Origin of the sequence: Pseudomonas sp. CFBP13528 (genome assembly GCF_005233615.1) — a bacterium.
Lineage (GTDB): Bacteria > Pseudomonadota > Gammaproteobacteria > Pseudomonadales > Pseudomonadaceae > Aquipseudomonas > Aquipseudomonas fluorescens_AM.
The window spans coordinates 53,930-110,781 of the sequence record NZ_QGAJ01000015.1; the positions used below are offsets into that span (position 1 = coordinate 53,930).

54 protein-coding genes and 1 pseudogene (2 of these 55 running past the window's edge) are annotated in these 56,852 nt (G+C 58.0%); 41 read left to right on the plus strand and 14 right to left on the minus strand.

Translation table 11 applies throughout. The features are described from left to right. The 3 genes from rarD to PspCFBP13528_RS22295 form a co-directional block, all read right to left on the minus strand. Positions 1-459 carry the 5' portion of an EamA family transporter RarD gene (rarD, locus tag PspCFBP13528_RS22285; protein ID WP_065952701.1) on the minus strand. Its footprint begins 423 nt before the window's first position, so only the first 459 of its 882 coding nucleotides appear in the window; its start codon is at positions 457-459; its stop codon lies off the left edge, out of view. 281 nt (positions 460-740) lie between these two features. Continuing rightward, a complete protein-coding gene (locus tag PspCFBP13528_RS22290; RefSeq protein ID WP_065952702.1) occupies positions 741-1,751 on the minus strand; it encodes an aldo/keto reductase in 1,011 nt (336 codons plus the stop codon). 81 nt (positions 1,752-1,832) lie between these two features. Then, positions 1,833-2,735: a LysR family transcriptional regulator gene (locus PspCFBP13528_RS22295; protein ID WP_137201518.1), complete on the minus strand. Its 903-nt coding sequence runs from the start codon at positions 2,733-2,735 to the stop codon at positions 1,833-1,835. Between the two features lie 99 nt (positions 2,736-2,834). On the opposite strand from PspCFBP13528_RS22295, the gene PspCFBP13528_RS22300 reads away from it, so the two are divergent. The 10 genes from PspCFBP13528_RS22300 to PspCFBP13528_RS22345 all read left to right on the plus strand — a co-directional run bounded on the left by PspCFBP13528_RS22300 (position 2,835) and on the right by PspCFBP13528_RS22345 (position 10,410). After that, positions 2,835-3,539, plus strand: coding sequence for an SDR family oxidoreductase (locus PspCFBP13528_RS22300; protein ID WP_137201519.1), 705 nt, complete (start codon positions 2,835-2,837; stop codon positions 3,537-3,539). 254 nt (positions 3,540-3,793) lie between these two features. Continuing rightward, positions 3,794-4,123, plus strand: a complete 330-nt coding sequence (locus PspCFBP13528_RS22305; RefSeq protein ID WP_137201520.1) for a hypothetical protein — start codon at positions 3,794-3,796, stop codon at positions 4,121-4,123. Between the two features lie 108 nt (positions 4,124-4,231). Beyond that, entirely contained in the window at positions 4,232-4,522 is a 291-nt protein-coding gene (locus PspCFBP13528_RS22310) for a hypothetical protein (RefSeq protein ID WP_137201521.1), read from the plus strand. 144 nt (positions 4,523-4,666) lie between these two features. Then, complete coding sequence (locus tag PspCFBP13528_RS22315) at positions 4,667-4,915, plus strand: hypothetical protein (protein ID WP_137201522.1); 249 nt, start codon at positions 4,667-4,669, stop codon at positions 4,913-4,915. Between the two features lie 114 nt (positions 4,916-5,029). Next, positions 5,030-5,839: a short-chain dehydrogenase gene (locus tag PspCFBP13528_RS22320; protein ID WP_137201523.1), complete on the plus strand. Its 810-nt coding sequence runs from the start codon at positions 5,030-5,032 to the stop codon at positions 5,837-5,839. A 167-nt stretch (positions 5,840-6,006) separates the two neighbouring features. Next, positions 6,007-6,504 (plus strand): hypothetical protein, encoded by a 498-nt coding sequence (locus PspCFBP13528_RS22325; protein WP_137201524.1) that lies wholly within the window; start codon positions 6,007-6,009, stop codon positions 6,502-6,504. Positions 6,505-6,535: 31 nt separating this feature from the next. After that, complete coding sequence (locus PspCFBP13528_RS22330) at positions 6,536-7,117, plus strand: hypothetical protein (protein WP_137201525.1); 582 nt, start codon at positions 6,536-6,538, stop codon at positions 7,115-7,117. Between the two features lie 72 nt (positions 7,118-7,189). Then, complete coding sequence (locus PspCFBP13528_RS22335; protein WP_137201526.1) at positions 7,190-7,993, plus strand: hypothetical protein; 804 nt, start codon at positions 7,190-7,192, stop codon at positions 7,991-7,993. Positions 7,994-9,020: 1,027 nt separating this feature from the next. Continuing rightward, on the plus strand, positions 9,021-9,524 hold the full coding sequence (locus tag PspCFBP13528_RS22340) for a recombinase family protein (protein WP_241669131.1): 504 nt from the start codon (positions 9,021-9,023) through the stop codon (positions 9,522-9,524). 373 nt (positions 9,525-9,897) lie between these two features. Next, positions 9,898-10,410 carry a hypothetical protein gene (locus tag PspCFBP13528_RS22345; RefSeq protein WP_137201527.1) on the plus strand — a complete coding sequence of 171 codons (513 nt, stop codon included), beginning with the start codon at positions 9,898-9,900 and terminating at the stop codon, positions 10,408-10,410. A gap of 358 nt (positions 10,411-10,768) precedes the next feature. Here PspCFBP13528_RS22345 and PspCFBP13528_RS22350 read toward each other — a convergent pair whose 3' ends face one another. The 3 genes and pseudogenes from PspCFBP13528_RS22350 to PspCFBP13528_RS22360 all read right to left on the minus strand — a co-directional run. Further along, entirely contained in the window at positions 10,769-11,104 is a 336-nt protein-coding gene (locus PspCFBP13528_RS22350) for a hypothetical protein (protein WP_137201528.1), read from the minus strand. A 122-nt stretch (positions 11,105-11,226) separates the two neighbouring features. Beyond that, entirely contained in the window at positions 11,227-11,430 is a 204-nt protein-coding gene (locus tag PspCFBP13528_RS22355) for a hypothetical protein (protein ID WP_137201529.1), read from the minus strand. Between the two features lie 46 nt (positions 11,431-11,476). After that, positions 11,477-11,797: pseudogene (locus PspCFBP13528_RS22360) on the minus strand (MFS transporter); the annotation flags it as partial. 160 nt (positions 11,798-11,957) lie between these two features. Here PspCFBP13528_RS22360 and PspCFBP13528_RS22365 point away from each other — a divergent pair. Together PspCFBP13528_RS22365 and PspCFBP13528_RS22370 are read left to right on the plus strand one after the other, a co-directional pair. After that, complete coding sequence (locus PspCFBP13528_RS22365; protein WP_065952706.1) at positions 11,958-13,058, plus strand: sugar diacid recognition domain-containing protein; 1,101 nt, start codon at positions 11,958-11,960, stop codon at positions 13,056-13,058. Between the two features lie 97 nt (positions 13,059-13,155). Continuing rightward, positions 13,156-14,295 (plus strand): glycerate kinase, encoded by a 1,140-nt coding sequence (locus PspCFBP13528_RS22370; protein ID WP_137201530.1) that lies wholly within the window; start codon positions 13,156-13,158, stop codon positions 14,293-14,295. Positions 14,296-14,303: 8 nt separating this feature from the next. Here PspCFBP13528_RS22370 and PspCFBP13528_RS22375 read toward each other — a convergent pair whose 3' ends face one another. Further along, on the minus strand, positions 14,304-15,710 hold the full coding sequence (locus tag PspCFBP13528_RS22375) for an alpha/beta hydrolase (protein WP_178084453.1): 1,407 nt from the start codon (positions 15,708-15,710) through the stop codon (positions 14,304-14,306). Between the two features lie 403 nt (positions 15,711-16,113). Between PspCFBP13528_RS22375 and PspCFBP13528_RS22380 the strand changes: the two genes are divergently transcribed. Continuing rightward, complete coding sequence (locus PspCFBP13528_RS22380) at positions 16,114-16,626, plus strand: GNAT family N-acetyltransferase (protein WP_065952709.1); 513 nt, start codon at positions 16,114-16,116, stop codon at positions 16,624-16,626. Here the strand turns inward: PspCFBP13528_RS22380 and PspCFBP13528_RS22385 are convergent. Beyond that, the gene (locus PspCFBP13528_RS22385; RefSeq protein WP_137201532.1) at positions 16,623-17,315 is read right to left on the minus strand and encodes an aspartate/glutamate racemase family protein; all 693 of its coding nucleotides are present in this window, start codon (positions 17,313-17,315) and stop codon (positions 16,623-16,625) included. The genes PspCFBP13528_RS22380 and PspCFBP13528_RS22385 overlap by 4 nt on opposite strands. A gap of 319 nt (positions 17,316-17,634) precedes the next feature. On the opposite strand from PspCFBP13528_RS22385, the gene vgrG reads away from it, so the two are divergent. The 18 genes from vgrG (at position 17,635) to PspCFBP13528_RS22475 (ending at position 36,673) form a co-directional block, all read left to right on the plus strand. Beyond that, positions 17,635-20,031, plus strand: coding sequence for a type VI secretion system Vgr family protein (gene vgrG, locus PspCFBP13528_RS22390; RefSeq protein ID WP_137201533.1), 2,397 nt, complete (start codon positions 17,635-17,637; stop codon positions 20,029-20,031). A gap of 8 nt (positions 20,032-20,039) precedes the next feature. Beyond that, positions 20,040-20,795, plus strand: a complete 756-nt coding sequence (locus tag PspCFBP13528_RS22395) for a DUF4123 domain-containing protein (protein ID WP_101221407.1) — start codon at positions 20,040-20,042, stop codon at positions 20,793-20,795. Beyond that, complete coding sequence (locus tag PspCFBP13528_RS22400) at positions 20,792-21,286, plus strand: YceK/YidQ family lipoprotein (RefSeq protein WP_241669132.1); 495 nt, start codon at positions 20,792-20,794, stop codon at positions 21,284-21,286. The genes PspCFBP13528_RS22395 and PspCFBP13528_RS22400 overlap by 4 nt, the downstream gene beginning before the upstream one ends. A gap of 70 nt (positions 21,287-21,356) precedes the next feature. Beyond that, entirely contained in the window at positions 21,357-21,878 is a 522-nt protein-coding gene (locus tag PspCFBP13528_RS22405) for a DUF3304 domain-containing protein (RefSeq protein WP_137201559.1), read from the plus strand. Then, on the plus strand, positions 21,866-22,150 hold the full coding sequence (locus tag PspCFBP13528_RS22410; protein ID WP_137201534.1) for a hypothetical protein: 285 nt from the start codon (positions 21,866-21,868) through the stop codon (positions 22,148-22,150). The genes PspCFBP13528_RS22405 and PspCFBP13528_RS22410 overlap by 13 nt, the downstream gene beginning before the upstream one ends. Positions 22,151-22,236: 86 nt before the next feature. Beyond that, on the plus strand, positions 22,237-22,758 hold the full coding sequence (locus PspCFBP13528_RS22415) for a DUF3304 domain-containing protein (RefSeq protein WP_137201560.1): 522 nt from the start codon (positions 22,237-22,239) through the stop codon (positions 22,756-22,758). Then, on the plus strand, positions 22,746-23,120 hold the full coding sequence (locus tag PspCFBP13528_RS22420) for a hypothetical protein (RefSeq protein ID WP_137201535.1): 375 nt from the start codon (positions 22,746-22,748) through the stop codon (positions 23,118-23,120). Before PspCFBP13528_RS22415 ends, PspCFBP13528_RS22420 begins: the two co-directional genes overlap by 13 nt. Next, the gene (locus PspCFBP13528_RS22425) at positions 23,117-23,632 is read left to right on the plus strand and encodes a DUF3304 domain-containing protein (protein WP_137201536.1); all 516 of its coding nucleotides are present in this window, start codon (positions 23,117-23,119) and stop codon (positions 23,630-23,632) included. The genes PspCFBP13528_RS22420 and PspCFBP13528_RS22425 overlap by 4 nt, the downstream gene beginning before the upstream one ends. Positions 23,633-23,863: 231 nt before the next feature. Then, positions 23,864-24,385 carry a DUF3304 domain-containing protein gene (locus PspCFBP13528_RS22430; protein ID WP_137201537.1) on the plus strand — a complete coding sequence of 174 codons (522 nt, stop codon included), beginning with the start codon at positions 23,864-23,866 and terminating at the stop codon, positions 24,383-24,385. After that, a complete protein-coding gene (locus PspCFBP13528_RS22435; RefSeq protein ID WP_137201538.1) occupies positions 24,373-26,718 on the plus strand; it encodes a DUF2235 domain-containing protein in 2,346 nt (781 codons plus the stop codon). The genes PspCFBP13528_RS22430 and PspCFBP13528_RS22435 overlap by 13 nt, the downstream gene beginning before the upstream one ends. Beyond that, positions 26,718-26,981 (plus strand): PAAR domain-containing protein, encoded by a 264-nt coding sequence (locus PspCFBP13528_RS22440; protein ID WP_065952716.1) that lies wholly within the window; start codon positions 26,718-26,720, stop codon positions 26,979-26,981. The genes PspCFBP13528_RS22435 and PspCFBP13528_RS22440 overlap by 1 nt, the downstream gene beginning before the upstream one ends. 140 nt (positions 26,982-27,121) lie before the next feature. After that, positions 27,122-28,105, plus strand: coding sequence for a hypothetical protein (locus PspCFBP13528_RS22445; protein WP_137201561.1), 984 nt, complete (start codon positions 27,122-27,124; stop codon positions 28,103-28,105). Further along, positions 28,092-31,454, plus strand: coding sequence for an ImcF-related family protein (locus PspCFBP13528_RS22450; protein WP_137201539.1), 3,363 nt, complete (start codon positions 28,092-28,094; stop codon positions 31,452-31,454). The genes PspCFBP13528_RS22445 and PspCFBP13528_RS22450 overlap by 14 nt, the downstream gene beginning before the upstream one ends. A 543-nt stretch (positions 31,455-31,997) precedes the next feature. Further along, entirely contained in the window at positions 31,998-33,947 is a 1,950-nt protein-coding gene (locus PspCFBP13528_RS22455) for a cytochrome P450 (RefSeq protein WP_241669134.1), read from the plus strand. Beyond that, the gene (locus PspCFBP13528_RS22460) at positions 33,944-34,741 is read left to right on the plus strand and encodes a class I SAM-dependent methyltransferase (RefSeq protein WP_137201541.1); all 798 of its coding nucleotides are present in this window, start codon (positions 33,944-33,946) and stop codon (positions 34,739-34,741) included. The genes PspCFBP13528_RS22455 and PspCFBP13528_RS22460 overlap by 4 nt, the downstream gene beginning before the upstream one ends. A 41-nt stretch (positions 34,742-34,782) precedes the next feature. Beyond that, complete coding sequence (idi, locus tag PspCFBP13528_RS22465) at positions 34,783-35,325, plus strand: isopentenyl-diphosphate Delta-isomerase (protein WP_137201542.1); 543 nt, start codon at positions 34,783-34,785, stop codon at positions 35,323-35,325. Between the two features lie 105 nt (positions 35,326-35,430). Then, positions 35,431-35,925 (plus strand): hypothetical protein, encoded by a 495-nt coding sequence (locus PspCFBP13528_RS22470; RefSeq protein WP_101220650.1) that lies wholly within the window; start codon positions 35,431-35,433, stop codon positions 35,923-35,925. Between the two features lie 82 nt (positions 35,926-36,007). Then, on the plus strand, positions 36,008-36,673 hold the full coding sequence (locus PspCFBP13528_RS22475; RefSeq protein WP_065953579.1) for a DUF3313 domain-containing protein: 666 nt from the start codon (positions 36,008-36,010) through the stop codon (positions 36,671-36,673). 72 nt (positions 36,674-36,745) lie between these two features. On the opposite strand, the gene PspCFBP13528_RS22480 is transcribed toward PspCFBP13528_RS22475, so the two are convergent. Further along, a complete protein-coding gene (locus PspCFBP13528_RS22480) occupies positions 36,746-38,146 on the minus strand; it encodes a DUF1254 domain-containing protein (RefSeq protein ID WP_065953578.1) in 1,401 nt (466 codons plus the stop codon). Positions 38,147-38,256: 110 nt separating this feature from the next. Then, a complete protein-coding gene (locus PspCFBP13528_RS22485) occupies positions 38,257-38,616 on the minus strand; it encodes a response regulator (RefSeq protein ID WP_065953577.1) in 360 nt (119 codons plus the stop codon). Between the two features lie 236 nt (positions 38,617-38,852). On the opposite strand from PspCFBP13528_RS22485, the gene PspCFBP13528_RS22490 reads away from it, so the two are divergent. The 5 genes from PspCFBP13528_RS22490 (at position 38,853) to PspCFBP13528_RS22510 (ending at position 45,426) form a co-directional block, all read left to right on the plus strand. Next, complete coding sequence (locus PspCFBP13528_RS22490; RefSeq protein WP_137201543.1) at positions 38,853-42,356, plus strand: response regulator; 3,504 nt, start codon at positions 38,853-38,855, stop codon at positions 42,354-42,356. Positions 42,357-42,371: 15 nt separating this feature from the next. After that, positions 42,372-43,187, plus strand: coding sequence for a protein-glutamate O-methyltransferase CheR (locus PspCFBP13528_RS22495; RefSeq protein WP_065953592.1), 816 nt, complete (start codon positions 42,372-42,374; stop codon positions 43,185-43,187). Next, positions 43,184-43,783 (plus strand): chemotaxis protein CheB, encoded by a 600-nt coding sequence (locus tag PspCFBP13528_RS22500; protein ID WP_137201544.1) that lies wholly within the window; start codon positions 43,184-43,186, stop codon positions 43,781-43,783. The genes PspCFBP13528_RS22495 and PspCFBP13528_RS22500 overlap by 4 nt, the downstream gene beginning before the upstream one ends. After that, on the plus strand, positions 43,777-44,970 hold the full coding sequence (locus PspCFBP13528_RS22505) for a hybrid sensor histidine kinase/response regulator (RefSeq protein ID WP_101220648.1): 1,194 nt from the start codon (positions 43,777-43,779) through the stop codon (positions 44,968-44,970). The genes PspCFBP13528_RS22500 and PspCFBP13528_RS22505 overlap by 7 nt, the downstream gene beginning before the upstream one ends. Before the next feature lie 78 nt (positions 44,971-45,048). Next, entirely contained in the window at positions 45,049-45,426 is a 378-nt protein-coding gene (locus PspCFBP13528_RS22510; RefSeq protein WP_017528049.1) for a response regulator, read from the plus strand. Between the two features lie 28 nt (positions 45,427-45,454). Here PspCFBP13528_RS22510 and PspCFBP13528_RS22515 read toward each other — a convergent pair whose 3' ends face one another. The 3 genes from PspCFBP13528_RS22515 to PspCFBP13528_RS22525 form a co-directional block, all read right to left on the minus strand. Beyond that, a complete protein-coding gene (locus PspCFBP13528_RS22515; RefSeq protein WP_065953574.1) occupies positions 45,455-47,125 on the minus strand; it encodes a response regulator in 1,671 nt (556 codons plus the stop codon). Then, positions 47,122-48,624 carry an ATPase domain-containing protein gene (locus PspCFBP13528_RS22520; RefSeq protein ID WP_137201545.1) on the minus strand — a complete coding sequence of 501 codons (1,503 nt, stop codon included), beginning with the start codon at positions 48,622-48,624 and terminating at the stop codon, positions 47,122-47,124. The genes PspCFBP13528_RS22515 and PspCFBP13528_RS22520 overlap by 4 nt, the downstream gene beginning before the upstream one ends. A 141-nt stretch (positions 48,625-48,765) precedes the next feature. Further along, positions 48,766-49,824: a tetratricopeptide repeat protein gene (locus PspCFBP13528_RS22525; RefSeq protein ID WP_101220647.1), complete on the minus strand. Its 1,059-nt coding sequence runs from the start codon at positions 49,822-49,824 to the stop codon at positions 48,766-48,768. A gap of 204 nt (positions 49,825-50,028) precedes the next feature. Between PspCFBP13528_RS22525 and PspCFBP13528_RS22530 the strand changes: the two genes are divergently transcribed. Genes PspCFBP13528_RS22530 through PspCFBP13528_RS22550 form a run of 5 tightly spaced genes read left to right on the plus strand, consistent with a single transcriptional unit; the run spans position 50,029 to position 55,586 of the window. Next, the gene (locus PspCFBP13528_RS22530) at positions 50,029-51,678 is read left to right on the plus strand and encodes an AMP-binding protein (protein WP_137201546.1); all 1,650 of its coding nucleotides are present in this window, start codon (positions 50,029-50,031) and stop codon (positions 51,676-51,678) included. A 21-nt stretch (positions 51,679-51,699) separates the two neighbouring features. Continuing rightward, positions 51,700-52,467, plus strand: a complete 768-nt coding sequence (locus tag PspCFBP13528_RS22535) for an SDR family NAD(P)-dependent oxidoreductase (protein ID WP_137201547.1) — start codon at positions 51,700-51,702, stop codon at positions 52,465-52,467. Between the two features lie 12 nt (positions 52,468-52,479). Next, positions 52,480-53,664, plus strand: coding sequence for an acetyl-CoA C-acyltransferase (locus PspCFBP13528_RS22540; protein WP_137201548.1), 1,185 nt, complete (start codon positions 52,480-52,482; stop codon positions 53,662-53,664). 9 nt (positions 53,665-53,673) lie between these two features. After that, the gene (locus tag PspCFBP13528_RS22545; protein WP_137201549.1) at positions 53,674-54,801 is read left to right on the plus strand and encodes an acyl-CoA dehydrogenase; all 1,128 of its coding nucleotides are present in this window, start codon (positions 53,674-53,676) and stop codon (positions 54,799-54,801) included. Positions 54,802-54,812: 11 nt separating this feature from the next. Continuing rightward, positions 54,813-55,586: an enoyl-CoA hydratase gene (locus PspCFBP13528_RS22550; protein WP_101220644.1), complete on the plus strand. Its 774-nt coding sequence runs from the start codon at positions 54,813-54,815 to the stop codon at positions 55,584-55,586. 332 nt (positions 55,587-55,918) lie between these two features. Here PspCFBP13528_RS22550 and PspCFBP13528_RS22555 read toward each other — a convergent pair whose 3' ends face one another. Beyond that, positions 55,919-56,852: the 3' portion of an acyl-CoA dehydrogenase family protein gene (locus PspCFBP13528_RS22555; RefSeq protein WP_137201550.1), read on the minus strand. The gene runs 218 nt beyond the window's last position; 934 of the gene's 1,152 nt are visible here — the last part of the coding sequence; the start codon falls outside the window, past its right edge — the gene reads right to left on this strand; the stop codon is at positions 55,919-55,921.

Consider the following 56,852-nt stretch of genomic DNA (forward strand, 5'->3'; position numbering starts at 1 on the left):
CGTCGCCCAGGAAAAACCACCGGCCTGATACAACTCGTTGAGCACGCCCAGCGTGGCAAACACCACGGCGATCTGCTGCAAGCGCGACAATTGCTCGCCGTAGACCAGGCGTCCGGTCAGCACCATGGTCAGCGGCAACAGGAAATAACCCACCGACACGTCCAGGCTGCGCCCATTCAGCGGCGCCCACATGAACAGCCATAACTGCACGCCGAGCAGCGCGGACGACACCAGCACGCCGCCGATCAAGCGTGGCCTTTGCGCCAGCATCCGCAGCAACTCCCACACCCGCCGCCATTCGCCGCTGACCAGCATGAACAGGGTCATGCAGGGCACGGTCAGCAGCATGCGCCAACCGAAAATTTCCAAACCACTCAACGGTGTAAGCAGCGACGTAAAGTAATACATCACGGCAAACAACACCGAGGCCGATACCGATAACACAACACCTTTAGACACGCAGTCCTCGCGAAAGCCGATTTGAGATATTCAGGAACAACAGGGAGGGAGATTATGGTGCTTTTGAGCGTAAAGATGCGCTGTTTTGGGGCCTGAGGCGGAAAAAGGCTGAAAATGGTCGTTTTATAGCAATGACGTTCGCCGCTGTGGCCCCCGGGGAGGCTGTGAAGATGGCATTGCCGTCGATATCTTCATTGCCTGACCTACCGCTGTCGCGGCCTCGCCGAGGCTCGAGCGCTCCCACAGGAGGAACGGCGAGCCCGCGTATTTCGAGGGGGCGCTTACGAGCGTACCGTGCGACCCGAGACAAAGTGGCTCACATCATTGAACCCCGCTGTGGACGAGTGCCCCGGCGTCACCAGCGAATCGATGAATGCCTCATCTGCCGCGCTGATCGTCACTTCGAGTGCGCCGGTGTAAGCATCCCACTGCGCCTCGGTGCGCGGGCCGACAATCGCCGAGCTCACCGCCACGCTATTCAATACCCAGGCAATCGCAAACTCGACCATGCCCACCCCACGCCCCTGGGTGTATTGCTGGATCTGCTGGGCGATGCGCAGCGATTCCACGCGCCATTCGGTTTCCAGAATGCGTTTGTCCTGGCGTGCAGCGCGGCTGCCAGGCTCAGGTGTCAGGTCCGGCGCGTACTTGCCGCTGAGCACCCCACGCGCCAGCGGGCTGTACGGCACCACGCCCAGGCCATAGGCCGCCGCGGCGGTGATCTGCTCGACTTCGGCCTGGCGATTGACGATGTTGTACAACGGCTGGCTGATGATCGGCCGGTCAACGCCCAGGCGCTCGGCCACGCGTATGACCTCGGCAATACGCCAGCCGCGATAGTTGGACAACCCCCAGTAGCGAACTTTGCCCTGGCGAATAAGATCGCCGATCGCTGATACCGTGACCTCCAGCGGTGTGTCGTGGTCCTCGCGGTGCAGGTAGTAGATGTCCAGGTAGTCGGTGTCCAGGCGGCCCAGACTGGCCTCCAGCGCGTTGAACATACGCTTGCGGCTCAGCCCGCTGCGGTTGGGCATGCCATCTGCCGGGCCGAACCCGACCTTGGACGCCACCACCCAGTCCTGACGGTTGCGCGCGATGGCCTCGCCGACGATCTCTTCGGAGCGCCCGCCGGTGTAGACGTCGGCGGTATCGATAAAGTTGATGCCTTGATCCCAGGCCTTATCGATGATGCGCAGCGAGTCTTCCGTGCTGGTCTGTTCGCCAAACATCATGGTACCCAGCGTCAGTGCGCTGACCTTCAATCCGGACTGGCCCAATGTGCGGTAAATCATGCAAAGCTCCTCAAAGCAGGCAAACGTGTGTCATGCAATACCAGACACGAGCCCTCTGGAACAAGCCCTGAGCGTGTTTCTTCATGCACTCAGCAACGCCTGGCAGCGCTCCTGTAAAAAACGCTGCAGCGCTTTCACCCGTTCCGAGACCTGCAGGCGATGGGGGCACATCAGGTTGAACGGCGCCGGTTCGCCTTGCCACTCATCGAACAATGCCACCAGCCGGCCGGCGGCCAGGTCGCCCACCACATCGAGTCGAGCTTTGTAGGCGACGCCGTGCCCGGCCAGAGCCCAACGGCGCACGATTTCGCCGTCGTTGCTCAGATAGTCGCCGCTGACCTCGACCTCTTCAACCTGCGCGCCCTGGCGAAAGCGCCAGTTCTGGCTGACTTGGCCCTGGCGCATGTACCGCAACGCACTGTGCCCTGACAACTGCGCTGGATGCAGCGGTGTGCCGTGGCGCGCCAGGTAGGCCGGGCTGGCACAGGCAACGCGGTGGTGGTCGGGGGCGATCGGCAGGGCGACCAGGCTGGAGTCCTGGGGCACGCCAAAGCGCAGGGCAATGTCGACCGTCTCCCGAAACAGATCGGCGTTGCTGTCGTTGAGCATCAGTTGCAGGCGGATGTGCGGGTGTTCGGCCTTGAATGCATCCAGCCAGCCCAGCACCACGTTGCGCCCGAAATCCGACGGGGCCGCCACTTGCAGCAATCCGGTCAGGCCCTGGCTTTGCTGCTTGAGCGCCTGTTCGCCCTCATTCAATGCCGCCAGCGCAACGCGCACGCTGTCCAGGTAGCGCCGGCCTTCCTCCGTCAGCCGCATGCTGCGCGTGGACCGGGCGAACAAGCGCAGGCCCAGGCGGGTTTCCAGGCGCTTGAGGGCGATACTCGCCGCCGCCGGGGTCAAGCCAAGCCCGCGTGCAGCCGCGGACAGGCTGCCTGAATCGGCGGTACGCACGAACACTTCAAGATCCAGGATCGAGCTCATTTGTAAAATTCCTTTAAAGATCTTGTCGTTTTACCGGGATTTTTCTTCGATTACCAAGCGTGGAAGATGAACGCTCACTTCTCAACCCGGGCTTTTTCCATGACGACGTCTCTCGGCGGTACAACCATTATCGTGATCGGCGGTAGCAGCGGTATCGGCGCAGCCGTCGCCACAGCGGCTGCCGAGCGCGGTGCAACCGTGGTGGTGGCGGGGCGCCGCCTGACCTCGGCGGTGCACAACGGCATGCGCAGCGAGCCGGTGGATGTCAGCGACAGCGCCTCGTTGCAACGCCTGTTCGAAAGCGTGGGGCGCTTCGATCATCTGGTCTACACCAGCGGCCCATCGGTCAATGCCAAGACCCTGGCCGACACCGACCTGGACGAAGCCCAAGGCAATTTCAATGTGAAACTGTGGGGAGCCTTGCGTGCGGTTCAACAGGCATTGCCGTTTCTGCATGAGCGCGGCAGCATCAGCCTGACCTCCGGGCAGTTGGGGCGCAAGTTGGTGTCGGGACAGTTCATCAAGACCGGTATCAACGCCGCGACCGAAGCGCTGGGCAAGCAGTTGGCCAAGGAGCTGGCGCCGCGCCGTGTCAACGTGATCAGCCCCGGCGTGATTGACACACCGGCGTACGCCGGGCTTGGGGACGAGCAGCGTCTGGCGATGTTTGCCAAGGCCGGCGGGGCCTTGCCGGTGGGGCGAGTCGGGCAGGCGCAGGAAGTGGCGGCGGGGTATGTGCTGGCGATGGAGAACGGCTTTATGACCGGCGCCGTGATCGATGTCGACGGCGGCGGCCTGTTGTAACAGCGCTTCCACATGGGCATAGGTATCTACACAACTTTGGTATGACGCCGACATGTGGCGAGGAAGCTGGCTCCCGTGGCGGTCGCACAGCCTATCGCTATCTGACTGATGCACCGCAATCCAAATGTGGGAGGGGGCTTGCCCCCGATGGCGGCCTCCCAGCCGACAGCCACCCAACTGACACGCCTCGGCCCAATGTGGGAGGGGGCTTGCCCCCGATGCGGCCTCCGGGCCGACCAGGATGCTGGATCAGATTGAGTACATCAGCAAGAATTGATGCTGAATCCACAATAGCCAAAGCTGCTAAGCGCCTAGCCGTCACACTTAAAGCTGGGGGCATCTCAGAGGCCACACAGACAACGATTTTAAAGTCTTTAATATCTGGTGTTTCGTCCGATATAGAGGAAGCCCCAGAGGCCATACAAGAGACAGCCCAAGAGCCTACAACAACCGATATCCTTAAAACCAAATACAATCATGTAGATGTAAACTCTACGAGCACAGCTGCCATTCTCAAAGCAAAGTATTTTCAAGATAACTCGCCAGGGGATTTTATAGCTGAGTACGGGATGGAAGCTATCTAAGTACATGACACCTGAACGGTTAGCTGCTTATCAAGCTTCAGACACATCCTCACTTCTTGCAGCTAAATATGCTCGCTTCAATAAATAACCCAACCCAAGGAAAAACAAATGATGAACACAGCAAACACTCACACATTCCCAAGTCTAAACACAGTCTTGCTAGGTCAGGAGCTACGCCACGTTTTCGTAGCTACTCGTAAGACTTACGATGAAGCATTACACGAAGCATTCGCTACTGATATGAGGGGTGAAGACTACGATAGCTTCCACCGTAAGCAATTCATCAAGTTCTATGAAGCTGATGTAGCTCACGAAAGTGATAAGACTTTCCGTAACCGTAGCACTGATGAAGCCAACTACAATCTATTCAAGCGTCAAGAAGCAACTCAAGCCGCCTAAAGCTTGACAGCTCAATACCTAAGCTTTACACGCCGAAGCTTTCCAGTGGAAAATACAGTATTACGAATTTGTCTCATTCGTGGATTTCAAGTGTTTGTTGTGGCTGTAATATGGCGGCTCATTCAAACATATAGGAGAAACACAATGGTCAATCAAAAGCGTCTCGCCCGCCTCAAGTACGAAACCGAACTCCGTGGTAGCTTTCTTAAGGTTTTATCTGATGATCCTTATGCTGAAAAAACTACCTTGATGGCAGCTATCATCACTCTACTAACTGAACAAAACTCACAGTGTGAAGTTATGGATTTCAACGCTATTCGTAATGAGTTTGATACCATTATGAACCTTCTCTTTGACGGACGTTCTACAAAGCACAAAGCCAAAGGGCGCTGACAGCCCAAGCAACACAAGTGCCCCGCATTGACGGGGCTTTTCTTTGTCTGTAGAAAAGCGTCGTAGGCTTGTGGCACAATGCCTTCTTTAACGCATAGCATGGAGCAAGGCCAAGTGGACAAAACGTATTTTCCTACTGCGGAAGAGTTTTTTGTAAAACTTCCTCTTTATAGCAAGTTTGCTGTCACTGATGATAATTTCGAAGCTTTTCAGGCTTTTGGCTCCTACACCGACTCCATAGATACATACTGTGCTGCATGTGGTAGGCATAGTATTTTTAATGTAGAGCTTTCAAATCTTGGTCGTAACAATTTAAGTGTTATAGATTGGACGGTGCATTTCCCTTATGTAGACTTTACTGCTGTATGTTCAAGAAATAGAGAGCATAAAGCGCGTTATACTTTTAAAGTTGATAAAGAAGGTGTCAGAAAGATAGGTCAGTATCCGTCTATCGCGGATGCAGATAGTGTGAAAGTCAGAAAGTATCGCAATGTATTGTCCAAAGAGCAGTCAGAAGGTTTTACGATAGCGGTGAGGCTTGCGTCTGCTGGTGTGGGTGCTGGCGCTGTAGTTTATCTCCGTAGGATTTTTGAGTCACTAATTGAAGAGGCCCGTGGAGAGGCCAGCAAGGATAGTGTTTGGCTTGCAGCTAATGCTGGTTATAAAACAGATCGCGTAGCTGATAAGGTGAAATCGCTAAAAAGCTATCTACCTTCGTATTTGGTAGAACATCATGCTATGTATAGTGTTTTGTCGTCTGGTGTTCACGATATGTCAGAGCAAGAGTGTTCAGAGTTGTTCCCCACTTTGAAAATTGGCATCGAGTTAATTTTAGATCAGAAAATTCAAAAGAAAGAAGAAGCTGAAAAAGTAGCAGCACTTCAAAAAGTGCTCAGTGGAAAAGCTTCAAGCGGAAGTCGCTAGTCTCAGATTGATTCCCGTTAAGGTAGCCTACAGGTTTCAGGAGTTGATGCCCTGATGCTGCACATTACGCCTCGCATTAACGGGGCTTTTCTTTGCCTACGGTTTCTATTCTATTTGCCGCATGGCATTCTGCCTCCAATTGATCGGGTGTCTAAAAGGAGTCTGTCGTGGTTGATCGAATGCAGCGTTGGGTGAGCGCAGGACATAAAGCTGCTCCCATTGAAAAAATGATGCCCCCTGTGATTCATGCCCTTGGACATAAAGACTGTGAGTTGATCCAACGTGATCGGCGCGCCTTGGAGATTCATAATCTGACTGAGGCCGGTGTTATCCATCCCACTGAACAGCATATGATGGAGTTCAATGATCTACTGACGCAATCCTACCTCTGGGTGTTGGGCTCCTATGAAATCATCAGATCTATATGTGAGAGGCTGGAGGGCGACCCAAGGCATAGCATTGCCAGGGAAGCCAAGCACGTTTTCGAACGGGTACGTATGCCGCTAGCCAAGATGGCAACGGCTAGCCGCTACAGGGCAGACTCACCAATCGCCTATCCAGCCTTAAACTTGGACTGCGGTATTGCTTGGCAGGTGCAGGAATCAGTGTTCATAACACGTCATGAGCTGTCTGACACTTTTCTCAATTTCCTTGAAGCATTGTGAGCAAAACGTCACTTGATGTTGGGGGTTAAGGGTGAGCGAAGAAAGTGATGTTGATAGTCTCAAGCGTTTCGTCCACAGGCCAGAACGCATAGTTTCTAGCGCTTTTTGGGGTTGGATGACCCGTAAGCGTGGTCAGTCTGATATGGCTCGCATTATCGCCGGGGATTGGCTCGCTCATGATGGCTTGAACATTGACGAGCTTGAAGCGTTCTGTCTCAACTTTCGGCTACTAATCCAAGGCCGTGACGGGTTTTGTATTCGTGATATTGGTCTTATAGCTGAGGGGTGGGAGTCCAAGCATGATGACCTGAAAAAAGTAATCCAAGATACCCGTGCGAAACTGCGAAAAAATTTAGATTTCCCTAGCTTGATTAACATCAAGGATGAGGGTAAAACTACTAAGAATGAATTATTTGATTTGGTCTTTTATGGTGAAATAGTACATGAGGACAAAGTAAAGCGTCGTGAGTTTGACCGACTCGCAAAATCTGGACTGTTCTCGTTCTTTTTGTTTCAAGCATTCAAAAGTGTTCTTTTTCATTATCGCAATTGTATTCTCCATGTCGGCTGGGCTTCGCTGCAATGGCTTAGGCGGGAAAAGCATGTGGATTAGGCAGAATCGTAGATGATTACTCTAGTCTGTGGCACAATGCTTCCATAATCGCATACCATGGAGCAAGGCCAAGTGTCAGACAACGGTTTTCCTACACCTCATGATTTTTTCGTATCTGTGCCCCTGTATAAGTCGTACAAGTGGGACGATACTAGTTTTGATAAGGTTTTAGCTCTAACTAGATTCCAGGGGTCAATTGATACTTATTGTGTGGAGTGCAAGGATAGAAGTTTGTTTGTTGCTGACTATCCTGAATTTGGGCCTGTTCGTAAGGACTTCCGCACCAGACTTCAGAAACCTTATATTTGCGTAATCAAAGCTAAGTGCTCTCGCGTAAACGAACACGTCGCATGTTACGTCTTCAGGCTTAACGAAAAAGATGGTGTGACAAAAATAGGCCAGTATCCGTCCGGTGCTGACACCGCAAAACAAGATTTAAAAAAGTATCGTAAAGTATTGAGTGAGGAGCATCAGAAAGGCTATACCAAGGCTGTAGGGCTTTTCGCTCATAGTGTAGGTGCTGGCTCTATAGTTTACCTGCGAAAGATTTTTGAGGCATTAGTGAAAGAAGCGCATCAAGAAGCAATCAAAGATGCAGCTTGGCTATCTACTCACGGGGCAGGATACTCTGCTCTCAGAATGGGGGAGAAGGTAGCAGCTCTGGATAAGTTCCTGCCCTCAGATCTTGTACGGCATCCAAGGTTGTACGGCTTTCTTTCTCAAGGGCTTCATGGCTTAACAGAGGATAAATGCCTAGAGTTATTTCCTATGCTGATGATGGCAGTTGATTTTATATTGGATCAGAAGCTTGAAAAGCTGGAGAAAAAGCAAAAACGTGAAGCTTTAGATAAGCTGCTCAATAACACACAAACGTAGTACTTACTATCACGGAGGGAATTGCTCTCTGAGGAAGCCCAAGGCAATAGTCAAGGGTATACTCAGTAAGAAGCCCCTACAATGCCGGTGGCGGCTATTGTTCTCTCTGTGTATCCGATTTATGTGTGTGTCTGTAGATACGCTCAGGAAAGCCGCAGATGGGCTTGTATAGGGTGTTATTGGCGTAACTTGTAGAGGCAAACAACAGGGAGTTTTAACAGGGTAGGTTACAGGTGCATTAATTTCTGTTCTTTTGGTAGTCGATAGAGATTGCATTAGAGCAAACCCCTGATTCCATTGGGGTAGGGGTGGTGGGGTATTAAGCTCACCCATTTCTCACTACCAAGTTAAAGTTATCAAATTGTTGAAAGTTAACTTTAACTTGTCTCGAAGGCTGTAAAATATTAAATGTCTAGTGATTTATGCTGATCAATACATGTTTCCATATAGAATTCACTTATAGCTGCATTCATAGGTTTACTCTCTTTATGGGGTGCACCACGAGTCAGCTCTGATTGGTAAGAAAGGAAACCGCAGGGTAGTAGAGGATTTATAGTGGTATTTCATAAAGCAGCCTAGCCTCTAGCCCTTTTATTACGTGGCCTCCAGAGGTTTCCATAGTGGTTAAAATTGGTTATTGGGAGGCTATCCTTTATGTGTGTTTCACTGGGATTCTCTACTGATCCAATAGCCGCTAGCGGCCCCCCTTCTCAATGTGCGGTAGCACAAGTAATCCCCCCCCCGCGTGTAGCTGAAAGGTTTATTTCTCTCTCCTGTCTTGACAGCTACGCATTCATACGAAGTTGAGAAAGCCATTTACAAGCAGTAGACGCTCGACTACGGAACGTGAAACGCATACAATGCCTTCACACACAATGAATTTCGGAGTGTGAACATGTCAGCTTCAGCAGGGGTAAAGGGCGGTATGAAAGTGATTGCCTACTATCGAGTGTCTACCAAACGCCAAGGTGACTCTGGCTTGGGCTTAGAGGCTCAACAGGCATAAGTAGCTCAAGCTGCTACACAGATGGGTTGGAACATCCTAGACAGCTTTACAGATGTTGAGAGTGGCAGTGTCAGCCCAATACAACGTAAGGCGTGTGTAGAGGCTCTTGCTGCTTGTAAAGAGCAGGGAGCCACATTGGTAGTGGCTAAGCTTGATCGTCTATCCCGTGACGTGGCAGACATATCAGCCCTCATGAAATCGGTTAGCTTCAAGGTGGCGACGATGCCAGAGGCTGATAGTTTCCAACTGCATATCTACGCAGCCCTGGCCCAGCAGGAGAGAACCTTCATCAGCCAACGTACCAAGGAAGGACTATCGGCTTTGAAGGCAAGGGCAGATGCAGGAGACAAGCTATCCCAGGAGAAGATTGAGAGAAGGCGTGTAGCTCTCACTGTACCTCATCAAAATAAGTCATATCTCAAGGCCAATGAGGCCAAGATAGAAAAGGCTGATGAAAAGGCTAAGGCACTGAGAGCCACTGTAGAGGCTGCTATCGGCTTCCATAGCATACGCTACTGGCGTTAGCTGACTACTTAAACAGCTCTGGTGTTGCTACAGCTCGTGGCAAGACGGGTGTTGGTGCATGGGGTGCTGAACAAGTAAAGAGGCTTCTTGCTAGATTAGAAATCTCTTTCCCATAGGCTATTGCATTCCTCAAGCGGGTGTGATGGCTATTAGATATTTGAAAAAAGCATAGCCTCAGCATTGGCCTCTATGCTTCCTGTTAAGCCCCTCGCCTGTAAATCCAAAACCCAAATCTAGATGCCACCCATAGATATTATTGTCGCTGGCGTTGTAGGCATGTAGATAAGCAGAGGTCGTTTCTGGCGGCGGGGAGGGTGGATTAGTCCCGAATTGAGTTGTGATATCATGTCGCCTCCATAGGAAGGGGCGTGAAATGAGTATTGACGACGTTGATGGTGATTTTAAGAAGGCTAGGGCGTTTCTGCTTGCATACTCAACGTTGATTCTACTCTTGTGGTATTTCTCAGTTGATTTGAGAGCCTTCAGTTTCTTAGGTGTACCGATTGGTATACGAGATAATATAAAAAACGTTCATTTAGTCGCTGCGATAGGTAATGCCTATTTTCTGCTGCGTTTTCTCCAAAAGGCACCTAAAGGAAGCTTCAAGTTGAATGAGGAAATGACCTCAGTCTTTGAAGCCGCATTAAAAACTCTAGTACCTTATGCATACATTTTCAAATTTTACTCGTGGATGCGCTCAGTTGTAAATTCACCTAACGCCATCATTCATCCTAGCAGGATTGAAAGAAAAATAACTATGGGGCATCAGTTATCAAAAGATCCAACTTCCATTATAAGCTTTTGGTACTGGGGGAATGCTGAGCTTGCCCGCCGTGTAGAGGTGTCAATCGACCTTGGGTTTATGTATGTGAAGGATGGGCATTAACATATTGGACGTGTTTCTGATAAGCGAATTATACCAGCCTATGCGTTGGTTTTGATTTGCCAAGCTTACGCCTTTGTCAAAGGCTCATTAACTACTTCGTGGTTTACAGATTACATCCTTCCCATTGTATACGCTTTAGCTGCCATAGGCGTTTTCGTCAGCACATGGTGGCGGGTAAATCATGTGCTGCTGATTTGTTGAAACCATTTCTCTATGTGAAAAGCCCCAGCTGGTTAAGGTAGGGCTTCTTAATTGTTGCGCTTTACAATTATGAACCTTTACACTGGTAAACCACTTCAAGAGCTACCACTGTAGCTATCGCTGGCTGCATATTCTTCCATTCTGGTGTGCTGCCATGCTACTTCAATACCGCTAATACTTTATCCAGTACTTGTTTGTTGCTTGTTCCATACGGAATACAGATTCTACTGAAGGCTTTGGAATCTTTGCCAAGCTCTGTCAGTTGTAGTGTTGCTGTGAAGACAGAGTGGCAATGACTATTCAAAGTTTCTTCAGAGTCAGTCAGTAGGGCTTTACGTTGTGAGGAATTGATATCCCATGTCTTCTGTAAGGTAGTGCAAGCTGTCACATATATTTCTAGAGGTGTATCCAGCTTCACGCTCTGTACAGCTTGAGTTGTTCCAGCTACAGCCAGAAATGAGAGAGAAGCTAGAGCCAGGATTGCCTTTTTCATTGTGTAACGTCCTTTGAATTCATGGTGTAGATTGTAACCGTTGTCAAAAGGGTAGTGATATACCGCCAAAGTAGATATTTAATTGCCTCCCGGCTTTAACTTTCGATAGCAAGCGGGGTACATCACTTAAACATGTCTTCTATAAGTGCGACGTACAAAACGCCCAGGCCAATCACCAGTAGCCCCATAACGAGGTAGTGGAGCAAAGAAGCCACGTTCTGTTTGAGCGTCTGCCGTCTCTTGGCTTGGATAGTTTTTTGGATGAGGTGGCGTAGGCGGGACAGGGAGGTGGCACCTTTACCTGCGGGACGTTGCTCGTTTTTCATGCATAGACACCTTAAAAATCTGTGGGTGTCTTTTTGCAACTATTTATAGGCACGTGGACAGGGTGCCCCACACGATCATCATCAGCGCAATCCAGCGCCTTGGCCCGAACCGGGTCAGCGCCAGGTTGCTCGGCACGCCACACAGCACGTAGCCGATAAAGAAGATCCCGGCACCCAGGCCGTACACGGTTTCACTGAATTTCAACGCGTCGAGCATCTGCAATTTGGCAAAGCCAACGTTGACCCGGTCAAGGTAGTTGAACAGGTAGCAGATGAAAATGAAGGGGATCAGGCGCAGGGTGACGCGCTTGTAGATGGCGTTTTTATCGTCATCGGTGGCCAGTGCTGCAGCGGCGCTCTGTGACATGGCGAGTCTCTCTTTATTATGATTTTTGGCGATGCGAGGGTAACGTTGATCGCTTGCACAGTCTCGGTGAGGCGATGGGCAACTGTCTTTGTGCTCGCGCACAGTCAAGCCTGCTTTGCGCTGTGCCGCTGACCAACCCGTTTCGAGGAAAATAGCCCCCATGTTCGAGCTGGATCATGAGCTGGCACAGGATATCGTCAATCGCACCATGGCGATCCTGCCCTACAACGTCAACGTGATGGACAGCCAGGGCCTGATTCTCGGCAGCGGCGAGCCGGAGCGCATCAACACCCGTCACGAAGGCGCGCAATTGGTGCTGGCCAACGAGCGCGTAGTGGAAATCGACGGGCAGACCGCCAAGCACCTCAAAGGTGTGTTGCCGGGCATCAACCTGCCGCTGATGCACGACCAGCGCCTGATCGGCGTCCTGGGTATCACCGGTGAGCCGGACGGGTTGCGCACCTACGCCGAGCTGGTGCGCATGACCGCCGAAATGCTGGTCAGCCAGCGTCACCAGCAGGCCGAGCAGCAATGGCGACGCCAGCGCTGTGACGATTTGCTGGCCTTGCTGTTGGCCGATACGGGCGACTCGCCGCGCCTGGTCGACGAAGCGCAACAGTTGGGCCTCAAGCCGCAACTGGCGCGCATGCCGTACCTGTTCGAACTGGGCGCGGGGCAGTCGGCCGAGGCCTTGAGCGCCTGGCTGACGTCGCGTTATCCGGACAGCTGGTGCGTGAGCAGCGCGCAGTTTTCCCTGCTGTGGTGCCGTCCGGCGGCCCTGCACATCGACAACCCACGCCTGCTGGAAAAGCTCGACGGCCTGGGCTGGAATATCCTGCGGGTGGCCGTAGGCGGGCAGGCGCAAGGGCTGGCCGGTCTGCGCCGCTGCTATCGCCGCGTCGGTGACTTGCTCGCCTACGGCCGCGATATCCTGCCGCACGCGCGCCTGTTGATCCTCAACCGCTATCGCCTGCCGGTCATGCTCTGGCGCCACCGCAACGACGATGCCCTGGACGAATTGCTCAATCCGTTGCGCAAAGTACTGGCCAAGGACAGCAACGGCCAACTGCTGGCCACGCTGCGCAGTTGGTGCGAGCACGACGGGCAAAGCCAGGCCTGCGCCGATGCCCTGGGGATTCATCGCAACAGCCTGCGCTACCGCATGGAAAGAATCGCCGAGCTGAGCGGCGTCGACCCGCTGACCCTGGACGGCATGCTTGCGCTGTACCTGGGCGTGCAGTTGTTGCCCCAGGGTTTGTAAAAATGAACAACAAACTTCAACGCCACTTGTGCATCGGACCGGCGTCAGCAGCAGTACCAACTGTCAGCATGGGCGTTATAAAAACCGGAGAACGCCCATGAAAATCATCATCGCCCCCGACTCGTTCAAGGACAGCCTGAGTGCCGAACGGGTCGCCCAGGCCATTGCCGATGGCCTGGTTCAGGTCTGGCCTGACGCACAGTTGGTGCAATGCCCGATGGCGGACGGCGGTGAAGGGACGGTCACCGCGGTGCTCGCTGCGTGTCAGGGGCAATTGCGCAGCCAGACCGTGCGCGGGCCACTGGGCGCCAAGGTGCAAGCGCACTGGGGATGGTTGGCCGACAGCCACACCGCAATCATCGAAATGGCTGAAGCCAGTGGCCTGCAGCTGGTTGCGCCGGGCCAGCGCAATGCGTGTTCCAGCAGCACCTATGGCACCGGCGAACTGATCCGCGCGGCCCTTGATCTGGGGGCCCGGCGCATCATTCTGGCCATTGGTGGCAGTGCGACCAATGATGGCGGCGCGGGCGCGATGCAAGCGCTCGGCGTGCAGTTGTTCGATGCCCATGATCAGCCCGTGGCACCTGGAGGTCTGGCGTTGAGTGGCCTGGCCCGCATCAGCCTGGAAAACCTGGATTCGCGTGTGGCCCAGGTCCGCTTCGAAATCGCGGCGGATGTGAACAACCCTTTGTGCGGGCCCCATGGCGCCTCGGCAATTTTCGGCCCGCAGAAAGGCGCCACTCCCGAGCAGGTTAAACAGCTGGATGCCGCTCTCGGCCATTTTGCCGACCACTGCGCACAAGTGCTGCCCAAGGACGTGCGTGACGAACCAGGTAGCGGCGCCGCCGGTGGCCTGGGTTTTGCCGCCAAGGCGTTTCTGGGTGCACAGTTTCGTGCCGGCGTTGAGGTGGTGGCCGAGTTGGTCGGGCTGGACGCCGCCATGCGCGGTGCCGACCTGGTCATTACCGGCGAAGGCCGCTTCGACGCCCAGACCCTGCGCGGTAAAACCCCGTTTGGCGTAGCGCGCATCGCCCGCCACCACAAGGTCCCGGTGATCGTGCTCGCCGGGACCCTGGGTGATGGCTACGAGCAGATGTACGCCCACGGCGTGGATGCCGCATTTGCGTTGCCATCGGGGCCGATGAGCCTGGAGCAGGCGTGCAGCGAGGCGCCGCGACTGTTGTGCGAGCGGGCGGCGGATATCGCCAGGCTATGGCGGACAGCGCTGCGAGGCTGACCCCGGGATCAGGGTGATTCGTAGCAGATCGAAAAGCGGTCGGATTTACGTCCAAAGGCCAGGAAATCTCCGACATTCCTGTTCACGCAGGCATTGGCCCCGGGGAACGAAACGCCGTGTCGGTAGGCGCCCTTGAGTAGCGTCATGTGCGCGGCAGGCACACTTGCGAACGCTTTGAGTGCGCCTGCTGCGGGCGTCTGATCGTCATATTCGGCCTGAATCATAAAGAGGCCGTCGACCTGCGCCAGCCTGCGCTGCGGCACCCCGTCAAGCTGTTGGCCGCGCCAATCGGCGCAATGTCGCGACGGGAAGAAACTGCCCCCTACTGGATACTGAATGGCGTACTGGCTTTCCTTGTCGGTCCAGAATGCTTCGCCTGCGGACACTGAATCGTTGCATAGCACGGTGCTACGGACAGACTCTCTGGGCGTGAGTGTCAAGGGACCGAGCGCCAGACCATTCCACGGTGAAGGGCGGCGGGTGCCGTCGAGCAGACGTATAAACGCCTGTTTCGCCAGCGCATTTATGCCAGGGTCAGGGCTGAATCGATGGGCTCGGGCGTTGGCCAACAGCTTGGCGTCCGGCAGGTCTGGCGATTCACGCAGCCACTGACTGAGTGCGCGGGCCGCCATCAGGTATTCAGGCGCGCTGTAGTACTCGTTGTCTGAACGCAGCGCCCCTCTGACGTGAGGCAACAGGTCGATAAAAACCGCGCCTATTGCCTTTGGGGTGCTGCCCATCTGGTAGCGCCGCGGATCGTCGGCGGCGCGCTGTGCAACAAATCGCGCGAACACGCGTTCTTTTTCCGGTGCTTGAACCAACGAGGCGTCCTGGAACGTGGCGGTCCAGTCTGGACTCGAGTCGAGCACCATGCGCCCGACCTGCTTTGGAAACAAGCCGGCGTACCAGGCACCCAGCCATGTGCCGTAACCGTTGCCGAAGTAATTGAGCTGGCGTTCGTCGAGCAGCACACGCACCAGCTCCATGTCCCGCGCTGTTTGTTCGGTATTGATATAAGGTGCCAGGCGCTGGCTGGCGCAGCCTCGGGCCAGTACGCCAGCGTTATGCCGGATAGCCTCGATATTGGCCGGACTGCGATCTTCGGTGATGTCGTTTTGCGCAACGATCTCCTCGTCGGATCGGCACACCAGTTGCGAGTGCGGGTCACTGCCCATCCCTCGCGGTGTCATTGCAATCACATCGTAGGTATTGACCAGGTGCCGATAGGCCTCACCCTGTGGCTGATCGGCGTAGCCTTTCCATAGGGAAGCCAGGAGCACAGTGAACCTGTCGGCCTCGGCGCCGGGCCCGCCCGGATGGGTAAACAGGGCACCTTCGCGCTCGGCGGGCAGCAACGCCCCAACGCGGGTGATGTCCAGCTTGAGATTGCCCAGGCTGGGGTTCAAGTGGTCCATGGGCACGGTGACGATGCCGCATTGCGTCCTGGCGATTACCTCCGGATCCAGCCCGGTGAAGGGCCGGCTGTCACAATCCGGTAGCCAGCGGATACCCCACTCAGGCGGGTGTTTCGTCGCACAAGCGCTAACCCCCAATAGCGCAGCGACAAAAAAGCAGGCGGTTAGCGTTCGTTGTTTTATCAATTGGCAGACACTCGGGTGCGTGGTTGGACGCGCCCGAGTTTTGCAAGTAAAGCTTGCCGTGCATGTAGGACCATATCGGTTGTTCGGTCAGCAACTTCCGATAGCACTCAAGCAGCCTGCGACCCGGCCGCCTGGTACACCGAAGGTTGAAGCTCGCCAGGGCGCCTGCTTTGCTCCTACACTGGTCGGCCACTTGTCGTTCAAAGGATGAAACACAATGCGCACGCCTGACCTCCCTATCGTGATTCAGCGCTTCACCGAGGCCCACCTTGAGGGCGTCGCGGCGCTCTACAACGAACCGGCGGTATGCCGTCAGGTGCTGCAGATGCCTTTCCAGTCCGTGGAAGCCTGGCGCAAACGCCTGGTGATGGATAACGAACGCCGACTGCAATTGGTGGCGCTGCACGGCGGCGAAGTGATTGGCCAGCTGGGGTTGGAGCAGTACCTGCGCGTGCGCCAGGCGCATGTGGGGTCTTTCGGCATGGGCGTAGCGACGGCGTGGCAGGGCAGGGGCATCGGTTCGAAGCTGTTGACGGCCGCGCTGGACGTGGCCGACAACTGGATGAACCTGCACCGCGTAGAGCTCACGGTGTATGCCGACAACGAAGCGGCACACAACCTGTATCGTAAATTCGGCTTCGAGGTCGAAGGGCGTTTGCGCGATTACGCCCTGCGTGACGGTGTGTTCGTCGATACCCTGAGCATGGCGCGCCTGCGCAAGTCGGCTTAGTCCTCCAGTGCAAACGCCACCGCAGCCCGCGCATGCAGCTCGGTCGTGTCCAGCAGCGGCAGGTCGCTGTGCTCGGGTTTGATCAGCAGGCTGATTTCCGTACAGCCGAGGATCACCGCCTGGGCGCCGCGTGCGGCCAGGGACTCGATCACCCGCTGGTAGACTGCGCGTGATTGGTCGCTGATCACGCCCACACACAACTGCTCATAAATGATCCGATGCACGTCCTTGCGTTCGTCGGCATCCGGCACCAGTACGGTCAGGCCCTGTGCGATCAAGCGGGCCTTGAGGAAGTCCTGCTCCATGGTGAATGCAGTGCCAAGCAAGCCCACGGTCAAGGTGCCGGCTTGCCTGGCAGCCGCCCCGGCCGCATCGGCGATATGCAGGAAGGGAATCGACACTGCCGCCTCGATACGCGGCGCCACCCGGTGCATGGTGTTGGTACACAGCACCACACATTCGGCGCCGGCTGCCTGCAGGCGGCGCGCGGCGTCTTCCAGGATCAGCGCGGCATCATCCCAGCGCCCGGCGTGCTGGGCCTGTTCCACCGGGCCGAAGTCCACGCTGTACATCAACAGTTGCGCCGAACGTAGCGGGCCGAGCCGGTCGCGTACGTGCTGGTTGATGATGCGGTAATACTCGGCACTGGACTCCCAGCTCATGCCGCCGATAAGGCCGATGGTGCGCATGCGATGCTCCGGACAGGGGAATGTGGCTTCACCATACCCACCGATAGCGGATTAGTCATAGGCAGTTGCCGGTCAATTCACCGGAGCAGTTCGGGTGAGGCAGGCGGGCTTACCTGCGACGATGCCTTGATAACACCCAATGATCAGACGGCCCCCGGCACACTCGGCCAACAATCGACAATTACCTGAATTTGCCGGCCTGGAGGACTTGCAGGTGCAAATGAAGAAGCATCGTTCTTATAAAGGTGAATTTTCCGACATTAATTACCGATAACAAATCTTTACTCTCTGGAGTCTCTCGCGTTTACGAGTAAAAGGGATGACTTTCAGCGTTTTACCGAGCGTTTTTTTCGACCACAGCCGACATCAGTTGAGTGTGCGCAACCTCGATGCCCGTCTCGATGTCCTGGCGTTCGAAGGCCACGAACACCTGAGCCAGCCGTTCCGTTATCGGGTGGAGCTCACCAGCACCGAACGAGATCTGGCGGCGCATAGCATGCTCGGCCAGGACGCCAGTTTCAGCCTGCACGCCGCGCCGCAAAAGCTTCCGGTCGCCGGGCTCAGCGCACCGGAGGTCAAACCGTTGCGCACTCTGTATGGCGTGGTCACCCGCTTCAAACGCCTGTCCGGTTCCCTCGACGAAGCCCGTTACGAAATCATCCTCGAACCACGCCTGGCCCTGCTAGGTCGTGGCCGGCAGTTGCGCATCTACCAGCACCAGTCGGTGCCGGAAATCGTCGAAGGCATTCTGCGTAGCCGCCATGGCCTGGAAGGCCAGGATTTTCTGTTCAGCCTCAAACGCGACTACCCCAAACGCGAACAGGTCATGCAATACGGTGAAAACGACCTGGCCTTTATCGCCCGCCTACTGGCCGAGGTCGGCATCTGGTACCGCTTCACCAGCGACGAACGCCTGGGCATTGATGTGGTGGAGTTTTGCGACGATCAACGCCTCTATCAGTTCGACATCGAGCTGCCCCTTCGGCCGCAATCCGGGCTGGGCAGCAGCGGCCAGGATGCGGTGTGGCAACTGCAATCGCAGCATCAGGTGGTCGAACAGCAGGTGCATTTCCGCGCCTATCACCACCGTGATGCCAGCGCCCATCTGAGCGGCGAGATCGATCAGAGCCGGGGCGCGACCACCACTTACGGTGAGGCCTACCACTACGCCGAACCTTACACGTCCCTCGGCGACCGTCTGGATCAGGACGAAGATCTGCAAGGCGAAAGCGGCTATTTCTACGGCCGCTTGCGTCACGAGCGTTACCTGAATGGGCAGACCCGACTCAGCGGCATCAGCAGCAGCGCCACCCTGGCGCCGGGGCAGGTGCTGAAAGTCTCTGGCGGCGCGCCTCAGGCCTTCACTCCCGGCGCGGTGATCACCGGCCTGACCACCAAGGCCGCCCGTGATCAAAGCTTTGAAACCACCTTCCAGGCCATGCCCTATTCAGAAACTGTGTGCTTTCGCCCAGAACTGAAGGAAAAACCACAAATCGCCGGCACCGTCCCAGCCCGCGTCACCAGCCCGCAGGCCAACGATCCCTACGCGCATATCGACCTGGAAGGGCGCTACCGGGTGAATTTCCTGTTCGATCGCGACAGCTGGAAGGCCGGTGAAGAAAGTGTGTGGCTACGCCTGGCCCGGCCCTACGCGGGCGACACCCATGGTCTGCATTTACCGCTGATTGCCGGCACCGAAGTGGCGGTGGCCTTCGAACAGGGCGACCCGGACCGCCCCTACATCGCCCATGCCTTGCACGACAGCCAGCATGTGGACCACGTGACCCTGCGCAACGACAGGCGCAACGTACTGCGCACCCCGGCCAACAATAAACTGCGCATGGACGATACGCGGGGGCAGGAGCACGTCAAGCTCAGTACTGAATATGGTGGCAAAAGCCAGCTCAACCTCGGGCATTTGGTGGATGCCGCGAAACAAAAGCGCGGGGAAGGGTTTGAGCTGCGTACGGACGATTGGGGGAGCATTCGCGCCGGTAAAGGTTTGTTCATCAGTGCGGATGTACAGGCCAAGGCCGCTGATGATGTGCTCACTATGGCACCAGCCACCGGTATGGTTGCGGGAGCAAAGCAACAAGTCGCCGATTGGCAGGAAATCGCCCACTCTCATCGCAGTCCTCAGCCTGCGATAGACGGCTTGCAGCAGTTCCAGGATAACGCCAAAGACCTGCACGCCTCGGCCATCCTGCTCAGCGCACCCAAGGGCATCGGCGCGGTGACCCCTGACAGCGTACTGCTCAAAAGCGGCAAAGCGATGTACGTGCAAAGCAACGACGAGATCAACCTGGCCGCCGCTCAACGGCTGTTCGTCCATGCGAATAAGGCCATTTCCCTGCTTGCCCAGCAAGAAGGCATGCGCCTCGTATCCGGTAAAGGCCCCCTGGAAATCGAATCCCACGGCGACGTGATGAATCTGATTGCCCAGCAAGACATCACCCTGCAGACCGTACAGGGCCACCTGCAATTGACCGCCAAAAACGGCATCACCCTGGCCTGCGGTGGCGGCTACATCCGTATCACCCCGGCCGGGGCTATCGACATCCACACGCCCGGCAAGCTCAACCTCAAGGGCCAGCATGTCTGGGAAAAGACGGCCAGCCAGGGTTTTCCACTGCCGGAGTTGCCACAGTCGGTGTGTAAAGAGTGCCTTGAAAAAGCCAGGGGAAACACCACCGGTTTACTGATGCGCGAAGGTTGAGGGGGAATATGAAGATGGCAACACCCACAGAATGGCAAGAACAGATCGAACAGGTATGTGCCAGCGTCGCAATACAGCAGGTCGATCTATTGCTCGACCAAACCGCCTGGAACAACTGCGTTATACCTGCGCTGAAGATGTTGAGCCCAGAGGTTCCATGGTTCTCGTTGTTCAGCGCAACGCCGGAGGAAAACCTGCTGGATCAGTCACCTGTTTTGATGCGTCTAGACCTGACGCATTGGCAGCATAAAGCCTGGCTCGAAGAATTAATGACCCACTGCGCCGTGGATGCTCGCTTGCTGGTAGTGATCTCGCCATTACCGTTCGAAGTATTGAGCCATGCCCTGCAAGCCTTGTCGCAAATCAAATGGGGCGGGCAGTCCGGGCTACTGCGTTATTACGATCCGCGCATCTTTCCCTTGTTGATGGCCTCGATCCTGACGGATGACCAGCGCGCCGAATACGTGAACGTTGCGTGCTATTGGGGCTGGCTGGATCGAGATGATCGGCCGCAGTGGCTGCAAGGTACTTGCCAGACTTATCAGGGTGGCACTCAAGTGAGTCCCGGCATGGACCTGAGTGATCAGCAATGCGACCTGATTGGTTGCATAGGTGATGCGCAGAGACTGCTCGATGGCGGGAACTTTGATGACCTGGGAGAGGGTCCGGAACAGCGTTTCGCCTCCTTATATTCATTTGTCATACGGGCCAGTCGGGAAAGCTACTTTGGTGATTTGGCCGAGTACGTGAGGCAAAAACTGTGAGCCTCGATGAAGACGTTTCGAAGGGGCAGCGCGTTCGGCATACAGAAACCTTGCACAGGCAAGAGATTGATGCGTTGAAGCGCTTGGCTTTGATCGTGTTGCTTGGCCTCGCCACCCTCACTGTCGGCTGTGGAACATTAGTTGGGCGAGGCAAGTCATCGAAAACCTACAGCAGTTCCGGCTATTACTATGTTGGTGTTCAATATGATTGGCGGCTGCTTACATTGGAAAGTCGCGGTAGCTACGACTATGTCCCTGAGTTTTGTTATCTAAGTGTCGTGTGCCCATTCGCGACGTTGCTCAGTATGCCAGTAGATTTCGTGGTCGATACAGTGATGCTATATAGCGATCATCAAAACAGGCTTGTCGAAGAACGACATTTCAATGGGTATCTTCGTGATACGTACTGCCTCCCTGAGGGCGGGCCAGATGAGGCGGCACTCAGACGATTGGGCCTGGGTGTGGACTTCTGTTTGGAGCTCAGTAAATAGGGGCCGTGAAGCAGCTGCGTAGTACGTGCGCGATGAGTCTATTTTGGTTGTGATAAGGGAATTTCATATGATGGGCTTGTCAATAAGGAAAGTATTGTTGCAAGGGCTGTATGGCTTTTTCGGGTTGACGTTATTTGGGTGTTCTTCTGCGGATAATGAAATGGCGGGAGGTAACTTGGAGGCTGTCAATCATACGGTGCATGCTATTAACTGTATGTCGGTCAATGGTTTTCGTGCGGACGGTGGAGGAGGAAGTTCCTGTTGCATTATTATGCCGATTAAATGGCGGCCCGGTTTGAAAGCTAATATTGAGTGGGAGGTTGATCCTGATCCTTTTGCTTATTCAAAATGGCCTTCATTAGGTACTGAGGGCTATCGAGTTGCACAAGCCCAACACAAAAAAAACTATCAGCGCCACAGTGCCATAGTGGATATTCCTGAGTGGCCAGGCACTGAATCGTGTGGTTTGAAAGTACATTTTCTCGTCTGCAATCAAATCAAAGTCACCACCTCTTGCTGGGGTTATGGTTCACCTAATAATCCAATTAAAGATCCTCTGGGGATGAAGGAGCCAGCCGCATGTCCACAGTAAAAGAAAACTCAAGCTCTAAAGCTTGGGCGCCTCCGGAGTTTACTGTCAATGGTCGTTTACCGACGCAATTATCGGCGGTGTCCGCCAACTATGACAAGCAAATCTGCGAGGAAAATCTTTTTCGTCAAGGGGTCGATAAGCCCGCCAGCAACACCGTCTCGCAGTACCTTCCGCAGCGTCTAAACACGATCGTAGAAGACACCCAGGTCGAATTACCAGTCACCACTGTTGGGACGGGCGGATTAGCTCGGCCATGTACCAGGAGGAGTTGAGGCTGCTTATAGGCGCTATTAAAAAATATGCTTATGGTAGGCATTTTCTCATGCCCCCCCGGATTGACTCGTGGGAGTTTAAAGTGATGAGGCTGTTAATGAAAAAAATAATAATGCAAGGGCTGTACGGCTTTTTGGGGTTAACGTTGTTTGGGTGTTCCTCTGCGGATAATGAAATGGCAGGCGGAAATATACAGGCGATTAATCACACCTTGAGCGCAATCAATTGGTTGTCGGTCAATGGTTACAGGGCTGATGGAGGAGGGGGGCGATCCTGTTGCATTATCATGCCGATTAAATGGCGGCCCGGTTTGAAAGCTAATATTGAGTGGGAGGTTGATCCTGATCCTTTTGCGAAAATAAAACGAAAAACAACAGGTTTTGGGTTTGATGAAAAAGCGTGGGCTGAACATGAAGCTAAATTTCAGCGCCACAGCGCCATAGTGGATATTCCGGAGTGGCCGGACACTAAAAGATGTGGTTTGACTGTGCATTTTTTGGTTTGTAATCAGATCAAGCTCACGAGTTCGTGCTGGGCGCCTAGTTCACCAAATTATCCAATTAAAGACCCTATGGGGATGAAGGAGCCAGCTGCATGTCCACAGTAAAAGAGAATCCAAATTCTAAAGCTTGGGCGCCTCCGGAATTTCCTGTCAGTGGTCCTTTTCCGACGCAAATATCGCCGGTGACCGACAACTATGATAAGCAAACTTCCGAGAAAAATCTTTTTCGTCAAGGGGTCGACAAGCCCGCCAGCAACACCGCCTCGCAGTACCTACCGCAGCGTCTAAACGCTATCGTAGAAGACACCCTGGCCGAATTTCGATCCACCACTGCTGGTGCGGAGCGCGCTAATTCAGCCATGCACCATGAGGGTTTGAGGCGGCTTATAGGGACTACGAAAAATATGTTTGTGGCAGACATTTTTTGCATGGTGCCCGGACTGAGTCTTGGGAGATTAAAGTTATGAGATTGGCAATAAAAAAGACAATAATGCAAGGTCTGTACGGCTTCTTGGGGTTAACATTATTTGGATGTTCCTCTGCGGATAATGAAATGGCAGGCGGAAATATACAGGCGATTAATCATACCTTGAGCGCAATCAATTGGTTGTCGGTCAATGGTTATAGGGCCCATGGAGGTGGCGGAAGTTCCTGTTGCATTATTATGCCAATTAAATGGCGACCCGGTTTGAAAGCTAATATTGAGTGGGAGGTTGATCCTGATCCTTTTGCACCTTCGCCGCCTTTAGGGACGGATGAATTCAGATCGTTTATGGTTAAACATAAAGCAAACTATCAGCGCCACAGCGCCATAGTGGATATTCCGGAGTGGCCGGACACTAAAAGATGTGGTTTGACTGTGCATTTTTTGGTTTGTAATCAGATCAAGCTCACGAGTTCGTGCTGGGCGCCTAGTTCACCAAATTATCCAATTAAAGATCCTATGGGGATGAAGGAGCCAGCCGCATGTCCACAGTAAAAGAGAATCCAAATTTTAAAGCTTGGGCGCCTCCGGAATTTCCTGTCAGTGGTCCTTTTCCGACGCAAATANCACCCAGATCAAGTTACCAGTCACCACTGTTGGGACGGGGCCAATTAGTTCAGCCATATGTCAAGAGGAGTTGAGGCTGCTTATAGTCGCTATTAAAGACATGCTTGTGGTAGATATTTTTTCATGTCCCCCCGGATTGAGCCCTGGGAGTTTGAAGTGATGAGACTGGTAATAAAAAGAATAATAGTACAAGGGTTGTATGGGTTTTTGGGGTTGATGTTATTTGGGTGTTCTTCTGCGGATAACGAAATGGCGGGAGGTAACCTGGAGGCCGTTAATCATACGGTGCATGCTATTAACTGGATATCGGTTAATGGTTTCCGTGCGGACGGCGGTGGCGGAAGTTCCTGTTGCATTATTATGCCAATTAAATGGCGACCCGGTTTGAAAGCTAATATTGAGTGGGAGGTTGATCCTGATCCTTTTGCAAAAATAAAACGGAAAACAACAGGTTTTGGGTTTGATGAAAAAGCGTGGGCTGAACATGAAGCTAAATTTCAACGCCATAGCGCCATTGTGGATATTCCGGAATGGCCAGGCACTGAATCGTGTGGTTTGAAAATACATTTTCTCGTCTGCAATCAAATCAAAGTCACCACCTCTTGCTGGGGTTATGGGTCACCGAATAATCCAATTAAAGATCCTCTGGGGATGAAGGAGCCAGCCGCATGTCCACAGTAAAAGAAAACTCAAGCTCTAAAGCTTGGGCGCCTCCGGAGTTTCCTGTCAATGGCCGTTTACCGACGCAATTATCGGCGGTGACCGCCAACTATGACAAGCAAACCTGCGAGGAAAATTTTTTTCGTCAAGGGGTCAACTTCAGAGGGCAGAAGCAGCATTCTGCATGCTGTCATAGCCTGCATATCAGTTTGTTTTTTGACGGCACTAATAATAACGAAGCGAACGACACCAATAAAAATCACCCCAGTAACATTGCCAGGCTATTTCATGCGTCACTGAGAGGCACCAAGGCAAAAGAAGGAGGTTATTTTTCTTATTATATGCCGGGAGTTGGCACTCCGTTCCCAGAGGTTGGCGAGTTGGATTACAGCGAAGGCGGGCTCAGATATGCCACTGGCGGTGAAGATCGCATCAATTGGGCCTTGGTGCAGGTAGCCAGTGCCCTGTCTTTCGCACTTAACGATAAGAAAGAAATCAGTAACGCCGTTGCTAAAACAAAGGTCGAGGCCATGAGCACCTGGAAGGCGCCCCTGATGAGTGCGCTGGGGCGGGGTAATCGTCGACGGACGATGAACGCGTTATTGGCGCCGTTGCAGGCTCGAACGGAATTGGCCAGGCCTCGCGTGCTGGGGGTCAAACTGTTTGTGTACGGCTTCTCTCGGGGAGCGGCCGAAGCCCGCACTTTTGTCACTTGGTTAAGCGAGTTGTTCGATACGCCCGTTGGCGCAGAACTGCCCGCTCAACGCCTGATTGGCTTGCCCGTCAGCGTCGAGTTTCTCGGGGTACTGGATACCGTAGCCTCGGTGGGCATCGCCCATGCCGCTCCTTTTTTCGCAGGGCATATGGGCTGGGCCGATGACACTCAGTTGCTACCGGATGCGCAGCGCTTCCCGAAGCTGGTCAAGTGTTGCCGGCATTTCGTCGCGGCCTTTGAGCAACGCTCGTGTTTTCCTCTGGATTCGATCCGCAACGAGAACGGTCAATACCCAGCCAATACTTACGAAGTGGTGTACCCCGGCGTTCACTCCGATATTGGGGGCGGCTACCCGCAAAATGATCAGGGGAAGGCTCGTGACGGTACCCATGAATTGGTTTCGCAGATTGTATTGCACGACCTGTATGCCGCCGCTTTTGCGGCAGGTGCGCCGCTGCAAGTGCCTGAGGCAGTGTTACCCAAGACCCTACTTACTCAGAAATTGTGGCGTGTTATAAGTCCTGCGACCGAAAGGGAGTTTGGACTGAGTGAAGAGTTAGTCGAACGCTTCAACGCCTGGCGAAGCAAAACCCTACCCGGCCTCCCCGCCGACAAGCCCGCCAGCAACACCGCCTCGCAGTACCTACCGCAGCGTCTAAACACCACTGTAGAAGACACCCTGGCCGATCAACTCGGCTGGATCACCGGCTGGCGCATTGGTCGCTATGTCAATGATGGGCAAGGTGATAACGACAGCTACAAGCGCCAGCCATTCTTCACCCAGGCCATGGAAACGACGGCGTATACGAGCAATGAAGAGAAAAAGAACTACCAGGCGCTAAAAGCGGCTGCCGTGAAAGCGCGCGTGAGTAACCCCCAGCACCCCGGCCCACCGATCTACGAACCGAAAATCGACAAGACCCAGCTCAGCCAGGCCGCCGCTGAATTCAAGTCTGATTACACGGGCCTGAAACGCGAGCAGACCAGTGCAGCCGGCACGGTTTTCGATGTGGTATTGCGCGATGCGGTCTATCTGCTCAACCAGGATGATGAAACCCAAGATCACGCGGCCCTCAGGGCTGCAGGCAAGCGGCGCAGTGAGCAACTGTTTCGTGACACCCAGGGCACGCCCAGTGTGGATCCTGATATGGCCCTGCTGGTGGCGTTGTTCGATGACCAGGTACACGACTCACGTGCGTGGTTCATGTACGACGCGTTGGAAACGCGGGAGATGTGGGCGGGTTACTTCTTTTATCGCATGACCTATTTCGGCAACGACAACAGCCGCGACCTGTCCCCGGTCGTGGTGGGTGGGCGGATACTGGGCGTGGCGATGATTGCCGGGGCCACGGTGTATGGCATCAAGCGCGGCGGCGCACTGGGTGGCGTTGGCGGGCTGGCGGCGGGCATCGGCGCGGCGTCTATTGGTTATCAGGTGATCGATAAGGCCCGTGGAGTGGTGGTGCCGTTCTTGCCGGGCGCCGAGAAAATCCTGCAACCGACCCGCCATATTGGCCAAGTGGCCACCGAGCAGAAGCGCCTGATCGCAGAGGATGACTATCTGCAACGTATCCAGCAAACAAGTGCCATGTTGCGCAAGAGCGGCAATTTGTTCGAACTCGATGGCGGGGTGGTCTGATGCTGCCTCTCGTACGTATGGGCGATCCGCTACGTCCCTTCGGCGGCGAAGTCCTGGAAGGGCATTACGAAGCCTTCGGTAAGCCAGTGGCCTGCGTGGATGATAAGGCTCGCTGCAATCTGCACGGGCTGACGCACATTGTTGAGGGCGCTTCGGGCTCAACCATGGACGGCAAACCCGTTGCGCTGAACGGCCATCGTTGCGCCTGTGGTTGTCAGTTGGTCAGCACCCTGGCGGTCAGTTCAATGGTTATCGCACCATGAACCGCGCGCCTGAATATCCCGACTTTATCGAGCCAGCCGAACCGCGTTGGCGTGGCTGGGCGTTGGGGTTGGCGCTGCTGTTCGGGTTGCAGTCGGCGGTCTCGTTGTTGCTGTGGCCCAGGGAGCAGCCGCGTCTGGAATTGTGGCTCTGGAGTGCGGTGCTGCCGCTGTGCTGGGCGCTGCTGCTGGCGGTACGTGTGTTGGTGTGGCAAATCGAACTGTTCAACCGCAAGGTGTATCTGCGCACCCTGGAGGTTGCCACCCACGCGTGGTGGCAGCAACGTTGTCTTGGCTTGCCGGTGCAGGACGTGTTGTTGCTGGGCCCTGCGGGCAACGTGCAAACGCATTATCTGAACTTGATGAAAGACACCCCGCTGGCGATACCTTTGCTGATACGGGGGGTTACGCAGCCCATGCTGCGTTGCCCGTTGTCGCTGAGCGTGCCCACCGAGCGTGAGCCTGCGCTGGCCCGGCATCTCGCCCGTTTAACCCTGGCACTCCCTGGGTTATCGGAGTGCTGGCCGCAACTGCGGGCAATTGCCTGGGTTGGGACCCAGAGCAGCGAAGCTGCTTTCGTGGAGACGCTCTTACGGACTGGCGTGGTATTACCCGAGGCCCGTTTGGCTTTACAGAACCTGACTGATCTGGACGAGTTGATCGATGCCTTTCACAGCGATTGCCGTGGCGAGGACGATTGGCTTTTGTGCGCGGGGGTAGTGTCGGTAGAGAGCACTGAAGAGAGCGAACCACCGGGTGAAGCTGGCTTCCTCTGGCGGGTAAGCCGACAGGGCCGGCAGTTGTTGCATCGCGGTGAATACCGGGCGGACGAATCGCCTGCCGAGCTGTGTGCACAGCTGCAGCGCTACGCGGGATTGGAAACACCGCCGACCCATTGCCTGGCATTGGATGTCACCAGTCAGCAAGCTTTTGTGCAAGGCGGTTGGTCGGCGGTCGAGCACCAACTGATAGGCCAGTGGGGCGTGCTGGCGGACCTGGCGCCGTTTATTGGGATGTCCCTGGCATTGCTGCAAGCGGGGGAGGCGGGTCAGCCGTGTGGTTGGCTCAGCCAGGATGGAAACAAACGATTGGCGATTGGAGTGGCGGTACCTCATGGCAATAGTTAAGGACGTGGGTAGGGGCTCTTTGATTCGGGTGGGGTTGGGCTATGTGCTCATCATGACGCTGCTGGTGCTGCTCGGTGGCCTGCTGTATGGCTTGTGCGCCGGTTATTTGGGCTGGCCGAAAATGCCCGCTAAGCAACTGGCGTTGTGGGGGCTGGGCGTGTGGTTCGCGCTCTGCTGGCTCTGCCCGGTCATTCTGTTGGCTTGGAAGCGTTTGGCGGTGGCCCAGGCGTTGCGGGTCGTGGGGCCGGTTGCCAAAACGCCGACCGCGCAATTGAAACCGGCGCCCGAACCGCCGGACACGTCAAAGGCAGGAGAGCTACGCGACCATCTGCGCAACCACTACGGTTTCTTCTGGCGCCGCAAAGTTCGCCTGTTGCTAGTGGTCGGCGAACCCGCTGAAATCGAAGCCATCGCCCCAACCCTGGCCGGGCAATTCTGGCTTGAAGGCCAAGGCACAGTCCTGCTATGGGGCGGCAGCGCCCAAACCGTACTGGCTCAATCATTACCGACACAATGGGCTGGGCTGAGCCGCTGGCGTGCGCTGGACGGGGTCGTTTGGGCGTTGAACATAACCCAGGCCGCCGACGATGTCGCATTGGGCAAAGGTGTACGCCAGCTGCAGCGCCTCGCCCGTGACTTGCACTGGCAGTTGCCGTTGTACCTGTGGCAAGTCTGCGACAGTGCATGGTCGCAAGACACTCGCAAGGCGCAGCCGGTGGGCTGCCCGTTGCCCGAGCGCTTCACGGCGGCGGCATTGGAAACCTCCCTGGCGCGTTTGCTGGAGCCTCTGCGTCGCGAGGGCCTGGCGCAGATGAACGCCGTGATGAAGCATGACTTCCTGCTGCGCCTGTCCCGTGATTTGAACGGCGAGGGCATTGCCCGTTGGCGTCACTCGCTGGCGACCCTGGCCGGTGAGTTCTCCCGTGGCGTGCCATTGCGTGGGTTGTGGTTCAGCCTGCTGGTACAGCGCTCGCCGCATGACAAGCAACATGACTGGTCGGTTGCCCCGGTGTGGAACGGCATACTCGGCGATAACACCAATGGCCGTCGGCTGGGCTGGAGCGTGCCGCGAGTCGGTTATGCGTTAGTACTGGGTTTGGCGACGTTATGGGGCGCGGGATTGTTACTGTCGTTTGTCAGCAACCGCGCGCAGATCGCTCAGATACACACCTCACTTACCGCCCTGCAACACTCCTCGCAAGGTGACGAACAACTCCAGGCCCTCAATGAGTTGGTCCGCGAACTGGCGCGCCTGGATGATCGCGCCCAGAGCGGCGCTCCGTGGTACCAGCGCTTTGGCTTGAACCACAATCCAGCACTGCTCGAAACCCTGTGGCCACGTTATGTCGAGGCCAACAACCGCCTGATCCGCGACCCGGCCGCCGCCACGCTGCGCCGACAGCTCAACGCGCTGGTCAGGCTGGCCCCGGACAACCCCGAGCGTGCTGAACGTGCCCAAGAGGCCTACGCCCAGCTCAAAGCCTATTTGATGATGGCGCGCCCGGAAAAAGCCGATGCCAGTCTCCTGGTCACAACCCTGAGCGACGTTGAGCCTACACGCACAGGCATATCACCTGGGCTTTGGCAAAGCCTGGCACCCAACCTGTGGCGGTTCTATGGCGAACACCTGACCGCAAACCCGGCCTGGCGCATCGAGACCGACCCCAGGTTGGTCGCGCAAGTCCGGCAGGTGCTGCTCGGCCAGTTGGGCCAACGCAACGCCGAGGCCAGCCTGTATCAACAGTTGCTTGATGACGCCGCCAATCACTACCCGGAGCTAGGCCTTCACCAACTGGTGGGTGACACCGATGCCCTGGCCCTGTTCTCCACCGATGCCAGCGTGCCGGGCGTATTCACTCGTCAGGCCTGGGAGGGCCAGGTGCGCCAAGCCATCGACGAGATCGCCGAGGCCCGCCGTGAGGAAATCGACTGGGTACTCAGCGACAAGCCCGCCGACATCGACACCCGCTTGAGCCCGCACCAGCTCCGCGAGCGGCTCACCGAACGGTACTTCCAGGACTACGCCAGTGCCTGGCTGGATCTGCTCAACAGCCTGCGCTGGCAGCAGGCCGGGAGCCTCGCCGAAGTGATTGACCAATTGACGCTGATGAGTGATGTGCGCCAGTCGCCGCTGATTGCGCTGATGAACACGTTGGCCTACCAAGGGCAGGCCGGTGCCCGAACTCAAGCCCTGGGCGATTCACTGGTGACGTCCGCGCAAAAGCTGATCGGGCGCGACAAGGCCCCGGTGATCGACCAGCTAGGCCACTTGCCCAGCAGTCCCTTGGATGCAACCTTCGGCCCGTTGCTGGCGCTGCTGGGCAAAGGCCCGGAGGGCAAGAACAGCACAGATGGCTTGACCCTCCAGGCATTCCTCACACGGGTAACACGGGTCCGCCTCAAGTTGCAGCAGGTCAGCACGGCGGCCGATCCGCTGGAAATGACCCAGGCACTGGCGCAAACCGTGTTTCAAGGCAAGAGCATCGACCTGACCGACACTCAATCCTACGGCAGCCTGATGGCCGCCAGCCTGGGGGCCGAGTGGGGCGGGGCGGCGCAGACGCTGTTCGTGCAACCACTGGAACACGCCTGGCAACGCGTTTTGCAACCGTCTGCCGCTGGGATCAACAGCCAGTGGCGACGCTCGATTGTCAGCCATTGGGACGATGCTTTCGCCAGCCGCTACCCGTTTACAGCCACTGCCAGCGATGCGTCCTTACCGATGCTGGGCCAGATGATCCGCGCAGACTCCGGCCGCATCGAGCAGTTTTTGCAGCGGCAATTGAGCGGCGTGTTGCGCAAGGAGGGCAGCCGGTGGGTGGCTGATCCGCGCCATAGCCAAGGGCTGCGCTTCAACCCGCAATTTCTGAGCGCCATCAACCAGCTCAGCGACCTGGCCGATGTGCTCTACACCGATGGCGGTATGGGGTTGAGCTTTGAGCTGCAAGGCAAACCGGTACGCGATGTGGTGCAAACCACCTTCATCCTCAACGGCGACAAGCACCAGTACTTCAACCAGAAGGAGAGCTGGCAGCGTTTCAACTGGCCGGGGCGTAGTGACTATCCCGGCGTGAGCCTCAGTTGGACCAGCGTACATACCGGCGAGCGGCTGTTCGGTGATTATTCCGGTACCTGGGGCTTGATCCGCCTGTTGGAAAAAGCCCAGGTCACGCCATTGGACGACGGTGACAGCCGCTACCGCATGGTGCTCAAGGCGCCCGATGGCTTGAGCCTGGTCTGGCACCTGCGCACCGAGCTGGATGCGGGGCCGCTGGCGTTGCTCAAGTTGAGGAGCTTCAAGTTGCCCGCTCAGATATTTCTCAGCGAGAACACCGTTAATATGCCCTGAGCGCAGAACGGGAGACTGCAATGACGTTGCTCAGCTTTTTTCTGACCACAGTCGGCATACGTTGAGTGTGCGCAACGTTAACCGTCTCTCGCTTCAAGACAAAATCGCTGCCAACGAGGAGTGCGTTGACCGCAGTCTGTCGGTGGAAGTTCTTTTTTCCTACCTCACAGAGCTACCTTTGCCTAGGGGATGATCAGACACTCCCGGCATCCTGATTGGTTGATTTTCGATAAGGTCCGATCCTATTGAACGCTCATCCAAGAGGAGTCCAGCATGGCACCGCCACACCGCGAGGGGGACCCCGGCCCCAACCCGAGTGATCATCTTCCGTCGCAGCTCCTCACTATCCCCGAGCTTCAGTTTCCTTTCGCCGCGCCGACACCTCGCTCCGACCACGAACGGTTGCGCGCCCATGCACTTGCCTGGGCGCAGCGATACGGCTTGATCGGCCGCCGTGGTGCGCACCGGTTGAGCACCACGGCGCTGCTCGATCTGGGAGTGGCGCTATGCGGCAGGGCGCCCACGCATCGAGCCGAGGTCCTGGTGTGCTGGTACCTGTGGGCGCTTACGCTGGATGACCGTATCGATGATGGTCCCTGGGCGGAAAACGGGGCGTTGGAGCAGTTCATCACTTCGGTACAGGCCTTGACCGAGGGCGCCGGTCAATCAGGCGAAAGCAGCCGATTCGAGGACCCGATGCTCGTGGTTCTGGTCGATGATCTCTGGCCTCGCACCCGCTGCTGGGGAGACGATCGTTGGCGGGACCGGCTTGTGCGACATCTGATTCGGCATTTGCGCGCGCAGGCCACGCTGGTACGGGTGCGGGAGAACGACACGGCGCTCACATTGACCCAATACCTGCCATTGCGCCGGGATTCGTTCGGCGCACTGTTCTTCTTTGACCTCATTGACGGAGCCGAAACCCTCGACCCGTACGCGTCTGCCGCGCAGGCTCAAGCGTGGAACACCTTGCGCGAGCACGCTGCCGATCTCATTGCCTGGACAAACGACATTCATTCGATCGCCAAAGACGTGGTGTGCGGTGAGCGCTTCAACCTGGTGTCGATCCTTGCGGACGCCGCCGGCATGGATTGGCCCGCCGCGCTCGAATCCGCCCACCAGATGGTGAACACGGCAGTGGCGCAGTTCACTGCGGTCGCCGCCCGGTGTGCCAGTCACCCGCCAGGCGCGGCGACCGACCCGGACCGGCTGCGCCAGGTTGTCCGGGCGGCAGGTGACTGGCACCGCAGCGTCTCTCGCTATCACCTGCACGCCGCCGATTTGGAGGCACGGAACCATCGGCAGGTGGACCTTGAACTTACCCCTCCGACACTGAAATCCCGGCAGTTCGAACTCGACCCATACCCGTTGTATGAGCAATTGCGTACCCGGTTGCCGATCGCCTACGACGAACCCACCGACGTGTGGCTGGTCAGCCGGCATGTGGATGTCAAAGCGGCCCTGACCCATCCGGGCGTCAGCAACAATAACTACAATTGGCAGATCGGACCGCTGCTGGGTCACACCATTGTCACCATGGACGGGTGTGAACATGCCCAGCACCGCGCATTGCTCAGCCCTTCGTTTCGTGGCAAGGCCCTCGCCGCGCTGCAAGCATCCGTCACTTCGGTAACCACAGACCTGCTGGCGCGCATGCACGGCCGACCTCAGGTTGACCTTATCGCCGATTTCACCGCAGCACTGCCGGTACGGGTGATGGCGCATGCGCTGGGCCTCCCGGCACAAACCTGCGAAGAAGTGGAGCGGTTGAAGCGATGGTGTGCCATCGGCTTCGCCTACATGGGCAACTATCGACAGGACCCGGCACTGCTGACCGGTGGGTTATCCAACCGAGACAGTTTCTACGACTTTATCCAGCCACACATCGACGCTCGGCGCGCCGAACCGGCAGATGATCTGATCTCCCAGCTGTTGGCGGCGCGGATTGATGGTCAGCCGTTGTCCGAGACGTTCGTGCGGGCTTACTGCGCGATCCTGATGACGGCGGGCAGCGAAACCAGCCACGGTGCCCTGGCCAACCTGATGGTCAACCTGCTGAGCGAGCCTGGCGTCAAGGCGGCGGTGATCGCCAATCCAGAGCTGATGGATAATGCCCTGGCCGAAACCCTGCGCCGCAATCCGCCCCTACAGCTCGTACTGCGGGAGGCCCGTGAACCGCTGCAGTTGCCCTCGGGAACGATCCCCTCCGGGGCGACGCTGGCCTGTCTTATCGGTTCGGCCAACCGTGATCCGGACCAATTCAGTCACCCGGATAGCTTTGACATGTCGCGCACCGATCAGGCGACCAGTCATTTCGCCTTCGGCGCGGGGCGCCACTTCTGCCTGGGTTCCATGCTGGCCCGGATGGAAATCACGACCGGCGCCCGCATGCTGCTGCAAGCCTTCCCCAACGTACGCTGGGCACCGGGGTTCACGCCCGTTGAGCGCGGCTTCCTCAACCGCTGCCCGGATCGGCTGGAGGTCTTACTGTGACCACTACCGTCGATTTCGATGAGCCCGGCTACACCAGCAGCTACCTGGCTGACCAGCACGCCGGCCAATTGGCACGGTTGCGCACGCTGGAGTGTGCGTTTGACCCGTTGAGCCAAGCGGTTTTTGAGCAGTTGGATTTGCCAGACAAGCCGGCCATCCTCGATCTCGGCGCCGGTGCCGGATCGCTTGCCGCCTGGCTGAGTCAGCGATATCCCGAAGCGAGCGTCACCGCCACGGATATCGACACCCGATTCCTTGCCGATATTCCAGGTATTCGGGTGCTTGCCCATAATGCAGCGATAGATGATTTCCCGGCTGCGTCCTTTGACGTGGTGCATGCCCGGGCACTTCTGTGTCACCTCGCCGAGCGTGAAGCGCTATTGAACCGAGCCATCACCTGGCTGCGCCCGGGTGGCTGGTTGGTGATAGAGGATGTGAGCCTTGAACCGAGCCTGAAAACGGCAAACCCGCTGTTTCGCAAAGTGGCCCAAGCCGGTATCACCCTCCTGGAGCGGTCCATTGGGTCCGATATGCTGTGGGCCACCCAGCTCCCGGATCGGCTGCATGATCGCGGGCTCGCCAACGTGCGGCATCGCACGCTTGAAGGCCGTATAGGCGATAACAGCCCCGCCGATACCTTTTGGGCCGCTACCACGGCACAAGCCGGGCCGGCGCTGCTCAAACTCGGGTTGCTGGAACAGCACGATCTGGATGGCATGGTCAATCTGCGTGCTGACCCTGCGTTCACCGACGCCGCTTTGACCTTCGTCAGCGCGTGGGGGCAAGTTCCCTGACCAGCAGCAGGGCGCCGCCGTTTACCAACAAGGAATACAAAATGATCAATGATGTCGTGTTAGTCGATGCGCAAGATGTACAAGTCGGGGTGTGCGACAAGCGCGATGCCCACCTGGGCGCGGGCCAGCTTCACCGTGCGTTTTCGGTGCATTTGATCGACAGTCAAGGGCGTCATCTGCTTCAGCGTCGTGCAGCAGGCAAAATGCTTTGGCCCGGTTACTGGTCAAATGCTTGCTGCAGTCATCCGGCACCGGGTGAGTCGATCCTGGATGCGGCGTCTCGCCGTTTGCGCGAAGAATTAGACGTCCGGTCTTCCTGTCGCGCGCTCTACAGTTTTGAGTACCACGCCAGCTTTGGTTCGATCGGCGCTGAGCATGAGTTGTGTCATGTGCTGGTTGCTCAGTCTGACGCTGTGGTCTCACCTATGCCTGAGGAGGTCAGCGAAATCATGTGGCTGACCCGTGCCGAAATTTCAGCCCGGCTCGCTGAGCCGCACGCGCAATTTACCCCTTGGTTTCGAATGCAGTGGCGTCGCCTGCTGTTGGAACATTCTTCGTTCGATACACCGTCACGTCACCTATGACCTGCTTGCTGCCGAACCCACTGCAATCAGCTTTAACTCGTACGCCAGGCTGCCGTATCTGCCATGATCGGGCTTCGCAACCTGACTCACCCAAGGAAATCCGCAATGGACGATGTACAGCAACTGGGCGAGATGCTTCGTCATTACGCCGAGAGCGAAGCGCATAAGAAACAGCAATTCGATCTGCGGTCGGCGCGTTGGGCGCAGAAACTGGGCGAGTTGTTCGAGCACATCGAACAGTGGCTGGAACCGGTCAAGAGCGCCGGCTTGCTGGAGGTGCGCCGGGAGGCCTATGTCGCCTCCAGCCCGAGCGTGCCAGTGGAAATATCGACGTTCAAGACCGAGAAGTTGACTGTGCTGATCACGGGTAAAAGCGTGGAGTTCGTGCCGGACGTGATGGGCCCGGACGGGGATATTGGTGTAGCGGTCATGGGCTTGACGGCCGCACGGCACGGCAGCGTCTCGCTGGTACTGCCCGCAGATAAGAACGATTGGCTCTGGAAGAAGACCAATGGCCTCAAAGACCCGGATACCTTCGGCTTCGACGCCAATTTTCTGGCTGCGCAGTTGCAGAGCCTTATCCCCCGGGAGCGCGGCTGAGGGGCTCGCGGCTGCAATAAGCCGCCTGCTTTCCCACGATTGGCTATACCTACAGCTCAACCTAACGATGGGAGCTGTAGCAATGAAAGTCAGGCTAATGGTCAGTACGTTGTGCTTCGCCTCGATCGCCATGGCGGGGTGTTCCAGCAAAGTTACGCAACCGGACGAGTATTCGGGCTTTCTGTCGGACTACAGCCGGCTCAAGGAAGCCAAATCGCCCTCCGGTGCCTTGGTGATGCGCTGGGTCGATCCCAAACTGGACTTGAGCCGCTACAACGCGGTGTACATCGAGCCCACGCAATTCTATCCCAAGCCTGAAGCCACCTCCCGCATTCCGGACAGCACCCTGCGCGGCATCAGTGACTATTACAACCAGGCGCTCAAGCGCGAACTGGCCGGTTCACTGCCGCTGGCCAATGGCCCGGGCCCCGGGGTATTTGTGGTGCGCGCAGCGATTACGGCCGTCAGCAGTAAAACCCAGGGACTGAAGCCTTACGAGTTTATTCCCGTGGCGTTGGTCGCTGCGGCGGTCAGCACCGGCACCGGGATTCGCGACCAGGAAACCACCTTGGGCACGGAGGCGCAGTTCCTTGATGGCGCAAGCGGCCAAGTAATTGCCCAAGTGGTGCGCAAAGGCACCGGAAAGCCGTTGGCAAACGACACTCAGGTAATGAAAGCTGACGATGTTAAAAACGTTATCGATGGATGGGCGTCCGACCTGCATCAGTCCTATCTGAAGCTCAAATAGCACTGAACCTTACATGGCGCGGCGGGAGGCGTATGTGAATCGCCACCCGCCGTGCATGGGGGCCCGGCAGGGTTACTGGAGCGGCATCAACGGCGGCAACTTCCATTGGCCGCTGGTGACTTCAGGCTTGGGCAGGTAAATACGCAGGACGGCGAAGAATGGCCCGGTCGGAGCGGGCAGCCAGTTGCTCTGTTCGGCCTTCGGTGGCTCATGATGCTGCAGAGCCAGGGTCAGGCCGCCGTCGGCGTCCAGTTTCAGGCCGGGCAGCATGCGTGAGTTGATCAGGTAACGTTTCTTGTGGTTCGGCACCAGCAACTTGGTCTTGGCGTCGTACATGGTCAGCGACCAGAACGCATCGGCCGGCGGCAGCTGATCCTTGGCAAAGTGGACGGTGTAGCTGCGGCGTGCGCCGTTGGCCGGTTTGCCTTCGCTGTCATCGAAGTAGGTGAAGTAAACGGCTTCGTCGGTGGAATTGCCGAACATACCCAGGTTGGCGCCGGCATATCGGTACAGGTAATTGTTCTGCAACCGGTCACGGCTGCCATACAGCTCGCCGCTGGAGACTTGATGGGTATCGATCTTGTCTTTCTTGAACGTGGCGAACTCCGCCTTGCCATCGGCAATCCCGTCTTCCAACGCTTTGCGCTGTTCGGCAGTCAGCTGGTTGAGCTTGAAAGGCGCGCCGGGGGCGATGCCGATCGTGGCGAAACGTGCCAGCAGGTCTTTTTCACTGTCCTGTGGCGCAGCAAAGGCCAGCATGAAGTTCAGGTAGCGGAACAATTGCGGACTGTCGCTCATGTTTGCCATCGGCTTGGGCCACTCGATCTTCGGCACCTGCGCCGGGGCCGCTTGTTTCACGTAGCTGCTCAGCGGCTGCACTTTGTAGCCGTTCTGGATTTGCTTGACCTTGCCCAGGTCTTTTTCATCGAACAGCTGTGTGCGATACAGGGCGTAGGCGATATTGCTTTCGCTGTAGACCACACGGTCGATGTCGACCGGCTGCTGACCCTTCCAGTCGGGACCTGCGATCATGTAGTGACCGCCGTTGTTGCCGGTGCTGCGCGTGCCCAGGTAGGCGATGTTCTGGGTATAGAGGTCGAGCAACTGCACCGAGTAGTAGCGGTTGTCTTCGACCTTGGGCAGGGTCAGCACCAGAGGTTCCTTGCGCAGGTCCATCCAGACGAAGGAGTAGGGCGTGTCCGCGTTCGGGGTCGTGAACGCGGTGTCCTTGGGGGTGAAGACCTGCGCGCTATTGCCGATGCGATTGAACGGCGCCTTGAAATTGGCCCCGCCTTTGTCCACGGCCTGGGTGTAGAGCGTCTTGTACATTTCGACCACGGGGTAGCCATATAAGTAGGCTTGCCTGGCAATGGCCCGGGCTTCGGCAGGGGTGGCCGTGAAGTCGGCCCAGGCGCCGGTGCTCAGAAGTATCGAGAGGCTCGCCAACACCAGGCGCGCAGGTTGTCCAATCATGTTGTTGCGTCCTTCCAGGGTTCTTTTGACTGACGGGGAGATGCAGGCGCTGAGTTTCCTGTTTTCTTTCCCGGACGTCACGTTAAAACCTGCGAAAGGACGCTGGTTGTTCAGGCCAGCATCGATTTGACTTTATCGCGCAACTGGTCGATCGAGAACGGCTTGCCAATCACCTGCATGCCTTCGGGCACATCGATGTTCTCGGCGTAGCCGCTGGCGAACAGGATGGGCAGGACAGGGCGCAGTTCGCGCACCTGGGTTGCCAGTTGCTTGCCGTCCATATCGGGCAGGCCGACGTCGGTCATCAGCAGGTCGATCACCTGGTCGGTGTTCTGCACGTGCGCCAGGGCCTCTGCGGCATCGGCAGCCTCAAGCACCGAGTACTCCAACTCCTCAAGCACATCGACGATCAGCATGCGCACGATAGCGTCGTCTTCAACAACAAGGATGGTGGAGGCGATTGCGGACATAGAAGGCTTTCCCAAAAAAAGACGAGTTTTCAACGCTGGCCATTCTGACCGGCCTGTACTTGAGTAAGCACGGGCTATCCACAAGTTCCCAGGGCGTTAAAACAATGCAGTACAAAAGACCAGGCAGAATAGCCTGTTCCGCTGTAGGAATCTGTACAAAAGCATCCCAGAAAAATGGTCTTGATCGTCAGTTTGGGGCAAACTTCCGGTTTTCCGCACTTGGCCAAGGCATGCCCATGACTCCCGCGTCGTCAGTTGATGAAAAGAGCTTCCGCAAACTCCTGAGCCGTAACGTGGCCCTGCCACTAAGCGTGGGTGTGCTCAGCGCGGTGTTTTTCGTTGTGCTGATCACCTATTTGCTGTCGGTGATCCAGTGGGTGGAGCACACCGACCGGGTCATCAACAACCTCAATGAGTCGTCCAAACTGACGGTGGACCTGGAAACCGGCATGCGCGGCTTCCTGATTACCGGTGACGAGCATTTCCTCGACCCCTATGAAGTGGCCAAGCCAAGGATCATTGCCGACCTGCGCAATTTGCAGGAACTGGTTGCCGACAATCCGCAGCAGGTCGACCGCCTCAAGCGCCTGGAAGCGCTGCAAGTCGAATGGAACAACTACGCGCAGTCGATGATTGAACTGCAGCGCAGCAGTGGCGATTTCCGCGGTGCCGTCAAGGCCGGCCGGGGCAAGCGCCTGACCGACGAGATTCGCAAGGAATATGACGACGCGGTGGCGATGGAACAGCAGTTCCGTATTACCCGCAACGAAGAGGTCACCCGCACCACGGTGGTCAGCGTTACGCTGTACCTGGGGTTTGTACTCGGGCTAAGCGGTTTTCTCGCGTATATCGGTAGAAAGAATTTACTCTCACTTTCAAATAGTTACAGCGCAAACCTCGCGTCACAACAGAAGATCGCCAAACGCCTGGAGCAGCAGGCCTGGCTGCGCAATGGCCAAACCGAACTGGCCGAACAGGTGCTTGGCCAACTGACCTTGAACCTGCTGGGCCGCAATATCCTGCAGTTTTTTGCCCAATACATGGGCTCAGCGGTTGCAGCGTTGTACGTGCGTGAAGAGCACGGCGGTCTGCGCCGGGTGGCCACGTACGGCTTTTCCCGCGAACAGTCGCAGCTGGAACAGGCGATCTACAGCGACGAAGGCATTGTCGGGCAGGCCGCCCAACTCGATCGCCTGATTCGCCTGGACGACGTACCGGTGGACTACTTCAAGGTCAGCTCGGGGCTGGGCGAGGGCACCACCCGCAGCGTACTGGTAGTGCCGACCAGCGATGACGACCGCGTCAACGGTGTGATCGAACTGGGTTTCCTGCGCCCGCTGGAAGAGCGCGATATCGAACTGATGGAACTGATCGCCAGCAATATCGGTACGTCCATCGAAGCCGCACGTTATCGCCAGCGTTTGCAGGAAGTACTTGCCGAGACCCAGCAGCTCAATGAAGAGCTGCAAGTGCAGCAGGAAGAACTCAAGACCGCCAACGAAGAGCTGGAGGAACAGTCACGCATCCTCAAGGAGTCTCAGGCGCACCTGGAAACCCAGCAGGCGGAGCTTGAGCAGACCAACGAGCAGTTGGCCGAACAGACCCAGACCCTGGCCGAACAGCGCGATGCCATGGACCGCAAGAATATAGAGCTCAACAGGGTCCAGCTGGAACTGGAAGACCGCGCCGATGAGCTGCAACGCTCCAGCAAGTACAAGTCCGAATTCCTGGCCAACATGTCCCACGAACTGCGCACGCCGCTCAACAGCTCGCTGATCCTTGCCAAGTTGCTGGCCGAGAACCCCCAGGACAACCTCAGTGCCGAACAGGTCAAATTTGCCGAGTCGATCTATTCGGCCGGCAATGACCTGCTCAATCTGATCAACGACATCCTGGATATTTCCAAGGTTGAAGCCGGCAAGTTGGAAGTGCGTCCGGAAAATTCCAGCGTCGAGCGGCTGGTGGATGGCCTGCGCGGCATGTTCGAACCGCTGGCCAGGGATCGCAATCTGGGCTTCCAGATTGATGTGCAGGCAGGTTCACCGTCCCTGCTGTTCACCGACCGCCAGCGTCTGGAGCAGATTCTCAAGAACCTGTTGTCCAACGCCATCAAGTTCACTGAACAGGGTCAGGTCAGCCTGTCGGTGTCCCGCGCGCCGGGGGAGGGCATTGCCTTCACGGTGCGCGATTCAGGGATAGGTATCGCCCAGGATCAACAGGAAAGCATCTTCGAAGCCTTCCGCCAGGCCGATGGCACTACCAATCGCCGTTACGGCGGCACCGGCCTTGGCCTGTCCATTTCTCGCGACCTGGCGACCTTGTTGGGTGGCTACATCAGCGTGACCAGCGAACCGGGCAAGGGCAGCATTTTCACGCTGGTATTGCCGGAACAGTATGTCGAACGCGCCGAAGATGCCGCCCCGATCGAAGCCCCACGCCAAGCCGTGGCGGCCCCGGCGCCTGTGCCTTTGCCAGTCAAGGTAGCATCGCTGCCGGTGGCCGAGGCCGAGCTGATCCCGCGCTTTGCCGATGACCGCGACAAAGCACCATTCAGCACCCGCTCCATCCTGGTGGTGGAAGATGAACCGAATTTCGCGCGCATCCTCTTCGACCTGGCCCACGAGCTGGGCTACAACTGCCTGGTCGCCCACGGTGCCGACGAAGGCTACAGCCTGGCCGAAGAATTCATCCCCGACGCGATCCTGCTGGACATGCGCCTGCCGGATCATTCCGGGCTGACGGTGCTGCAACGTCTCAAGGAGCACGCCAATACCCGGCACATCCCGGTGCATGTGATCTCCGTGGAAGACCGCGTCGAAGCCGCCATGCACATGGGTGCCATCGGTTACGCGGTCAAACCCACCACCCGTGAAGAGCTCAAGGACGTGTTCGCGCGCCTGGAAGCCAAGCTGACGCAAAAGGTCAAGCGGGTACTGCTGGTGGAAGACGACGACCTGCAACGTGACAGCATCGCCCGCCTGATCGGTGACGACGACATCGAAATCACCGATGTCGGCTACGCCCAGGCAGCGCTGGACCTGCTGCGCACCCATGTCTACGACTGCATGATCATCGACCTGAAGCTTCCGGACATGCTCGGTAACGAGCTGCTCAAGCGCATGGCCACCGAGGATATCTGCTCGTTCCCGCCGGTGATCGTGTATACCGGGCGCAACCTGACACGCGACGAAGAAGCCGAGCTGCGCAAGTATTCGCGCTCGATCATCATCAAGGGCGCGCGTTCCCCGGAGCGCCTGCTCGATGAAGTCACACTCTTTCTGCACAAAGTCGAATCCCAGCTGTCCCATGACCGCCAGAAGATGCTCAAGACCGCGCGCAGCCGGGACAAGGTGTTCGAAGGGCGCAAGATCCTGCTGGTGGACGACGATGTGCGCAATATCTTTGCCCTGACCAGTGCCCTGGAGCATAAAGGCGCCGTGGTGGTGATCGGGCGCAATGGTCGTGAAGCCATCGACAAGCTCAATGAGGTCGATGATATCGACCTGGTACTGATGGATGTGATGATGCCGGAGATGGATGGCTACGAAGCAACGGCGCTGATCCGTCAGGACCCGCGCTGGAAAAAGCTGCCGATCATTGCCGTCACCGCCAAGGCCATGAAAGATGACCAGGAGCGTTGCCTGGCGGCGGGTTCCAACGATTACCTGGCCAAACCGATTGATCTGGACCGTCTGTTCTCGTTGATCCGCGTGTGGCTACCCAAGATGGAACGCATTTAAGTGGAGCGAAGTTTCTTGGACAAAAGCAGCGACATCGAGCTGCGCCTGTTGATCGAGGCGATTTACCTCAAGTACAGCTACGACTTTCGCGACTACTCCGGTGCGTCGGTCAAGCGGCGAGTGGCCCATGCCCTGCGCCAGTTCGACTGCGCGACCATTTCCGCGCTGCAGGAGCGCGTGCTGCACGACCCGGCCGCGTTCATGCAATTGCTGCAGTTCCTGACCATCCCGGTGAGCGAGATGTTTCGCGACCCGTCGCACTTTCTGGCGATTCGCCGGGAAGTCGTGCCGTTGCTCAAGACCTACCCGTCGATCAAGATCTGGATCGCCGGCTGCAGCACCGGCGAGGAGGTGTACTCCATGGCGATCCTGCTGCGCGAAGAGGGCTTGCTCGAACGCACCATCATCTACGCCACCGACATCAACCCGGCCTCGCTGGACAAAGCCAAGCAGGGCATCTTTTCCCTGGAGAACGTGCGCGCCTACACGGCTAACTATCAGCAGGCCGGTGGCCAGCGTTCATTTGCCGACTACTACACGGCGGCTTACGATAACGCGATCTTCGACAAGACCCTGCGCGAGAACGTCACGTTCGCCGATCATAGCTTGGCGACCGACAGTGTATTCTCAGAAACTCAGTTAATTTCATGTCGCAACGTACTGATTTATTTCAATAAAAAGTTGCAAGACAGGGCGTTTGGGTTGTTTCATGAGTCGCTGTGTCATCGCGGCTTCCTGGTATTGGGCAGCAAGGAAACCCTGGATTTTTCAGCCTACAGCAAGCAATTCGAACCCTTGGTCAAACAGGAACGGATCTACCGCAAATCATGAGCGATGCCGCCAGCACCCCGATTCCCGGGATTGAAGCCATTGTCGTCGGCGCCTCAGCCGGCGGCGTGGAGGCGTTGCTGAGTATTTTTGGCGAATTGCCGGACACATTCGGCCTGCCGATCATTGCCGTGCTGCACCTGCCGGATGAACATCGCAGCCAGTTGGCCGACGTCTTCGCGCGACGCTTGCGCATTCCGGTGAAAGAAGCGCGCGATAAGGAGTCGATCGAGGCGGGCACCCTGTATTTCGCCGGTCCCGGCTATCATTTGTCGGTGGAAGAGGATCGCAGCTTGTCGATGAGCCAGGAGGAACGCGTGCACCATTCCCGGCCGGCCATCGATTTTCTCTTCGCCTCGGCCGCCGATGCCTACGGGACAGGCCTGCTGGCAATCCTGCTGACCGGCGCCAACCAGGACGGCGCGCGCGGGTTGGCCTATGTCAAGCAATCGGGCGGCACCACCGTTGTACAAGACCCCGCCGAGGCCCGGATTGCCGTAATGCCCCTGGCGGCGCTGGCGCTGCACACACCTGACCATATTCTTTCCTTGAGCCGGATTGGCTCATTGCTGGCTTCCCTGGAACCTTCCCCATGTTAAGTACTGTCCAGGCCAAACTGCTGATCGTCGACGATCTGCCGGAAAACCTGCTGGCCCTCGAAGCGCTGATCAAGCGCGAAGACCGCCAGGTATTCAAGGCATTGAGTGCCGACGAAGCATTGTCACTGTTGCTGGAACATGAATTCGCCATGGCGATCCTCGACGTGCAGATGCCTGGCATGAACGGTTTCGAGCTGGCCGAACTGATGCGCGGCACCGAAAAGACCAAGAACATCCCGATTGTGTTCGTCAGCGCCGCCGGCCGCGAACTCAATTACGCCTTCAAGGGCTACGAAAGCGGCGCGGTGGACTTCCTGCACAAGCCGCTGGATATTCACGCGGTGAAGAGCAAGGTCAATGTATTCGTTGACCTGTACCGCCAGAGCAAGGCGATGAAGCTGCAGGTCGAAGCGCTGGAGCGCAGCCGCCGCGAGCAGGAACTGCTGCTCACGCGCCTGCAGGCCACCCAGGCCGAGCTGGAACAGGCGGTGCGCATGCGCGATGACTTCATGTCGATCGTCGCCCACGAAGTGCGAACGCCACTGAACGGGCTGATCCTGGAAACCCAGTTGCGCAAGATGCACCTGGCCCGGGACAACGCGGCGGCGTTCACCCTGGACAAGATGCACGCGATGGTCGACCGCGATGAGCGCCAGATCAAGAGCCTGATCCGCCTGATCGAGGACATGCTCGACGTGTCGCGTATCCGCACCGGCAAGCTATCGATACGCCCGGCGCGCTTCGACCTGGCGCAACTGGTACGCAACCTGGTGCACAACTTCGAGCCGCAGGTCGCTGCCGCCGAATCGTCGATGGACCTGGTGGCTGACGGGCCGGTCGAGGGCCATTGGGATGAGTTTCGTATCGAGCAGGTCGTTACCAACCTGTTGACCAATGCCTTGCGCTACGGCGCCAAGAGCCCGGTCGAAGTGCGCGTGTATGCAGAACATGGCGAGGCCTGTGTGGAAGTGCGCGACCATGGCATCGGCATCAGCGAGGAGAACCAGAAGCGCATTTTCCAGCAATTCGAGCGGGTTTCCGTCAGCCATGCGGCGGCCGGCCTGGGACTGGGGCTATTCATTTCCGAACAGATCGTCGCGGCCCATGGCGGCACCATCGAGGTTGAAAGCCAGATAGGCGAGGGCGCGTTGTTTCGGGTCTGTCTGCCACTGCAGGCAACGGCATGAAATCAATCGTCAGCTGGACGCAACCTCTACGTGACCCCATGGTCGTAACACCAGCTACTGACTGGACATAGGCTTCCCATGAGTGAAGATGCACAAGATGTCGTACTGATCGTCGAAGACGACGAATCCATTATGTTTGTGCTGGGTGAATACCTGGCCGGCCTGGGTTATCGGGTATTGAAGGCCGTCAATGGCAAAGAAGCCTTTGAAATTCTCGCGACCAAACCGCACCTGGATTTGATGGTCACGGATTACCGCCTGCCCGGCGGCATTTCCGGCGTACAGATCGCCGAGCCGGCGCTCAAGGTGAGGCCGGAATTGAAAGTAATCTTTATCAGTGGTTACCCGCAGGAAATTCTTGATTGCAACAGCCCGATTACGCGCAACGCGCCGATTCTGGCCAAGCCGTTTGATCTGGATACGCTGCAGGAGCACATACAGCGCTTGCTGGCCTGACGTCGCAGCGCGTAGATACGCTGGGTATCTACGCCTGGATCATTTCCCGAACCTTTGCCGTCAATAAATCAAAGGTGAACGGCTTGGTAATCAACTGCATCCCCGGGTCCAGAAAACCTCCCCGCACAGCCGCGTGTTCTGCGTATCCGGTGATGAACAGCACCTTGAGGTCCGGACGGATCTGCCGTCCGATTTCCGCCAATTGCCGGCCGTTCATGCCGGGCAGCCCGACATCACTGATCAGCAGGTCGATACGCTGCTCTGACTCGATGATCGGCACCGCCGTGGTGGCGTCACCGGCTTCGACAAAGGCATAGCCCAACTCTTTCAATACGGCGCTGACGAGCACCCGTACAGCCGGGTCATCTTCAACGATCAGCACCGTTTCACCGTCATTGGCGAATGGCAGCATGGCCGGGTTTACCACGGCGTCAGCGATGACCTCTCCCACAAAGCGGGGCAGGAACAAGCTGACGGTGGTGCCTATGCCGACTTCGCTGTGCAGGGTGACGTGGCCACGGGACTGGCGGGCAAACCCATAGATCATCGACAAGCCCAGGCCGGTGCCCTGGCCGATCGGCTTGGTGGTGAAGAACGGGTCGAACACCCGGCCCATGACGCTTTCCGGAATGCCGCAACCGGTGTCACTGACACTCAACTCCACGTAATCGCCAGGGCTCAAGGTGCCATAGGCGGCGGTAAATACGCTGTCGAGGTGGCGGTTGGTGGTTTCCACGGTCAGGTTGCCACCGCCGGGCATGGCATCACGTGCGTTGATCACAAGGTTGAGCAGGGCGCTTTCCAGTTGATTGGGGTCGGCCTCGGCGGTCCACAGGCTGTCGCTGAGGCGCATGTGCAGGCAGATGCTTTCATTGATACTGCGTTGCAGCAATTCGCCCATGGAGGTGACCAATTGGTTGATCTCCACGGGCTTCGGGTCCAGCGACTGCCTGCGCGAGAACGCCAGCAGGCGGTGGGTGAGGCCGGCGGCCCGGTTGGCCGAGGTGACGCCCAGGTCGATCAGGCCGTCCAGATCGTCCAGCTTGCCCCGCGCTACACGTCGTCGCAGCAATTCCAGGCTCCCGATGATCCCGGTCAGCATATTGTTGAAGTCATGGGCGATGCCGCCGGTCAACTGGCCAACGGCCTCCATTTTCTGCGACTGGCGCAAGGCTTCTTCATTGCTGCGCAATTGCGCGGTACGCTCTTCCACCTGCTGCTCAAGGGTTTCCAGCGTGCGTTGCAGGCGCAACTCACTGGCGCCCAGGTCGAGCAGGCGGTCACGTGCTTCGTATTGCCGCCGCCGCCCGCGCAGGGCGGTACTGACCAGGCTGATCAGGGTCACAGGATGGAACGGGCGCTCAAGGAAGGTCACGTTGCCCAGCAGCCCGCTCAGGTGCGATGAGCCATTTTGCTCGCTGCCGCCGTGATGGGTCATCAGCACAATGGGCAGGTCGGACCAGGCCGGTTGCCGGTGCAGGTACTCAAGCAAAGGTTCCATGTCCACGCCACGTAAAGCTTCGGCGGCGATAATGAGCACGCCCGCACCCTCGTTCAGCGCCTCGCACAAGTCGGTGAGATTGCTGGCGACCACACCCTGGTAGCCGGCTTCATTGAGCATCATCAGCGCCAATGAACTGTCGCGCCCCAAAGGCGCAAGAATAATGGCGCGTTCAAAGACCGGGGACAGGGACGTCACACTTGCTCTTCCTTGAGCAGAGGCGAGCCGGCGCCCATATAAATCGGAATGCCGCGCAGCACGCCCTGGAAATTGTCCAGAGGTTGGCCGACGGTCAGGCCATTACTGCTGATGCGGTATTCGCGAATCGTTGATTCGTGGGTACCGGTGCGTTTCTTGATGATGGAAATGGCCCGCCGGACCTTGCCCAGCGCTTCGAAGTAACGCAGCAGGATCACAGTATCGGCCAGGTAGGTGATGTCCACGGGCGTCTGCATATCGCCGACCAGGCCATGCTGGGCGACGGTCATGAACGTCGCGGCGCCCCGTCGGTTGAGGTAGAGAAGGAGTTCGTGCATATGCAGGATCAGTGCGTTCTCTTCCGGCATCGCCGCCTGATAGCCGTTGATACTGTCAATCACCACGGTATTGATGCCGCCTTCGTCCACGCAGCGGCGTACCCGGTGTGAGAATTCACCGGGAGACAGCTCGGCCGCGTCGACCTGTTCGATCAGCAGGTTACCGGTGGCTTGCAGCGCAGCCAGGTCGATGCCCATGTTTTTCATGCGCTCGAACAGCAGGCCCATCTCTTCGTCAAAGATGAACAGCGCGGCTTTTTCGCCACGCGCTACCGCAGCAGCGGCGAAAACCATGGAAATCAGCGATTTACCGGTGCCGGCCGGGCCAAGGATCAGGCTGCTGGAGCCGGTCTCGACGCCGCCGCCCATCAAGGCATCGAGTTCGGCGATACCGCTGCTCATGGTCTGGCGCGTGTAGCCGCCGCGATGTTCGGCCGCCACCAGGCGCGGGAACACGTGCACGCCGTCGCCCATGATTGTGAAATCATGAAAACCGCCACGGTACTTCTGGCCCCGGTACTTCACCACCCGCACTCGGCGACGTTCGGCACCGTAGCTGGGCGTCAGTTCTTCCAGGCGAATCACGCCGTGGGCCACGCTGTGCACGGTCTTGTCGAGGGACTCGGTGGTCAGGTCGTCGAGCAGCAGCACCGTGGCGTCATAGCGGACGAAGTAATGCTTGATCGCCAGGATCTGCCGGCGATAGCGCAGGGAGCTTTGCGCCAACAGGCGGATCTCGGACAGGCTGTCGACCACTACACGAGTGGGCTTGACCCGTTCCACCACTTCGAAAATCTGCCGCGTGGCTTCGCCCAGCTCCAGATCCGAGGAGTACAGCAGGCTCTGCTGGTGCTCGGCGTTGAGCAGGCTTTCCGGCGGGGTCAATTCGAAGATGTGAATGTTGTCGTCCAGTTCCCAGCCATGAGACTTGGCACCCTGGCGCAGCTCACGTTCGGTTTCGGACAAGGTGATATACAGCGATTTTTCACCGTTTTTCGCGCCCGCCTGCAAGAAGTGCAGGGCCACGGTGGTTTTACCCGTGCCGGGCTCGCCCTCCAGGAGGAACAAATGGCTGCGCGATAGCCCCCCGGAAAGAATGTCATCCAGACCATCGATGCCGGTGGCTGCCTTTTCACTCAAAAGCGAATTTGATGTAGACAAGAAGTGCCCTCAGGTCACGTACGTTTTCAGGGCACGCCGTTGGGCGTGCCATATTCACTTGACCTTAGCGGCTTGTGGCGGTTCAACGTTTTGAATCATTTGTAAGAAACCTGACGACTTTTACAAGTTTTCAGCGCGTGGTCACAGCCCCTGCTGCAACGCCGGGTCATCCGGATTCTGCTGCTCCAGCTGTGCAAGCAGTATTTGCACGTTCTGCAACTGGCCGCTTTCTTTCCAATAATTGACCAGCAGCACCCGCGCCTTTCGATTCGCCGGGTGGCGCTGGACGATGTCTTCCAACTGCCGCTGGGCCGCCTCAAGCTCCTCCTGGTCGTGCAATGTGGTGGCGAGGTCGTAGCGGTAATCCTGATTGTCCGGCTCCAGCTCTACCGCTTTGGACAGGCCGAGCAGGGCATAGGGGCGTTCGCCATGGTGCAGCAGCCACATGCCCAAGGCATGTTGCAGATAGGCCGATTCCGGGTGCGCCGCCAATTGCTGCGCCAGCAGCTGGCGCGATTCGTCGGTCTTGCCCTGTTTATCCAGCAGCTCGATCTGCGCCACCACCGCTTGCAGGTTGTCCGGTTGCAAGCGCATGGCCTGCTGCAGCGCATGTTGCGCGTCCGGCAGCAGGGCGCTGTGGATATACAGGCGCGCCAATTGAATCCAGCCTTCGGCTGTTTCGGGTCGGGCCTTGAGGGTTTTGGCGAATTCGTCGAGCACTTGCTGCAGCGGGCCGAAATACAGGCCCAGGGTATCCGGCGACAGGCCGAGCAGGGCGTTGGCGGCGGCAAAGCGCACTGCCTGTTCGGGATCCTCCAGCGCCGGGCCGAGTAACAACGTGCGCTGGCCGGTCGGCACCAGGCCGACAATGCTGTGGATCGCCGCTTCACGCACCACTGGCGAGTCATCAGCCAGGTCTTTATCCGCCAGTTTCAGTGCCTGGGGGCTGGGGTAGTTGGGCAGCTCGGCATGCAGCGCAGCGCGCCGCTCAGGTGACAGGTCCGGCCGCCCCAGCTGTTGATACAACACCCGCGCCGCGCCCGGCTCACCGTTGCGCGCCTGCTTCAAGGCCTTGGAATAACCGTGGGCAATCGCCGGGGGCACGGCCACGGGCGTTGCGCGGGAGAAAAACCAGGTGATCAACACAATCGACAACAGGGCGCACAGGCCGATGATGGAGTAACGGCGTGACTTTGACATGCAGGCGTCCGAAGGCAGGGTACGGGTACAAAGTCTCAAGCTTCGGCCAGTGCAGGGCGAGTGTCAAACCGGATTGGCCAAACCAGTCAGCCATGTTGGCGGCTTTGACCATTGCTGGTGCCAGCGCTGCGGAGCGACTATTTGCAGACGATTGACCTGGTTGAAAAGTGTCCTTAAAACAAAAACACACAAGGAACTGAAGCGATGCGTGATTACCTGGCCGCCACCACCCAATTCGATTATCAGCACACCGTCGACATGACCCTGGCCGGCAACCTGCAGGCGCTCAATGCTTGTGTGGAGTGCTGTGACCGTCACGCGCTGCCTGGGCGCATTGCGCTGTTCTGGGAGGGCAAGGACGGGCGCAGCGCCACGGTCACCTTTACCGACTTGCAGGACCAGGCCGCACGCTTTGCCAATTTCCTGCTGGGGCAGGGCATCAAGCGCGGTGACAAGGTCGCCGGCTTATTGCCGCGCACGGCTGAACTGCTGGTGGTGGTGTTTGCCACCTGGCGTATCGGCGCGGTCTATCAACCTTTGTTCACGGCATTCGGGCCCAAGGCCATCGAGCATCGCCTGAACAGTTCCGGCGCCGCCCTGGTGGTTACCGATGCGGTGAATCGGCCCAAGCTCGCGGACGTGGAGGGCTGCCCGACCATCGTGACGGTCACCGGGGCCAAAGGCGAAGGCCTGGTGCGCGGCGATTTCAGCTTCTGGGCCGAACTGCCCCATTACTCCAATGCCTGCGAGCCCGTGCTGCTGGGGGCGGACGAGCCCTTTTTGCTGATGTTCACCTCGGGCACCACCGGGCCGTCCAAAGCCCTGTCGGTGCCGCTCAAGGCGATTGTCGCATTCCAGGCCTATACCCGCGACGCGGTCGACCTGCGCCCCGAAGACGCATTCTGGAACGTGGCCGATCCGGGCTGGGCCTACGGCATCTATTTCGGCGTGACCGGGCCACTGTCCATGGGGCATCCGATTACCTTCTACGACGGCCCGTTCACCCTGGAAAGCACCTGCCGGGTCATCAACAAATACGGCATCACCAACCTGACCGGCTCGCCCACCGCGTACCGACTGTTGATTGCCGGCGGCGAGCAGTTTGCCCGTTCGATCAAGGGCCGGTTGCGCATCGTCAGCAGCGCCGGCGAGCCCTTGAACCCCGAGGTGATTCGCTGGTTCGCCGACAACCTCGGCGTGACCATTCACGACCACTACGGGCAAACCGAGCTGGGCATGGTGCTGTGCAACCACCATGGCCTGGCGCACCCGGTACATGTCGGCTCGGCGGGGTTCGCCTCGCCGGGGCATCGCATCGTGGTACTGGATGACAGCCACCAGGAATTGACTGCCGGTCAGCCCGGCATTCTTGCCATCGACCGCGAGCAATCGCCGATGTGCTGGTTCGCCGGCTATGAGGGCGTGAAAACCAAAGCCTTCGTCGGCAAGTACTACCTCAGTGGCGATACCGTGGAGCTCAACCCGGACGGCAGCATCAGTTTTGTCGGGCGCAGCGATGACGTGATTACCACGTCCGGCTACCGCGTGGGGCCGTTCGACGTGGAAAGCGCGCTGGTCGAACACCCGGCTGTGATCGAAGCTGCCGTGGTCGGCAAACCTTGCCCCGAACGCACCGAGCTGGTGAAAGCCTTCGTGGTGATCAACGAGCAATACCGCGCCACCCCGGAACTTGCCGAAGAGTTACGCCTGCATGTGCGCAAGCGCCTGGCGGCCCATGCGTATCCGCGGGAAATCGAATTCGTCAGCGACTTGCCCAAGACTCCCAGCGGCAAGCTGCAACGCTTTATTTTGCGTAACCAGGAAATCGCCAAGGCCCAGGCGGCCGTGGCGTGATTCTTTCAAAAGGAAACTGTGATGCACATTGAAAACAAGGTATTCCTGGTCAGCGGCGGCGCTTCGGGCCTCGGTGCCGCCACCGCTGACATGCTCATTGCAGCGGGTGCCAAGGTCATGCTGGTGGACCTCAACGCCGATGCCGTTGCCGCCAAGGCCCGCCAGCTTGGCGACAACGCCCGCAGCAGCGTGGCGGACATCAGCCAGGAAGCGGCTGCCGAAGCCGCAGTACAAGCGACTGTTGCCGCCTTTGGTGGTTTGCACGGGCTGATCAACTGCGCCGGTGTGGTGCGTGGCGAGAAGATTCTCGGCAAGGACGGCCCGCACGCCCTGGCCAGTTTCGCCCAGGTGATCAACGTCAACCTGATCGGCAGCTTCAACCTGTTGCGCCTGGCCGCTGCGGCGATCGCTGAGACCGACGCGGATGCCGATGGCGAACGCGGTGTGATCATCAATACCGCCTCGGTGGCGGCGTTCGACGGGCAGATCGGCCAGGCTGCGTATGCCGCCTCCAAGGGCGCGATAGCCAGCCTCACCTTGCCGGCCGCGCGCGAACTGGCACGTTTCGGTATTCGGGTGATGACCATCGCCCCCGGCATCTTCGAAACCCCGATGATGGCCGGCATGACCCCGCAAGTACGCGACGCCCTGGCCGCCGGCGTGCCGTTCCCGCCACGCCTGGGCAAACCCGCCGAATATGCGGCGCTGGTGCGGCATATCATTGAAAACAGCATGCTCAATGGCGAGGTGATCCGTCTTGACGGCGCCTTGCGCATGGCAGCCAAGTAAGGAGGCATCTTCATGAACGACCCTATCGTTATCGTCAGCGCCGTGCGCACGCCCATGGGCGGGTTCCAGGGCGACCTCAAGGGCCTGACCGCACCGCAACTGGGCGCCGCCGCGATTCGTGCGGCGGTCGAGCGCGCCGGTATCGCCAACGACGCCGTCGATGAGGTGTTGTTTGGCTGTGTGCTGCCCGCGGGCCTCGGCCAGGCGCCGGCACGCCAGGCGGCGTTAGGCGCCGGGCTGGACAAATCCACCCGTTGCACCACGCTCAACAAGATGTGCGGTTCGGGCATGCAAGCGACGATTCTGGCTCACGATGCCTTGCGCGCCGGCAGCGTCAACGTGGTGATCGCCGGCGGCATGGAGAGCATGTCCAACGCGCCGTACCTGCTTGACCGCGCCCGCAGCGGCTATCGCATGGGGCACGGCAAGGTCCTCGACCACATGTTCCTCGATGGCCTGGAAGACGCCTATGACAAGGGCCGCCTGATGGGCACCTTTGCCGAAGACTGCGCCGAGCACAACGGTTTTACCCGGCAAGCCCAGGACGCCTTTGCGATTGCCTCCCTCACGCGTGCGCAGGAAGCCATTACCCACGGCAGTTTTGCCGCTGAAATCGTCCCGGTACAGGTCACCGTCGGCAAAGAGCAGAAAACCGTGTTGCATGACGAACAGCCGCCCAAGGCCAAGCTGGACAAGATCGCCAGCCTGAAACCGGCTTTCCGCGAAGGCGGCACTGTGACCGCGGCCAACTCCAGCTCGATTTCCGATGGCGCGGCGGCGCTGTTGCTGATGCGCGAATCCGAGGCCAGCAAGCGCGGCCTCAAACCCCTGGCGGTGATTCATGGGCATGCGGCGTTTGCCGATGAGCCGGGGCTGTTTCCGGTAGCGCCTGTAGGGGCGATCCGTAAGTTGCTGGGCAAAACCGGCTGGAGCCTGGAGGATGTCGACCTCTTCGAGATCAACGAAGCGTTCGCGGTGGTCAGCCTGGTCACCATGAGCAAACTGGAGATTCCCCACGACAAGGTCAACGTGCACGGCGGCGCCTGTGCCCTGGGCCATCCGATCGGCGCTTCGGGCGCGCGCATCCTGGTGACCCTGCTCTCGGCCCTGCGCCAGAAAGGCCTCAAGCGCGGCGTCGCGGCGATCTGCATCGGCGGTGGTGAAGCCACGGCCATGGCCGTTGAATGCCTGTATTAAGGACTGACCATGCTGCCTAATGACGAACAACTGCAAATCAGCGACGCGGCCAGGCAATTTGCCCAGGAGCGCTTGAAACCGTTCGCCGCCGAATGGGACCGCGATCATCGCTTTCCCAAGGAGGCCATCGGTGAGATGGCCGAGCTGGGCTTTTTCGGCATGTTGGTGCCGGAACAATGGGGGGGCTGCGACACCGGTTACCTGGCCTACGCCATGGCCCTGGAAGAAATCGCCGCCGGCGATGGCGCCTGCTCGACCATCATGAGCGTGCACAACTCGGTGGGTTGCGTGCCGATCCTCAAGTTCGGCAATGACCAGCAGAGAGAACAGTTCCTCAAGCCCCTGGCCAGCGGGGCGATGCTTGGCGCCTTTGCGCTGACCGAACCCCACGCCGGCTCCGACGCCAGCAGTCTTAAAACCCGCGCACGCCTCGATGGCGATCATTACGTGCTCAACGGCTGCAAACAATTCATCACCTCGGGGCAAAGCGCCGGCGTGGTGATCGTGTTTGCGGTCACCGACCCGGCGGCGGGCAAGCGCGGCATCAGTGCGTTTATCGTGCCCACCGACGCGCCGGGCTATACGGTGGCGCGGGTCGAGGACAAGCTGGGGCAACACGCCTCGGATACTTGCCAGATCCTGTTTGAAGACGTGAAAGTACCGCTCGCCAACCGACTGGGCGAGGAGGGCGAGGGCTACAGGATCGCCCTGGCCAACCTTGAAGGCGGGCGCGTGGGCATTGCCGCGCAATCGGTGGGCATGGCCCGTGCGGCCTTCGAAGCGGCGCGTGATTACGCCCGTGAGCGTGAAAGCTTCGGCAAGGCCCTGATCGAACACCAGGCCGTCGCCTTTCGCCTGGCGGACATGGCCACGCAAATTGCCGTTGCCCGGCAGATGGTGCACTACGCGGCAGCCCTGCGCGACAGCGGCAAGCCGGCCCTGGTCGAGGCGTCCATGGCCAAGCTGTTCGCGTCCGAAATGGCCGAGAAAGTCTGCTCGGCCGCCTTGCAAACCCTGGGCGGTTACGGTTACCTGAACGACTTCCCGTTGGAGCGGATCTACCGCGACGTGCGGGTCTGCCAGATTTACGAAGGCACCAGCGATATCCAGCGCATGGTCATCTCACGCAATCTTTAAGGAGCCGATACATGAGTTACGAAACCATTTTGCTCGAAGTCCAGGGCCGCGTCGGGCTGATTACGCTCAATCGCCCGCAGGCGCTGAACGCCTTGAACGCGCAACTGGTCAGCGAGCTGAACCAGGCGCTGGATGGCCTGGAAGCCGACCCGCAGATCGGTTGCATCGTGCTGACCGGCTCGAAGAAAGCCTTCGCCGCCGGTGCCGACATCAAGGAAATGGCCGAGCTGACCTACCCGCAGATCTACCTGGATGACTTGTTCAGCGACAGCGATCGCGTGGCCAACCGCCGCAAGCCGATCATTGCCGCAGTGAACGGCTTTGCCCTCGGTGGCGGCTGCGAACTGGCCCTGATGTGCGACTTTATCCTGGCCGGTGACGGCGCCAGGTTCGGCCAGCCGGAGATCAACCTCGGCGTACTGCCTGGCATGGGCGGCACCCAGCGTCTTACGCGTGCGGTGGGCAAGGCCAAGGCCATGGAAATGTGCCTGACCGGGCGTTTCATCGACGCGGTGGAAGCAGAACGCTGCGGCATCGTTGCGCGCATCGTGCCCGCCGACGAGTTGCTGGACGAAGCCTTGAAAGTCGCCACCCTGATCGCCGGTAAATCCGTGCCGATCAGCATGATGGTCAAGGAAAGCGTAAACCGCGCGTTTGAAGTGAGCCTGTCCGAAGGCGTACGTTTCGAGCGCCGAGTATTCCATGCAGCGTTCGCGACCCAGGACCAGAAGGAGGGCATGGCAGCGTTCGTGGCCAAGCGCACGCCGACGTTCCAGGACAAATAACCCCGGCACTCATCACACAGCAGATCCAAATGTGGGAGGGGGCTTGCCCCCGATGACAGGGTGACAGTCAACCAAGCTATCGACTGACCCGCCGCCATCGGGGGCAAGCCCCCTCCCACAGTTTTTCATTGTGTCAGTTAGAGCGGGTAGTTCTGCATGATCCGCCAGGCACTGAAGTCCAAGGACAAGTAACCCAGGCACTCATCACACAGCAGATCCAAATGTGGGAGGGGGCTTGCCCCCGATGACAGTGTGACAGTCAACCAAGCTATCGACTGACCCGCCGCCATCGGGGGCAAGCCCCCTCCCACAGTTTTACCCCGGTGTGTCAGTTAGATTTGGTAGTGCTTCAGTTCCCTGGCAATCACCATCCGCTGAATCTCGCTGGTGCCTTCGTAAATCTGCGTGATCCGCGCATCCCGGTAGTAGCGCTCCACCGGATAGTCTTCCAGGTACCCATACCCGCCATGAATCTGCATCGCCTTGGAGCAGACCTTTTCGGCCATTTCCGAGGCGAACAGCTTGGCCTGGGACGCCTCAGACAGGCACGGCTTGCCGGCGCTGCGCAAGCGCGCGGCATGCAGGATCAGCAGACGTGCCGCATTCAGTTGGGTTTGCATATCGGCCAGCAGGTTGGCCACGCTCTGGTGTTCGATGATCGCTTTGTCGAACTGCACCCGATCCCGGGCATAGGCCAGCGCCGCTTCAAAGGCGGCACGCGCGATGCCCAAGGCCTGGGCGGCGATGCCAATACGCCCTCCCTCCAGGTTGGACAGGGCAATGGCCAGGCCTTTGCCGCGCTCGCCGAGGAGGTTGGCTTCGGGCACCGCGCATTGGTTGAAGGTGACGGCGCAGGTGTCCGACGCCCGAATGCCCATCTTGTGTTCAGTACGGTCGACCACAAATCCCGGGGTGTCAGTGGGCACCAGGAACGCCGAAATGCCTTTCTTGCCCAGATCGGGATCGGTCACGGCAAACACAATGGCCAGTTGGGCGCGCTTGCCGTTGCTGACGAACTGCTTGGCACCGTTGATCACCCACTGGCCGTCGCGCAGTTCCGCGCGGGTGCGCAGGTTGTGGGCTTCGGAGCCGGCCTGGGGCTCGGTCAGGCAGAAGCAGCCGATGGCCTGACCGCTGGCGAGAGCGGCCAGCCAGGTGTGCTTCTGTGCCTCTGTGCCGTAGTTGAGGACCGGGCCGCAACCCACTGAATTATGGATACTCATCAAGGCGCCAGTGGCACCGTCACCCGCGGAGATTTCCTCCACG

Excerpts from the sequence above, each read along its gene's own strand:
- PspCFBP13528_RS22350 (WP_137201528.1), bottom strand. The coding sequence starts at position 11,104 with ATGAAAAAGGCAATCCTGGCTCTAGCTTCTCTCTCATTTCTGGCTGTA.
- PspCFBP13528_RS22315 (WP_137201522.1), top strand. The coding sequence starts at position 4,667 with ATGGTCAATCAAAAGCGTCTCGCCCGCCTCAAGTACGAAACCGAACTC.
- PspCFBP13528_RS22430 (WP_137201537.1), top strand. The coding sequence starts at position 23,864 with ATGAGACTGGTAATAAAAAGAATAATAGTACAAGGGTTGTATGGGTTT.
- PspCFBP13528_RS22490 (WP_137201543.1), top strand. The coding sequence starts at position 38,853 with ATGACTCCCGCGTCGTCAGTTGATGAAAAGAGCTTCCGCAAACTCCTG.
- PspCFBP13528_RS22485 (WP_065953577.1), bottom strand. The coding sequence starts at position 38,616 with ATGTCCGCAATCGCCTCCACCATCCTTGTTGTTGAAGACGACGCTATC.
- PspCFBP13528_RS22550 (WP_101220644.1), top strand. The coding sequence starts at position 54,813 with ATGAGTTACGAAACCATTTTGCTCGAAGTCCAGGGCCGCGTCGGGCTG.
- PspCFBP13528_RS22365 (WP_065952706.1), top strand. The coding sequence starts at position 11,958 with ATGTTCGAGCTGGATCATGAGCTGGCACAGGATATCGTCAATCGCACC.
- PspCFBP13528_RS22405 (WP_137201559.1), top strand. The coding sequence starts at position 21,357 with ATGGGCTTGTCAATAAGGAAAGTATTGTTGCAAGGGCTGTATGGCTTT.
- PspCFBP13528_RS22535 (WP_137201547.1), top strand. The coding sequence starts at position 51,700 with ATGCACATTGAAAACAAGGTATTCCTGGTCAGCGGCGGCGCTTCGGGC.
- PspCFBP13528_RS22470 (WP_101220650.1), top strand. The coding sequence starts at position 35,431 with ATGGACGATGTACAGCAACTGGGCGAGATGCTTCGTCATTACGCCGAG.
- PspCFBP13528_RS22530 (WP_137201546.1), top strand. The coding sequence starts at position 50,029 with ATGCGTGATTACCTGGCCGCCACCACCCAATTCGATTATCAGCACACC.
- PspCFBP13528_RS22480 (WP_065953578.1), bottom strand. The coding sequence starts at position 38,146 with ATGATTGGACAACCTGCGCGCCTGGTGTTGGCGAGCCTCTCGATACTT.
- PspCFBP13528_RS22435 (WP_137201538.1), top strand. The coding sequence starts at position 24,373 with ATGTCCACAGTAAAAGAAAACTCAAGCTCTAAAGCTTGGGCGCCTCCG.
- PspCFBP13528_RS22475 (WP_065953579.1), top strand. The coding sequence starts at position 36,008 with ATGAAAGTCAGGCTAATGGTCAGTACGTTGTGCTTCGCCTCGATCGCC.
- PspCFBP13528_RS22295 (WP_137201518.1), bottom strand. The coding sequence starts at position 2,735 with ATGAGCTCGATCCTGGATCTTGAAGTGTTCGTGCGTACCGCCGATTCA.
- PspCFBP13528_RS22440 (WP_065952716.1), top strand. The coding sequence starts at position 26,718 with ATGCTGCCTCTCGTACGTATGGGCGATCCGCTACGTCCCTTCGGCGGC.
- PspCFBP13528_RS22540 (WP_137201548.1), top strand. The coding sequence starts at position 52,480 with ATGAACGACCCTATCGTTATCGTCAGCGCCGTGCGCACGCCCATGGGC.
- PspCFBP13528_RS22345 (WP_137201527.1), top strand. The coding sequence starts at position 9,898 with ATGAGTATTGACGACGTTGATGGTGATTTTAAGAAGGCTAGGGCGTTT.
- PspCFBP13528_RS22300 (WP_137201519.1), top strand. The coding sequence starts at position 2,835 with ATGACGACGTCTCTCGGCGGTACAACCATTATCGTGATCGGCGGTAGC.
- PspCFBP13528_RS22290 (WP_065952702.1), bottom strand. The coding sequence starts at position 1,751 with ATGATTTACCGCACATTGGGCCAGTCCGGATTGAAGGTCAGCGCACTG.
- PspCFBP13528_RS22380 (WP_065952709.1), top strand. The coding sequence starts at position 16,114 with ATGCGCACGCCTGACCTCCCTATCGTGATTCAGCGCTTCACCGAGGCC.
- PspCFBP13528_RS22505 (WP_101220648.1), top strand. The coding sequence starts at position 43,777 with ATGTTAAGTACTGTCCAGGCCAAACTGCTGATCGTCGACGATCTGCCG.
- PspCFBP13528_RS22410 (WP_137201534.1), top strand. The coding sequence starts at position 21,866 with ATGTCCACAGTAAAAGAAAACTCAAGCTCTAAAGCTTGGGCGCCTCCG.
- vgrG (WP_137201533.1), top strand. The coding sequence starts at position 17,635 with ATGACTTTCAGCGTTTTACCGAGCGTTTTTTTCGACCACAGCCGACAT.
- PspCFBP13528_RS22420 (WP_137201535.1), top strand. The coding sequence starts at position 22,746 with ATGTCCACAGTAAAAGAGAATCCAAATTCTAAAGCTTGGGCGCCTCCG.
- PspCFBP13528_RS22375 (WP_178084453.1), bottom strand. The coding sequence starts at position 15,710 with ATGGACCACTTGAACCCCAGCCTGGGCAATCTCAAGCTGGACATCACC.
- PspCFBP13528_RS22450 (WP_137201539.1), top strand. The coding sequence starts at position 28,092 with ATGGCAATAGTTAAGGACGTGGGTAGGGGCTCTTTGATTCGGGTGGGG.
- PspCFBP13528_RS22545 (WP_137201549.1), top strand. The coding sequence starts at position 53,674 with ATGCTGCCTAATGACGAACAACTGCAAATCAGCGACGCGGCCAGGCAA.
- PspCFBP13528_RS22525 (WP_101220647.1), bottom strand. The coding sequence starts at position 49,824 with ATGTCAAAGTCACGCCGTTACTCCATCATCGGCCTGTGCGCCCTGTTG.
- PspCFBP13528_RS22415 (WP_137201560.1), top strand. The coding sequence starts at position 22,237 with ATGAGGCTGTTAATGAAAAAAATAATAATGCAAGGGCTGTACGGCTTT.
- PspCFBP13528_RS22310 (WP_137201521.1), top strand. The coding sequence starts at position 4,232 with ATGATGAACACAGCAAACACTCACACATTCCCAAGTCTAAACACAGTC.
- PspCFBP13528_RS22510 (WP_017528049.1), top strand. The coding sequence starts at position 45,049 with ATGAGTGAAGATGCACAAGATGTCGTACTGATCGTCGAAGACGACGAA.
- idi (WP_137201542.1), top strand. The coding sequence starts at position 34,783 with ATGATCAATGATGTCGTGTTAGTCGATGCGCAAGATGTACAAGTCGGG.
- PspCFBP13528_RS22395 (WP_101221407.1), top strand. The coding sequence starts at position 20,040 with ATGAAGATGGCAACACCCACAGAATGGCAAGAACAGATCGAACAGGTA.
- PspCFBP13528_RS22370 (WP_137201530.1), top strand. The coding sequence starts at position 13,156 with ATGAAAATCATCATCGCCCCCGACTCGTTCAAGGACAGCCTGAGTGCC.
- PspCFBP13528_RS22355 (WP_137201529.1), bottom strand. The coding sequence starts at position 11,430 with ATGAAAAACGAGCAACGTCCCGCAGGTAAAGGTGCCACCTCCCTGTCC.
- PspCFBP13528_RS22385 (WP_137201532.1), bottom strand. The coding sequence starts at position 17,315 with ATGCGCACCATCGGCCTTATCGGCGGCATGAGCTGGGAGTCCAGTGCC.
- PspCFBP13528_RS22425 (WP_137201536.1), top strand. The coding sequence starts at position 23,117 with ATGAGATTGGCAATAAAAAAGACAATAATGCAAGGTCTGTACGGCTTC.
- PspCFBP13528_RS22340 (WP_241669131.1), top strand. The coding sequence starts at position 9,021 with ATGGGTTGGAACATCCTAGACAGCTTTACAGATGTTGAGAGTGGCAGT.
- PspCFBP13528_RS22500 (WP_137201544.1), top strand. The coding sequence starts at position 43,184 with ATGAGCGATGCCGCCAGCACCCCGATTCCCGGGATTGAAGCCATTGTC.